28 protein-coding genes, 4 tRNA genes and 1 pseudogene are annotated in these 42,452 nt (G+C 69.9%); 18 read left to right on the forward strand and 15 right to left on the reverse strand.

Annotation, left to right across the window (positions count from 1 at the left end; genetic code table 11):
* Positions 1 to 6 precede the first annotated feature (6 nt).
* Both ON38_RS16235 and ON38_RS16240 read left to right on the forward strand, forming a co-directional pair.
* A complete protein-coding gene (locus ON38_RS16235; RefSeq protein ID WP_039825671.1) occupies positions 7 to 2,373 on the forward strand; it encodes a molybdopterin-dependent oxidoreductase in 2,367 nt (788 codons plus the stop codon).
* Positions 2,374 to 2,801: 428 nt separating this feature from the next.
* Positions 2,802 to 3,848: a methyltransferase domain-containing protein gene (locus ON38_RS16240; protein ID WP_157181791.1), complete on the forward strand. Its 1,047-nt coding sequence runs from the start codon at positions 2,802 to 2,804 to the stop codon at positions 3,846 to 3,848.
* A 303-nt stretch (positions 3,849 to 4,151) separates the two neighbouring features.
* Here ON38_RS16240 and ON38_RS16245 read toward each other — a convergent pair whose 3' ends face one another.
* Positions 4,152 to 5,252, reverse strand: a complete 1,101-nt coding sequence (locus ON38_RS16245; protein ID WP_039825654.1) for a CapA family protein — start codon at positions 5,250 to 5,252, stop codon at positions 4,152 to 4,154.
* Positions 5,253 to 5,353: 101 nt separating this feature from the next.
* Entirely contained in the window at positions 5,354 to 7,663 is a 2,310-nt protein-coding gene (locus tag ON38_RS16250) for an MMPL family transporter (protein WP_085995426.1), read from the reverse strand.
* Between the two features lie 262 nt (positions 7,664 to 7,925).
* On the opposite strand from ON38_RS16250, the gene ON38_RS16255 reads away from it, so the two are divergent.
* From ON38_RS16255 to ON38_RS16265, 3 genes are read left to right on the forward strand one after another with little or no spacing between them, the layout of a single operon-like run.
* Complete coding sequence (locus ON38_RS16255; RefSeq protein WP_039825655.1) at positions 7,926 to 14,321, forward strand: type I polyketide synthase; 6,396 nt, start codon at positions 7,926 to 7,928, stop codon at positions 14,319 to 14,321.
* Positions 14,322 to 14,346: 25 nt separating this feature from the next.
* On the forward strand, positions 14,347 to 15,747 hold the full coding sequence (locus tag ON38_RS16260) for a condensation domain-containing protein (protein ID WP_039825656.1): 1,401 nt from the start codon (positions 14,347 to 14,349) through the stop codon (positions 15,745 to 15,747).
* On the forward strand, positions 15,744 to 16,427 hold the full coding sequence (locus ON38_RS16265) for a hypothetical protein (RefSeq protein ID WP_039825657.1): 684 nt from the start codon (positions 15,744 to 15,746) through the stop codon (positions 16,425 to 16,427). Before ON38_RS16260 ends, ON38_RS16265 begins: the two co-directional genes overlap by 4 nt.
* 128 nt (positions 16,428 to 16,555) lie before the next feature.
* Here the strand turns inward: ON38_RS16265 and ON38_RS16270 are convergent.
* Positions 16,556 to 16,627, reverse strand: a tRNA-Val gene (locus ON38_RS16270).
* Positions 16,628 to 16,943: 316 nt separating this feature from the next.
* Here ON38_RS16270 and ON38_RS16275 point away from each other — a divergent pair.
* The 3 genes from ON38_RS16275 (at position 16,944) to ON38_RS16285 (ending at position 17,207) form a co-directional block, all read left to right on the forward strand.
* Positions 16,944 to 17,016, forward strand: a tRNA-Gly gene (locus ON38_RS16275).
* A 44-nt stretch (positions 17,017 to 17,060) separates the two neighbouring features.
* Positions 17,061 to 17,131 (forward strand) — tRNA-Cys (locus ON38_RS16280).
* Between the two features lies 1 nt (position 17,132).
* Positions 17,133 to 17,207, forward strand: a tRNA-Val gene (locus ON38_RS16285).
* Positions 17,208 to 17,272: 65 nt separating this feature from the next.
* Here the strand turns inward: ON38_RS16285 and ON38_RS16290 are convergent.
* Positions 17,273 to 18,379: a baeRF11 domain-containing protein gene (locus ON38_RS16290; protein ID WP_039825673.1), complete on the reverse strand. Its 1,107-nt coding sequence runs from the start codon at positions 18,377 to 18,379 to the stop codon at positions 17,273 to 17,275.
* 298 nt (positions 18,380 to 18,677) lie between these two features.
* Between ON38_RS16290 and ON38_RS16295 the strand changes: the two genes are divergently transcribed.
* Complete coding sequence (locus ON38_RS16295; protein WP_245564067.1) at positions 18,678 to 19,898, forward strand: sigma-70 family RNA polymerase sigma factor; 1,221 nt, start codon at positions 18,678 to 18,680, stop codon at positions 19,896 to 19,898.
* 38 nt (positions 19,899 to 19,936) lie between these two features.
* Here ON38_RS16295 and ON38_RS16300 read toward each other — a convergent pair whose 3' ends face one another.
* On the reverse strand, positions 19,937 to 21,196 hold the full coding sequence (locus ON38_RS16300; RefSeq protein WP_039825658.1) for an FAD-dependent monooxygenase: 1,260 nt from the start codon (positions 21,194 to 21,196) through the stop codon (positions 19,937 to 19,939).
* Positions 21,197 to 21,273: 77 nt separating this feature from the next.
* Between ON38_RS16300 and ON38_RS16305 the strand changes: the two genes are divergently transcribed.
* Positions 21,274 to 21,858, forward strand: a complete 585-nt coding sequence (locus tag ON38_RS16305; RefSeq protein WP_039825659.1) for a TetR/AcrR family transcriptional regulator — start codon at positions 21,274 to 21,276, stop codon at positions 21,856 to 21,858.
* Between the two features lie 41 nt (positions 21,859 to 21,899).
* Here ON38_RS16305 and ON38_RS16310 read toward each other — a convergent pair whose 3' ends face one another.
* The 3 genes from ON38_RS16310 to ON38_RS37530 all read right to left on the reverse strand — a co-directional run bounded on the left by ON38_RS16310 (position 21,900) and on the right by ON38_RS37530 (position 26,624).
* Positions 21,900 to 22,781, reverse strand: a complete 882-nt coding sequence (locus tag ON38_RS16310; protein ID WP_245564068.1) for a hypothetical protein — start codon at positions 22,779 to 22,781, stop codon at positions 21,900 to 21,902.
* A gap of 182 nt (positions 22,782 to 22,963) precedes the next feature.
* Entirely contained in the window at positions 22,964 to 23,917 is a 954-nt protein-coding gene (locus ON38_RS16315) for a LysR family transcriptional regulator (RefSeq protein ID WP_174372424.1), read from the reverse strand.
* Between the two features lie 7 nt (positions 23,918 to 23,924).
* Positions 23,925 to 26,624 carry a flavin-containing monooxygenase gene (locus ON38_RS37530; RefSeq protein WP_245564069.1) on the reverse strand — a complete coding sequence of 900 codons (2,700 nt, stop codon included), beginning with the start codon at positions 26,622 to 26,624 and terminating at the stop codon, positions 23,925 to 23,927.
* Between the two features lie 175 nt (positions 26,625 to 26,799).
* Between ON38_RS37530 and ON38_RS16325 the strand changes: the two genes are divergently transcribed.
* Positions 26,800 to 27,333, forward strand: coding sequence for a GNAT family N-acetyltransferase (locus ON38_RS16325; protein WP_039825660.1), 534 nt, complete (start codon positions 26,800 to 26,802; stop codon positions 27,331 to 27,333).
* Positions 27,334 to 27,354: 21 nt separating this feature from the next.
* On the opposite strand, the gene ON38_RS16330 is transcribed toward ON38_RS16325, so the two are convergent.
* Together ON38_RS16330 and zapE are read right to left on the reverse strand one after the other, a co-directional pair.
* A complete protein-coding gene (locus ON38_RS16330; protein ID WP_039825661.1) occupies positions 27,355 to 28,164 on the reverse strand; it encodes a tyrosine-protein phosphatase in 810 nt (269 codons plus the stop codon).
* Positions 28,165 to 28,324: 160 nt separating this feature from the next.
* On the reverse strand, positions 28,325 to 29,341 hold the full coding sequence (gene zapE / locus ON38_RS16335; protein WP_039825662.1) for a cell division protein ZapE: 1,017 nt from the start codon (positions 29,339 to 29,341) through the stop codon (positions 28,325 to 28,327).
* Positions 29,342 to 29,376: 35 nt separating this feature from the next.
* On the opposite strand from zapE, the gene ON38_RS16340 reads away from it, so the two are divergent.
* The 4 genes from ON38_RS16340 (at position 29,377) to msrB (ending at position 33,716) form a co-directional block, all read left to right on the forward strand.
* Positions 29,377 to 30,141 carry a pyrimidine reductase family protein gene (locus ON38_RS16340; protein ID WP_039825663.1) on the forward strand — a complete coding sequence of 255 codons (765 nt, stop codon included), beginning with the start codon at positions 29,377 to 29,379 and terminating at the stop codon, positions 30,139 to 30,141.
* An 82-nt stretch (positions 30,142 to 30,223) separates the two neighbouring features.
* A complete protein-coding gene (locus tag ON38_RS16345) occupies positions 30,224 to 31,774 on the forward strand; it encodes an alpha/beta hydrolase (RefSeq protein ID WP_039825664.1) in 1,551 nt (516 codons plus the stop codon).
* Positions 31,775 to 31,881: 107 nt separating this feature from the next.
* Complete coding sequence (locus tag ON38_RS16350; protein WP_245564070.1) at positions 31,882 to 33,225, forward strand: glycosyltransferase family 87 protein; 1,344 nt, start codon at positions 31,882 to 31,884, stop codon at positions 33,223 to 33,225.
* A 38-nt stretch (positions 33,226 to 33,263) separates the two neighbouring features.
* Positions 33,264 to 33,716 (forward strand): peptide-methionine (R)-S-oxide reductase MsrB, encoded by a 453-nt coding sequence (gene msrB / locus ON38_RS16355; protein WP_085995425.1) that lies wholly within the window; start codon positions 33,264 to 33,266, stop codon positions 33,714 to 33,716.
* 95 nt (positions 33,717 to 33,811) lie between these two features.
* Here the strand turns inward: msrB and hemQ are convergent, their stop codons facing one another.
* From hemQ to hemE, 3 genes are all read right to left on the reverse strand, one after another.
* Positions 33,812 to 34,507: a hydrogen peroxide-dependent heme synthase gene (gene hemQ / locus ON38_RS16360; protein ID WP_039825665.1), complete on the reverse strand. Its 696-nt coding sequence runs from the start codon at positions 34,505 to 34,507 to the stop codon at positions 33,812 to 33,814.
* A 95-nt stretch (positions 34,508 to 34,602) separates the two neighbouring features.
* On the reverse strand, positions 34,603 to 35,955 hold the full coding sequence (locus ON38_RS16365) for a protoporphyrinogen oxidase (protein WP_039825666.1): 1,353 nt from the start codon (positions 35,953 to 35,955) through the stop codon (positions 34,603 to 34,605).
* A 105-nt stretch (positions 35,956 to 36,060) separates the two neighbouring features.
* Positions 36,061 to 37,116, reverse strand: coding sequence for a uroporphyrinogen decarboxylase (hemE, locus tag ON38_RS16370; protein ID WP_039825667.1), 1,056 nt, complete (start codon positions 37,114 to 37,116; stop codon positions 36,061 to 36,063).
* A 296-nt stretch (positions 37,117 to 37,412) separates the two neighbouring features.
* Here hemE and ON38_RS16375 point away from each other — a divergent pair, with 296 nt between their 5' ends.
* Both ON38_RS16375 and ON38_RS16380 read left to right on the forward strand, forming a co-directional pair.
* Positions 37,413 to 37,964: a DUF3000 domain-containing protein gene (locus ON38_RS16375; protein WP_051164867.1), complete on the forward strand. Its 552-nt coding sequence runs from the start codon at positions 37,413 to 37,415 to the stop codon at positions 37,962 to 37,964.
* 38 nt (positions 37,965 to 38,002) lie between these two features.
* Positions 38,003 to 39,358, forward strand: coding sequence for a ribonuclease D (locus tag ON38_RS16380; protein WP_083872725.1), 1,356 nt, complete (start codon positions 38,003 to 38,005; stop codon positions 39,356 to 39,358).
* A gap of 48 nt (positions 39,359 to 39,406) precedes the next feature.
* Here ON38_RS16380 and dxs read toward each other — a convergent pair whose 3' ends face one another.
* Positions 39,407 to 41,305, reverse strand: a complete 1,899-nt coding sequence (dxs, locus tag ON38_RS16385; protein WP_039825681.1) for a 1-deoxy-D-xylulose-5-phosphate synthase — start codon at positions 41,303 to 41,305, stop codon at positions 39,407 to 39,409.
* Positions 41,306 to 41,536: 231 nt separating this feature from the next.
* On the opposite strand from dxs, the gene ON38_RS16390 reads away from it, so the two are divergent.
* Complete coding sequence (locus tag ON38_RS16390; RefSeq protein WP_039825669.1) at positions 41,537 to 42,199, forward strand: SIMPL domain-containing protein; 663 nt, start codon at positions 41,537 to 41,539, stop codon at positions 42,197 to 42,199.
* 26 nt (positions 42,200 to 42,225) lie between these two features.
* Here the strand turns inward: ON38_RS16390 and ON38_RS16395 are convergent.
* Positions 42,226 to 42,452 (reverse strand): annotated as a pseudogene (locus ON38_RS16395) (class I SAM-dependent RNA methyltransferase); the annotation flags it as partial.

Consider the following 42,452-nt stretch of genomic DNA (forward strand, 5'->3'; position numbering starts at 1 on the left):
ACCATGATGACCCAGCCGCTCCCGACCGCGACCCACTGGGGCAACTTCCTGATCGGCCGTGACGGCGACAGCGAACTCCGCGTCACCCCCGCCGGACCGGACCCCGACCCCTCGCCGATCGGCCGCTCGCTCACCGCCACGCACGACCCCGATCACCGGGTCGCCCGGCCCGCCGTCCGGCTCGGCTACTACCGGGACCGCGAGCACAGCGACACCACGCTCCGGGGCCGCGAACCGTTCGTGGAGGTCGACTGGGACGAGGCGTTGGATATCGCCGCCGCCGCCCTGCGGTCCACCCGGGAGCGCGCGGGCAACCGCGCGATCTACGGCGGGTCCTACGGCTGGGCCAGCGCCGGCCGCTTCCACCACGCCCAGGGACAGATCCATCGCTTCCTGCGGATGTTCGGTGGCTACACCGCCTCGGTGGACACCTACTCGTTCGCCGCCGCGGAGGTCACCATCCCGCACGTGCTCGGAATGAACGCCTACTACGCGGCCCGGCAGTCCCCCACCACGGAGGAGATCGCCCGGCACTGCGCCCGCATCGTCTTCTTCGGCGGGGCGGCGGCACGAAACGCGCAGGTCAATCCGGGCAGCTTCGGCGCCCACGGTTATCGCGATCACCTCGCGGCCCTGCGGGCCGCCGACGTCGAGACGATCAATATCGGACCCGTCCGCGACGATCTCGAGCCGGTGCTCGCCGCCCGCTGGATCCCGTGCCGGCCGGGCAGCGATGTGGCGATCATGCTGGCCCTCGTGCACACCCTGCTGACCGAGGGTCTGCACGACCGGGCCTTCCTGCACCGCTACACCGTCGGTTTCGACCGCTTCGCCGACTATGTGACCGGGCGCTCGGACGGAGAACCGAAATCCCCGGAATGGGCGGCGTCGCTGTCGGAAGTACCGGCCACCGAGATCCGGGAGCTGGCCCGGCTGCTGGCCCGGGAACGCTGCCTGATCGGGCTGCCCTACTCCCTGCAGCGCGCCGAACACGGGGAACAGACCTATTGGGCCGCGTGGGCGCTGGCCGCCGCCCTCGGCTATATCGGTCTACCGGGTGGCGGCGTCCTCATGGGCACCGGCAGCGGAATGACCAACGGGATGCAGCGGCGCCGGCTGCCGTTCGAGGTCGCCGCCCTGCCACAACCGCCGAATCCGGTCGCCGAGGTGGTCCCGGTGGCGCGGCTCACCGAGATGCTGGAGCGCCCCGGCGCGACCGTCGACTACAACGGCCGCGTCCTCACCTATCCCGATATCGACCTCATCTATTGGGCCGGCGGCAACCCGTTCCACCACCATCAGGACCTCAATCGGCTGCGCCGCGCCTGGTCCCGGCCGCGAACGGTGGTCGTTCACGAGATCAGCTGGACCTCCACCGCCCGCCTGGCCGATATCGTGCTGCCCGGCACCGCCGCCCAGGAACGGGAGGATTTCGCCGCCGGGGTCGATCACTGGCTCTCGCCCATGCGCGCGGCCCTGCCGCCCTACCGCGAGGCGCGCGACGATTACGCGATCTTCGCCGCGCTCGCCGACCGGCTGGGTTTCGGCCCGCGCTTCACCGAAGGGCGCACCGCGCGGCAGTGGGTGGAGCACCTGTGGCAGATCACCGCCGACAACGCGGCGGCCGCCGGTATCACCCTGCCCGGCTACCGTGAGTTCCGCTCCGGTGCGCCGATCGATCTGCGCCCCCGGCTCGCCGAGAGCCGGCACGTGCTCGAACGGTTCCGCGACGACCCGGACCGCCATCCGCTGGGCACACCGTCGGGCCGGATCGAGATCTTCTCCCGCACCGTCGCCGACTTCGGCTACCCCGACTGCCCCGGTCACCCCGCCTGGCTCCCCGCCCGGGAATGGCTCGGCAGCCCTCGCGCGCGACGTTTCCCGCTGCACCTGCTCTCCCACCAGCCCGCGACGCGCCTGCACAGCCAGCTCGACTACGGCGCCACCAGCCGGGAAGCCAAGATCCGCGACCGCGAACCCCTGCGCATGCACCCGGCCGACGCCGCCGCCCGCGCCCTACGTGACGGCGATATCGTCCGCGTCTTCAACGACCGCGGTGCCCTCCTCGCGGGCCTGCGGCTCACCGACGCGGTCCGGCCCGGGGTCGTGCACATGGCCACCGGCGCCTGGTACGACCCACTGGACCCCGCCGACCCCGATTCACTCGATATCCACGGCAACCCGAACGTCGTGACAAACGACATAGGCACCAGTTCTCTGGCCCAGGGGCCTTCTGCCAACAGCTGCCTGGTCGAGATCGAACGTTACGACCGTGAACTGCCGTCTTTACGAGTCCGCCGGCCTCCGGAGCTGGTCACAGCCGACCGGCTCGCGCCGGCAGAATCGACCGATATCCCGCAGAAACCCGTTTGATCCTCCGGCCGTGCAGCTGCATGTCTTGCTCGATGTCTGCCGGAAGATCTCTGTCTCAGAGCTTTTCATAGACTGTCCCGCATTGTATGGATCGACGACAAATCGGATGCACAGCGATCTAGTCGATCCCGGATTCGGCGGGCGAACCAGACGGCAAGGCGGTACAGCTGTGCTCAGTCGAGCGGGACGGGTTCGGCCGCAGCAACTCGAACGAATCGGCCGAGGACCCGTACTCGTCCAGGGCATCCAACCCCACACCCGAACGGCAAGGAGATAGATGTGCGGGTCGCTGTTTTCTCAGGTATCGACGCCGGGCACAACCACCGGCCGCCGACAGACCCGGCCGGTTCGACCGCGCCCGACCGGTCGACTTCCGCCGCCCGGGCAGCGCACTGGTGAGCAACGGAGTAACAAGAGTCTTGGCCCAGGTGATCAACGACCTGAAAAGCACGACAAGAAAGCTGACGGGAGCATGGCGGGACAACGGTAGAGGCTTCGCCGACTCGCTTGTACACGGAAGCGACACGGAGACAGGAACCGACCGGCGAGCCGCACATGTGGTGAATACCGGAGTCGACCGGCCCGAAGCACTGGGGCCCCGGCGGCCGGATGTCCCGGCCCACCCGCACCGGGGCCGAGCCGACCCGGACCCGGGCACCGATCACCGGACGCCCCGCCATGATCCGGACCGCGCCAGGCGGGAATCCATGTTTTTCGAGGCGGATCCGGAACGGCGGGCAGCCGCCCGGGCGGAATGGCTGGCCGATCTGCGGCGACTGGTCGCCCGAGGCGACTACCGGCAGGCAGACCGCGAGTTCGAACGCGTCCTCGGACTGCCCGAGTACACGTTGTACGGGGCCCCGAAGAACGGCCGGCCGCCGGAGCAATTCACCGATGGCAGCTTGATCTCGAAGGTTTCCGGAAGTTTCGGTGGGCGCGACGATGTCTACCCCCCGCAGCCGTCCAGCCTCAGGCACCTGACCTGGTCCGAAAGGGTCCTGCGCCTGAGCCCCGACGACGTCCTGCTGGACATCGGATCCGGCACCGGCACGGCTATCGATTTCTTCGGGATGTTCACGGAAGCCAAGAAGGTGTACGGCATGGAGATAGAGCCGGACTACGCCGCGTTCGCCGATCGGCGCGCAGCGGACCTGGGCTTGAATCATGTACACAGCCTGCACAAGGACATACTCGAGGAACCGCTGCCCGACGACGTCACAGCCGTCTATCTGTTCAACCCTCTCGGTTCGACCGGAGATAACGATGCGGTGGGCACTGTAGCCGACAAACTGGTGGACATGGGCGCGTCCAGACCACTGAAGGTCGTCGTCATGGGCCCCGATATGGCCAGTCGCCTGGAGGCGAGCGGCGCCTTCACTCTGGAGAGTGAGAAAGACTTCTCCTACCTTATTCAAGGTAGGCCCGCATCGTCTTCCTGGAAGTTCTTCACGAGCGGCCGGGCGGCAGGGGCTTGATCCCGGGATCCCGCGACCGACCCGACAAGGGTCCGGATACATCGCCTCATTGAGAGCCGGGCAGTTCGCCCGCACGAAAGACGCTGTGACGGGCGGCTTCCTGGGGTCCGCCGCGGATGCCCCCGGAATCGGCCTGCTCCTCGAACCGAATCGCATGCGCCGAGGTCCACTGCGCCGACTTCCCCACCACGTCGAGAGTGTCTTCTGTTCCCGATGGGTCGCCGCAGGTGTCCGGAGCGGAACGCTCGCACCACCGGCACCGGTCGCTTTCCGAAGTATCTGCCGCAGAACATGAATCGAGCGTCAAACGGCAGGTTCGACGGTCAGTAGATCGTCGGGCCCGATCTCCACCCGGGTGCCGAAACGGTGGCTGATATCGGCGAGCCGGGTTCTCAGCCATTGCGTATCCGATCGCCCCGTGCGCTCGAGCCGGAGGCGACGGATACGTAGCGGCAGCATACGCAACACCGCCGGGCCGGCGGTGCCGAGGCTGACGAGATACAACAGCCGTAGGTCGGGCCGGTAGGACTCGTGACCGCCGATCCCTTCATAGTCGTCGATCACGTCCCCACATCCGTACAGGATCGGTTTGCCTCGGTATATCTCGATCGGCCGAGGATGGTGCGCGGAGTGGCCGTGCACGATATCGATACCGGTGTCGATGAGGCGGTGGGCGAACTGCCGCTCGCTCAGGCCGGTGCCATAACCCCAGTTCGGCCCCCAATGGATCGAGACGATCGTCGGTTCACCGGCCCCTTGGTGGGCCGCCAGGTGCGCCGCGATCTCATCGGCGTGACGCACCGAGGGATGGTCGATGCGCCGAACTCCGGGACGGCCGGTGGCGGCGGCCCAGTCCGCAGGGACGCCACTGGACCGGGTCGATATGGACACGATCAGGATCCGGCGCCCGTCCGGTAGCGGCACTACGGCGGGCTGTTGCGCCGCCGCGAGGTCGGCTCCCGCCCCCACGGCTCGAATATTCACGCCCGCCAGCGCGTCGAGTGTGTCCATCAATCCGCCGATACCGAAATCGAGAGCATGGTTGTTGCTCAACGCACAGACATCGGGGGCGAACGCGCTGAGTGTCGGCAGATTGCCCGGCTGCATCCGGTAGTGGATGGCTTTACCGGCAGCGAAGTCACCGTCCGCGGTGATCGCGGTTTCCAGGTTGATCAGGCGTACGTCGGGCGCGAGCTCGTCCAGCAGGCCCGGCACCTCACCCCATACCCAGTCGTATCCGCAGGGTCGCGGCACCGGTCCGTGGGCCCATTCGGCCAGTTCGACATAGCGCCGGGCGTCCCGGACCCACGGCTCCCGCAGTTCCGGAGCTCCCGGATGCGGCAGGACCTGGTCCACGCCACGGCCCAGCATCACATCGCCACCGAGGAGCACCGTGACCGTCATACCCGCACCACCTCGGCCCGGCACGGCTGCGAGCCGACGCGCCACACCGGGGCGATCACGCGAGCATTCCGGCGCGCCCCGAATTTCATACATAGAAGCTATCACCAGGGGTGCCGCGGCGACGCCGGCTCGACGGTGTGGGCGGTAGACCCGGGCGCCGCCGAACCCGGCGCATCGGAGGGCGGCCGCTTCCCGGTCTCGGTCGGCGGCTCCGAGTCCCTACTGGGAGCCCGTGGCTCGTCGGCCCCGGGGACGCCGGTGTCCGGCGGGTCGTCACGACGAAGCCGCTCACGCCACGGCCCGGGCGCCCACCAGGAGACGGCACCGCACATTTTCATGAGCGCGGGGACCAGCAGGACGCGCAAGATCATGGCGTCGATGAAGAGCGCGGCCACCATACCGACCGCGATGTACTGCATCATGACCAGGTCCGACAGTGCGAACGCGCCACATACGACGAGCAGCACGAGCGCGGCGGCGGTGATGATCCACCCGGTGCGCGCGATGCCGGTGCGCACCGCCTCGGTGGTCGACGCGCCCGCAGCCCGGGCCTCCACGATGCGGGCCAACAGGAACACCTGGTAGTCGGTGGACAGCCCGTAGATGACCGAGACGATCAGCACCAGCACCAGCGCCATGATCGGCTGTGGCGTGAAATCCAGCAGACCGGCGCCGCCGCCCCGGACGAAGATCCAGGTGAGGATGCCGAGCGTGGCGCCCAGTCCGAGCAGGTTCAGGAAGCCGGCCTGCACCGGCAGCACCAGCGACCGGAAGGCGAGCACCATGAGCACGGTGGTGATCGCGAAGACCAGCGTGATCATCAGCGGTAGCCGGGCAAGCAGCGCGTCCACGCTGTCCCGTTCCACCGCGGACTGCCCGCCGACGAGCACACTCGTGCCGTTCGGCACGGGCATGGAGCGCAGATAGTCCAGTGTCCGGTCGGCATCGTGGGTGTCCTCGACCGCGGTCGAGGTGGTGAAGACGCCGAGGCGTGATCGTGCCTGCAGGGCCGGTGGGAAAGGCGCTTTCAGATCGGGTGCCTCGTTGGCCCGGTCCACCACCGTCTCGATGGCCGTGGGGTCGTGCGTGATCACCACCAGGTCGACCGGATTGATCTGGCGCAGCGGGAAGGTTTCGTCGAAGTGCTGCTGCGCTTGGCGGGTCGGATGCTGTGGCGGCAGCAGACGTTCGGAGATCCCGCCGAACGCCACATCGCGTACCGGAGCGATGAGCACGAGCAGGATCGCCACCACCGGCACCGCCACGAGCAACGGTCTGCGCATGACCCATCCGGCGACCCGGCCCCACGGATTGTCCCGCTGGTCGGTATCCGCCCGCCGCGCGTGGAACCGGTTGCAGCCCAGCCGGTCCACTCCGCGGCCGAGCACCGCCAGTACCGCGGGCAGCACGGTGACCGACAGAGCGGCGGCCAGCGTCACCGTCACCATGGCCCCGAGTGCGAACGAACGCAGGAAACCGTGCGGAAACAGCAGAATCGCACTCGAGGCGGCCACCACGATGGTCGCCGAGAAGAGCACGGTGCGTCCCGCGGTGGCCACCGAATGGCGCACCGCGTCCGGCACCTCGCGTCCCGCCGCCAGTTCTTCACGGAAACGGCTCACCACGAACAGCCCGTAGTCGATGGCCAGGCCGAGGCCGATCATCGACACCACCGGGGAGACGAACGAGTTCACCTCGGTGAAATGAGTGAGCAGCCGGATGATCCCCCAGGCCCCGAGCACGGTCAGCCCGCCCACTATGAGCGGCAACGCGGCGGCCACCACACCACCGAAAAGGAAGAACAGCAGCACGGCCACCGCCGGAATCGCGATCAACTCCATTCGCCGCTGGTCGTGCGCCATGGTGTCGTTGAGCGCGAGCGCGACCGGTTGCCCGCCCGCCACCTCCATATCGATACCGGGAACAGTGAGGTGATCGGCGACCTTCCGGTAGTTGCGCAGCACCGTCGTGTCGTCGTCGCCACGGACGGCCACCGAGGCGAAGGCGTGGTCTCGCTGCTCGGTGCCGAAAACATCCGGCACCGCCAGGCCGGTCTCGGTGGGCCAGTAGGACCCGTTGATCCCCCCGATTTCTGCCGGAAAGCGCTGCGGCAGATCATTCAGATGGCCCACCACGGTCGCGGCGAAATCCGGATCGTCGATGGTCGAGCCGGCGGGAGCGTGGAACAGCAGGATCACATCCGCGACGTGATTGCGGCCGAATGCCTCGTCCTTCGCCCGCAGGGCACGCGCGGACTCCGAACCCGGATCGTCCCAGCCGCTGACGCCGAGATGATCGTCCAGTCCGAGACCGTAGCCACCGAGCGCGAGCAGTGCCGCGACGACCAGTCCGATGACGACGAACCGTCGCCGGACGATCAGATCCATCCAGCCGGTGAACTCGCCGGACAACACCGCCTCCCAACCGCAAATAGTGCTCCGCACACAGGGCCGAACGTCGAAACATAGTCCGCCTCAGCGGAATCCACAGGCGGTGCGCCGAGACATTCGATATCCCACAAACGGAGCTCCGGTCATTTGTGAAGTGCCCCGGAAGCATGTCGGCCCGCGTGTGACAGCCATTACGCTGACGCCGTCGCCAACTGCGCAGGCATGTTCACCGGTTGCCCGAATTCCGTTGGTGCTCAGTTCGTTCCGTCTCGGAGGGATGTGAATGTCGGATATCGCAATAGTCGGCATAGGGTGCCGATTCGCGGGCGGGATCGACTCACCCGACACCTTTTGGGAATTCGTTATGGATAAACGCGACGGCGTGGTCGAGATGCCCGCCGATCGCTGGGACTACCGCCGCTATTACGATCCCGAGCCGCGAACGCCGGGTCGTAGCTACACCAAGCGTGGCGCCTTCATGACAATCGATCCGTGGGAATTCGATCCGGACTTCTTCGGCATCTCCCCCCGCGAGGCGACCGTGCTGGATCCCCAGCAGCGCCTGATGCTGGAAGTGACCTGGGAGGCACTCGACGATGCCGGGATCGCGCGCCGCGCGGCCGGCGGATCGGTCGGTGTCTACGTGGGCGGTTTCGTGGTGGACCAGTCGGTGATCGGGGTGGTGGGCCCCGCGCTCTTCCACACCGATATGCACACCCCGGCCAGCGCGTCCTACACCATGCTGTCCAACCGGATCGCCTACGCGCTCGACCTGCTCGGGCCGGCGGTCACGGTCGACACCGCCTGCTCGTCGTCCCTGGTCGCCTTCCACCTGGCCTGCCAGGCGCTGCAGAACGGCGACTGCGAGGTCGCGCTGGCCGGTGGCGTGAATGTCATGCTGCAGCCGGAGACCTTCGTGCTCATGTGCAAGGGTGGTTTCCTGGCGGCCGACGGGCGCTGCAAATCCTTCGACGCCGCCGCCGACGGCTACGGCCGCGGCGAGGGCGCGGGCATGGTGGCGCTGAAGAAACTCGACGACGCGGTCCGCGACGGTGATCGGATATACGCCGTGGTCAAGGCGACCGGGTCCAACCAGGACGGCCGCACCACCGCGATCACCGTACCCAATGTGGACTCCCAGGAGTCGCTGGCGCGCGCCGTGTGCGCCCGGTCCGGGCTGGCGCCGGAGTCGATCACCTATGTGGAGGCACACGGCACCGGCACGCTGGTCGGCGACCCGGTGGAACTACGCGCGCTGGGCCGTGTCTTCGGCGCCCCGTCGGGGCGCACCGAGTCGCTGGGGGTCGGCTCGGTGAAGTCGACCCTCGGGCACACCGAAGCCGCGGCGGGTATCGCCGGCGTGATCAAGGCGGCGCTGGCCCTCCGGCATCGCACCGTGCCGCCCCAGGGCTGGATCGACCGGCCCAACCCCGACATCCCGTTCGACGAACTGGGACTGCACGTCCAGCTCGACGCCGAACCGCTGCCCGCGCACGCCGGGCCGATGTCCGTCGCGGTCAACGGCTTCGGCTACGGCGGCACCAACGCACACGCCATCCTGCAGGAGTACCGCGCCACCGTGGTCGGACCCGCGCCGAAACCGCGGAACTACGGTGTGCTCCCGCTCTCGGCCCGCAGCACCGGTGCGGCCCGGGCACTGGCCGGCCGGTTCGCCGATCTCCTCACCGAGGGCGCCGATCCCGACCGGCTGGCCGAGGCCGCCTGGACCAGGATGGCGCACCACCAGTACCGCACGGGCATGCTGCTCGGCGACACCGGCGACCTGGTCCGCGAATTGCGCGCTTTCGCCGGCGGGGAGGGCCGCGACGCCGTACGCACCCTCGTCGCGCGGACCACCGAGCCGGTGTTCGTGTTCTCCGGCATGGGCCCGCAGTGGTGGGGTATGGCGCGCGGATTGCTCGCGGCCGACGGGGTTTTCGCCGCGGCCGCCGCGGAGGTCGACGCGGAGTTCCGCGCGATCGCGGGCTGGTCGATCATCGAGGAACTGCTGAAATCCGAGGAAGACTCGCGGGTCACCGCCACCGAGGTCGCGCAGCCCGCCAATTTCCTGGTCCAGGTGGCGCTGGTGCGCGAACTCGCGCAATACGGTGTCTTGCCCGCCGCCATCGTCGGCCACAGCGTGGGTGAGGTGTCGGCGGCCTACATCAGTGGCATGTTGTCACTGCCCGACGCCGTGCTGGTCGCCTACCACCGCGCCCGGTTGCAGGCCACCACCGCGGGTTCCGGCGGGATGCTCGCCGCCGGCCTGTCCGCCGACCGGGCCCGCGAACTCGTCGCCGACGACCCGCGAGTGGATATCGCCGCGATCAACAGTGCGAGCTCGCTCACCCTCTCCGGCGATATGGACCGGCTCGACGACCTCGCCGAAAAGCTCACCGAGGAGGGTGTCTTCGCACGTCGCCTGCGGGTCGAGGTGCCGTATCACAGCCGCCTCATGGATCCGATCCTGGATGAACTGCGCACGGTACTGGCGACGCTGCGCCCGCAGGCACCGGCGATTCCCCTGTTCTCCTCGGTCACCGGCGAGCAGGTGACCGGTCCGGACTGGGACGCCGGCTACTGGTGCGCCAATGTGCGCGAGCCGGTGCGGTTCGCCGACGCGATCACCGGGCTCATCGCCGATCGCCGGGTCTTCCTGGAGGTCGGACCCCACCCGGTACTGTCCGGCAATATCCGCGAGACCCTGCTGGGCGCGGATGTGAACGGCACCACGGTACCCACGCTGGACCGCAGGAATCCCGATTCGGAGAGCGTCCGGCGCACCCTGATCGGCCTGTACGGGGCGGGAGTCCTGGACCTGGACACCCTGTTCCCGGCGAGCGCGACCGCCACCCCCCACGTACCGCTGCCGCGGTACCCGTGGCAGCGGACCCGGCTGCACTCGGCACTGCCACTGTTCGAGCAGGCCCGGCTCGGCACCCCTGACGGCTACGCCATGCTCGGTGATCCCGATATCGAGGGCAGGCCGGACTATCTGCTGCAGGTCGGCACCGAACTGCTGCCGTGGCTGGTCGATCACGTGGTCGACAATGTCAAGATCATGCCCGGTGCGGCCTACCTGGACGCGGCCCTCAGCGCGACCGCCCGGCGGCTCGGTGTCCAACGCGTCGCGCTGGAACAGGTCCGCTTCATCGCCCCGCTGATCATGGGCGCTCCGGACGTCCCCCTGGTCTCGCTGACCGTCGAGGAGGCGAGCGGGCGGTTCGTGATCCGCTCCCGTTCGGCCACCGGCACCGCGTGGACAGTGCACGCGACCGGACGCACCCTGACGGGTAGCCACAAACAGACCAGGGTGGAGGTCCCGCACATCGAACAGGGCGTGGATGTCGACCCGGCGATGTTCTACCGCGGCCTGGCCGCGGCGGGGCTGCAGTACGGCCCGTCGTTCCAGCGTGTGCTCACCGCACGGGTCGGCCGGGACGCGGTGGTGGCGACCGTCGACGGCAGTATCGCCGCGGACTCCGGCCACCTCGCCCATCCCGCCGTCGTGGACGCCGCGATGCAGACCGCCGCGCTGCTGTTCGCCGAATCCCGGGTCGACGAGGGCACCCTGGTGCCGGTCGGCGTCGCCGCGGCACGATTGGTCGCGCCACTACCCGAGCGGGTCACCGTGGTCGCCCGGCGCGACCCCCGCGCCCGGCTCCGGGCCGACGTGGACCTGCTCGACGACGAGCACAATCTCGTGCTGCGGTTGTCCGGCCTGCAGATCGGGCCGCTCACCCCGGGCCAGGATCCGCTGCGGCGCATGGCCGATTTCTTCTATGTCGAAACCATGGAGCAGCGGGATCCGCTCGACACCACCACGCTGCCCCGGGATCCGGTGAGCACGGTGGTGATCGCGCTCGGTGGTGCGAACAGTCGCGCCGAGGCGCTGGCCGAAGCGATCCCCGGTGCCCGGCTCCACCTCGCGGGGCTACCCGGCGAGGAGCCTGCGGCCGGTCTCACCGCGACACTGACAGCCGCCCGGGCCGATACCGCCGGCCGGCTGCACGTGATCGTCGTAGCCGGCGCCGCGCACGACGACGTCGCCGACCTGTGGGCCCTGGAGCAGGTCGCGGTGGCGATCGACGCGTTCGCGCACCCGGAGAACACCGCGCAGGGGGCGGAGAGCGTATTCGGCGACGGGGAATGCCACGTCACACTGGTGACCGAGCAGGCGTTCGCGGTGCCGGGCCACACGGGGCCGAACCCGGAGCAGGCCGCGCTGGTCGGCGCGCACCGGGTGCTGCTGAACGAACAGACCGCGCTGCGCTGGCGGCTGGTCGATGTGGAACCGGACACCGGGACCACCGCTCTGCTCACCGAACTCGCGGTCCCCGGGGCGTTCTGGAGCGACAACACCGACGAGGTCGCGCTGCGCGGCGGCACCCGGTGGACCCCGGTGGTGACCAAACCGCTGCCGGATCGCCTGGAAGCCCTCGATACCGCCGCGCCGCTCACCGACCCGGCGGCCAACTTCGGGCTGGAAATGCCGCGCACCCGGGTGCTCTCGGCGCTGGCCTGGCGCGAATGCCCGCGGCCGGAACCGGCGCCCGGGCAACTCGAGGTCCGGATGAAGATCATCGGCCTGAACTACAAGGATCCGCTCAAGGTCATCGGGCTGCTCGGTGAACGCGAACTGTCCCCCACCTACTTCGGCACCGTCCCCGGAATGGAGGGCGTCGGCGAGGTGGTGCGAGTCGGACCGGATATCACCGATATCGCAGTGGGCGATCAGGTCGCGATCGCCGCCAAGGGCATGATGCAGCGCTTCGTGATCGTGGATCGGGAACGAGCCATCCCACTGCCGCCGGACGTCGACCCGGCCTATTGCACCAGCACCATCGCCTTCGGCACCGCCGAGTACGCACTGCACGATCTGGCCCGGCTGGAACCGGGCGAGACGGTGCTGATCCACGGCGCGGCGGGCGGTGTCGGCACGGCCGCCATACAGGTCGCCAAAGAACGTGGGGCACGCATCATCGGCACCGCGAGCACCGACGAACGCCGGGCCCACGTCCTGTCGCTGGGCGCCGACCACGCGATCGACTCCCGGTCGCTGAATTTCGTCGACGACGTACTGGAGATCACCGGCGGCAAGGGCGTCGAGGTGGTGCTGAGCAGTGCGCCGGGCGAGATCCTCCGCCAGAACTTCAACGCCGTAGCCGAGTTCGGCCGCATCGTCGAGGTGGGCAAGGCCGATATCTACACCGGCGGCCTGCTGGAACTCGCCAACTTCGACAAGAACGTGGCGTACTACTCGATGGACCTGGACCGGTTGGTGGCCGTGGACGCACAGCGGTTGATCACACTGCTCCAACGGGTCTACGAGAAGGTGCTGGCCGGCACCTACCGACCGCTGCCGTACCGGTTGTTCGAAACCGGCGAGGTGGCCGGCGCCTTCGAGGAAACCATCCGGTCGACCGGTCTGCGGCGGATCGCGCTGCGCATGGATTCCCCCGAGCCTCCCGTGCGCCCGCACTTGCCGGAGGTCGAAATAGACCCGGCGGGAACCTATCTCGTCACCGGCGGGTTCGGCGGGTTCGGCATGGCCATCGGGCGCTGGCTGACCCTGCGCGGGGCCCGGCGCCTGGTGCTGGTCGGTCGCGGCGGCGCCGGTACCGAGGAGGCCCGCAGGCAGCTGGCCGCCTGGCATACGGCCGGGGTCGAGGTCGTCGAGGAACGAGCCGACGTCACCGACGCGGCGGCCGTCGCGGCGATCGTCGCGCGGGTACACTCCCCGCACGCCCCCCTGCGGGGAGTGTTCCACGCGGCCGGCTCGGTGGCCGACAACCGGTTGGCCGCCATGACATTCCAGGAACTGGACGTGGTGTACCGGCCCAAGGTGCACGGCGCCCGGATACTGCACCGGGCCGTCGCCGACGCCGGCATAGATCTGGACATGTTCGTGCTGTGCTCCTCCGGCGGCTCCATGTACGGGATCTACGGTCAGTACAACTACTGCGCCGCCAATGTCGCGGTGGAGACCATGGCCCAGCAATGGGCCGCGGCGGGCGAGCGTGCGCTGTGCGTCGGCTGGGGTCACCTCTCGGGCGCGACCGGCGGCATGGCGGCCGACGACACCGCGGTGAAATATCTCGATCTGGTCGGCTTCGACCCGATCGATATGGCCGACGCCACCGCCTACCTGGAGCAGGCGCTACGCCTGGGAGTTCCGCGCGCGGGCATCATCCCGACCGACTGGGCCAAGCTGACCGGGACCTTCCCGCAACTCGCCCGCACCGGCCGCACCCTCGCGCTCGCCCAGGTCTCCGCCAGAGACACCTCGGAACTGGCCCAGTTGCGGGCCGAGGTGGCCGCGATCGAGGAAGGCAGACGCGGCGCCTTCGTGGCCCGCAAGATGGCCGAAGAACTCGCCGTCGTCATGGGCGTTCCGGTGGAGTCCATCGATATGACGGTTCCGGTGCCGGAACTGGGCCTGGATTCGCTCATGGCGGTGGAGCTCGGCGCCCGGGTCACCAAATCGCTCGGCATCGACCTGATGTCGTTGCAGATGGGGCGGTCGTTCAGCCTGGAGCAGGCGGGACCGAAGGTGGCCGAGCTGATCCTGGCCGCGGAATCCGCCAACGGCCGGGCGGTGCCCGATCCCGCCGCGCTGATCGCGGAATCCGCGCCCGCCGGCCCGGCCCGGCCGGTCCCGGTGGGAGCCACATCGTGAGGGGCAGTCGAAGCGAGGATGCGCCATGGTCGAATTCGGCCTGATCGACGAATGGGAACCGGCGGCGGGACAGTTGACCAGCTGGGTCGCGTCACCGGAATCGGTGGCCCGCGCCCGGCGGGCCCCGGTCCACCCGGCCCCGCCGTCGCATCAGCAGGAGCAGTATCTGCGGCGGGCCGATCAGCACGCCGCCGCGGAGTTCCGCTACTCCGGCCTCTGCGTGGTGACCGCCGAGATCCCGGCCGGTGAGCTGGACCGCGACGCGATGACCCGCGCGGTCAACGCGTTCCTCTTGCGCCACGACACATTCCGGACCTGGTTCCGGATCGGCGCGGACGACACGATCGAGCGGCACCTGGTACCGCCGGAGGACGTCGAGTTCGTGCCGGTGGACTGTGGCCGGGTCGACAACCCGCGCACCGTCCGCGAGCACGTGCAGAAGACGACACCGGGACCGTTCGACTGGGACTGCTTCACCTTCGGCGTGATCGAACGCGCGGAGTCGACCACCGTCTACCTCGCCGTCGACCACCTGCACACCGACGGGTTCGGACAGTACCTGTCCGGCTTCGACCTGGCGCTGCTCTATGCCCGCGAAGTGTGGCCGGAGGCCCCGGACATGTTGTCGCCGGCGGCGAGCTATCTGGACTACTGCACAGCCGAGCGGGCCTACACCGGACAGATGTCGCTCACGTCACCCGGTGTGCGCAAATGGCTGGAACTGATCAGCGGCAACGAGGGCAGTCTGCCGTCGTTCCCGCTGGACCTGGGCAGACGCACCGACACGTACAACCGCAGCGCGCACCGCACAGTGACCCTGTTCGACGAGTCCACCGCGCTCCGGTTCGAGCAGCGCTGCCGCGGGAACGGCGCCGAGTTCGTCGGCGGCATCTTCGCCGCGGCGGCGCTGACCGAACGAGAACTGATCGACAGCGACTACTACTTCGGCATGACCCCGGTCAGCACCCGCAGCAGTCCCGCCGAACGCGCGTCGGTCGGCTGGTATGTGACTTTGCTACCGGTGGCGTTCCCGCTGGCCACCGCATCCTTCGACCGGGTGGTCCGGCTCGCCCAGCACGCCTACGAGAACGGGCTGCGGCTGGCGCCCACCTCGTTCCAGCGGGTGGTCGACCTACTGCCCGCCGATTCCGAGCTGGACCTGGAACCGGGCTGGTCCTGCCCGATGATCTCCTACGTCGATGCGCGGGAACTGCTGGGCAACGAGTTCTTCGATACGGCGAAATGCGGGCTCTACGCCAATCGCGCCGCCTCCGAACAGGTGTTGATCTGGATCAACCGGCTGGCCACCGAAACCACGCTCAGCGCCATCTACCCGGACACGCCGATAGCGCACGACTCCGTCGAACGCTATGTGCGGACGCTTAAAGCCGTCTTCGACGCGGCGGCCCAGGAGGGAAACCCGTGAACGACTCCATCTTTCGTGATCCAGGGATCCCCGACGGAGAGAAATCCGTCTATACCGTGAGCGTCGCGCACCAGCCGTCGACCCTGGAGTTGATCAGCGCCGTCGGCCACGACCGCGACGGCTACCGGGCGATCGTGCAACTCGGCTCCGGCAACGGGCACTTCACCGTCACCGTGGAGCAGCGCTTCCAGCGTGCCGCCGACCGGCTGCTGGCGGCCGAGTACCGGGCCGAGACCCGTTCCGGCGCCACGGTGGTCAGCCGCGAAGAAGCCGATTTCCTCGGCACCACCCACCTGCAGTTCGGCGGCGGGATAGCACCTTTCCCGGCCGATCTCATGCCCCTGGCCGGCGGCCTCACCCTGCTCCGCGGCCTCGACTTCGCCGAAGGCGCCGAGGAGCACATCGCCCTGTGGCTGAGCTTCTCGGTATCCATTCCGATCAGCGCGAGAACAGAGCAGCGCACCGCGGTCGACGTACCGGCCGGGCGGATCGACTGCTGGCAGGTGCGGCTGAAACCGCGACTGTCCGGGCTGAACGCCATGGTGGAAAAGATGCTGAGCGGCTTCCTGCCACCCGCGGTGGCCCACGTGGAGGTGGCCCCACCACACCGCATGGTCCGGTTCAGCTTCCCCACCGGCCCGATGCCGTGGGACGCCCGCGGCCTGATAGAGCTGACCTGAGTCCGTACTCCATGCGGTCCACATACGATGCCGCCGCTACAGCTCCGTGGCCCGTTCGGCGCCCGGAACCACCCACGGCCCGGAACAAAGAACGCCCCCTGACCCGATGGGTCAGGGGGCGTTCTCGGTGGTCCCAGCTGGGATCGAACCAGCGACCTTCCGCGTGTGAGGCGGACGCTCTCCCGCTGAGCTATGAGACCGGGAGGTACCGCTCGGCGGGATTTCCGATGCCCTCCGAACGAGTACGAACCTTAACACGCACCACCCGTTCGCCACCAAATCACCCGGTTGTCATTCACCCGGCATACCGGCCGGGGGTCTCAGAGCACATTCGGGACAGCCGGTGCGGACCCCGACCGCCCGGCTCGCCGGCATGGGCCGCACCCCGTACCGCCGGAAAATGACAAGTTTGTGATTTACCGGCATCTACCAGGCGATTTGTAGGTTTCGCCGAACGTCGGCTAATGTTCTGTCTCGCAGCACGGAGGACCGAACGGGCCACCGGGGTTGCAAAATGCGGATGTAGCGCAGCTGGTAGCGCATCACCTTGCCAAGGTGAGGGTCGCGGGTTCGAATCCCGTCATCCGCTCGAGAGGTAGGGCCAGGCGCATAGAATGCCTTCCCCCTTTGCGCGGTGGAGTGGCCGAGTGGTGAGGCAACGGCCTGCAAAGCCGTGCACACGGGTTCGATTCCCGTCTCCACCTCGCGCGATTAGCTCAGCGGGAGAGCGCTTCCCTGACACGGAAGAGGTCACTGGTTCAATCCCAGTATCGCGCACCAGTTCATATCACTCGAGAGGCACTTTCCGAACATTCGGAAAGTGCCTCTGCTGCGTTTCGGAGCGGCTACGCCGCGTAGCGGAGTATGCCTGCGATCTGCGTCCCGTCGGGCAGGTCCGCCGCGCGCACGGCGAGGACCCGGCCACCGGTGAGCAGGACGCGGCGGCTGATCTCGTCCAGGATGCCGGGCGCGTCGGCCGGCTCCTGTTCGGCGAATGTGACCGCGCCGTCGGTGGATACGGCGCCGGGCACCGACGCGTCGATATCGACGAGCAGGGTGTCGACAGCGCCCGCGGTGGCCGCGCGGGCCAGATCGGAGATATCGGTGGCGGCCCGACCCTCGCTGCGCCGGCGGTCCAGCAGTTCGATCAGTTCGGACAGTTGCGCGGCGTAGTGACGGTCCAGCACCGGCCGGGCGCGTTCGGCGAGTTCCTGGTCGGAGGCGTGCTCCGGGTTGCCGGGAATGCTTTCGGCGAGCAGACCGTCGTAGCTGTTCACCGAGCGGAAAAGGGAGTCGATCGGTTCGGTGGCCGCGAGGATCAGCGGTACATGGCGGCCGGACAGGAAATCGCGGAGTTCGGTATCGATGGCGCGAGCGTACTGGCGGACCCGCATCTTGCGGCCCTCTTCTCCCTGGACGCGGCGCTTCGGGGCCCGGTCGCCCAGGCTCGACTTGCCGGCGTGTGCGGCCGCGCTGTCCGGCAGACCGGGTATCCGCACCGTATACGCCGGCTTGTCGGCGGTGACCTCCACCAGCCGGACACTGCCTTCGGCGAGCGCCAGAACGAACGCCGACTGCGGGAAGGTGACCGCGCGGAGCAGGCGTTTGAGGTAGAAGCGATCGCCGACCGTGATGGAGGCGTTCAGCTCGTTGGGCAGCCGGAAGGTGCGGATGCGGGTCGGTGTGGCGAGGGCGACCAGGGTGCGCGACTGGTAGCGCCAGAACTCGGCGTCGTCGATGTGGACGTCGAACTCCTCTTCCAGAGCGGTCCGCGCCGCCGGGTCGGAGACCTGGTCGAGCGCCTGCCGCACCTGGTCCCAGAACGCGATGCGGCTGCGGTCCGAATCGGCCGTATCCGATTCGGTGGGGGTGTAGATCGACACGCACCAGTCGTCGGTGAGAGCGGCGAGCGCTTCGATCTCGCCGCGAGTCGGGATATCGGTGTGCAGCACGAAATCCTCCACATCGTGGGGTCGGCGCGCCGAATCCCGTGGAACCGGGGATCGCGGCGGCGGGTCGTGGCGGGCTCATCCGACGGGGTGCGCTTCGCGAACCCCGGCCGATGGGTCCGGTACTGCTCAGGGCGATTACTCGGCAAACCTCATTAGAGCACAGGGCGACCACGGGCAGCCGGTACGCGACCACCGGCCGGGCGGTCGCCGCGGCCACGGGGATTGTCGGCGGGCAAGGTTAAGCTGACCCGCACGAACTCGAGCCGACCGGTCCGCCGGGTCCCGACAGGGGGTGTGTGTGCAGACGGAACCAGCCCGTGACGTGATGCCGGACGGTCCGGCCGCCACGGACACCGGGGAATCGTTCCCGGACGATCTCCGTGAGCATCTGTCCTTCGAGCTCGAGGAGTGCGGCCACGCCCTGGCCGAACTGGTGGACGATTACGCGGCAGACCGAGAGCGGGCCGCGACGATCCTGCGACTGCGGCTCGGTATCACCGGGGACCGCCCCGAAACGCTCACCCGTATCGGCGCCCGACTGGATTTCGCCCGGGACCGGGCCCGTCAGCTGCACACCAAGGCGGTGGGCGAACTGCTCCGGCACACCGCGCGTTCCGGGCGGCTGCCGGTGCCCGAGTACGCCCGGCGCTACCCCGTGGGCACCCGGGATTCGGCCCTCACTCGGGCGCTGCTTGCCGAAACCTACGCCACGGATACCGATATCGCGGTGAACGATCTGTCGTACCTCAAACTGCGGCTGGCGGGGCATACCGCGGCGGACGCGAAGCGGGTCGCGGGTTTCGTCACACAGCGCATCGTGGGCTGGCGTAAGAAGACCAACCATCTGCTGTCCCGGCTGCGTACCGACGGGGAGCCCGCCGGGCCACCGGCGCCCTGGCTCGACCGGATCGACTGGCCCACCGGAAAGGGTTCGCCCGCACCGCTGCCCACCACCCCGGCACGGACATTCGATGTGGACGACGACGGTCGCGGCCGGTTCTACCTATCCAAACCCGGACGCGATATCGGTTTCGACTCCGGGCTCGAGGCCCGGCTCCTGCGTCTGCTCGATGCCGACGACCGCATCCGGAACTTCCAGGAGTATCCCGATGCCGTCGGGTACCGGGTCGACGGCACGGAACAGTTGCATTTCCCGACCGTGGTCGCCGAACTCACCGACGGCCGCCGGGTACTGATCGACGAACAACCGCTGGGGCATATCGGTTTCCATGTGAACCGGGCGAAATCCGCGGCGGCCCGCGCCCGGGCGCACGAGAACGGCTGGGGCTGGCTGCTCTGGACGGGCAGCCATCTCGGCGAACCGGATCTGGCGGCCCACCGGGTGCCCACCGGGCTGGAGAACCGGCTCACCGAAATGCTCGCCGAGGGACCGGTCCGATTGCCCGCACTGCGACAGGTGCGGGCGGATACCGGATTCGACCTCCTGGACCTGATCGCACTGGTCGTCCGCAACGAATGGCGGTGGGAACGGGGCCCGTTCCGATTGACGGCCGGATAGCAAGCGCACCCTCGGGGCCTGGACCCGGCGGTATCCGTTCAGGCCGACGGCGCAGGTCCGGCGCGGAAACCATCGGGCCGCCTTGAACGGGCACGCGGAAGCGGATCGGGGACGGCGAACGACGAGAGTGTGCTGCTCGCGCTGCGGGACATCAGGCGGGCACGGATCCCCCGCGGAACGTGCGGGAGCACGCGCATCGCCGTTTCGCTGAACACCACCTGGGCCCGGGAGCGTGGAATGCCCCGGCGCAGCACCGCGGGCGCGACCTCGCGACAGCGCCGGGCGTACGCGTCGACCTGCGCCTGGTAGGCGGGAAAGGCTACCGAATGGTCGCCGTCCGCTTCGGCCAGCGCACGGGCGAGGAGGTAGGCACCCACCACGGCGAGCGAGGTGCCGCCCCCGACCGCCGGTCCGGGTGCGTACCCGGCATCGCCCACCAGCGCTACCCGCCCTCGCGACCAGGTGTCCAGCCGGATCCGGCTGATGGAGTCGAGATAGAAATCCTCGGCGCGGTCCATCTCGTCGAGCAGCAGCGGTATATCCCAGCCCTCGTCGCGGTACTCCCCGCGCAACAGCCGGCGCTGGGCGTCGATATCACGAGGGTCGTGCTCCGGTCCCTCGCCGCGCCGGAACAGGAACACCGCACGGGCCAGGCCGGTCTGCCGGACCGGATACATCGCGGCGATCCGGTCCACGGCGTTGTACAGCAGCGTCCGCCCGGCGAGTTCCCGATAGTTCGGGAGCGTGCCCACGGCGAAGTAGCCGCCCAGGTGCTGCCGCCAGCGCCGCTCCGGTCCGAAAATCAGTTCGCGGACCCGGGAATGCATACCGTCGGCCCCGATGACCAGGCCGAAACGGGCATGATCACCACTGTCGAACCGCACCTCCACCTCCTCGCCGTGGTCGGTGAGCTCGGCGATCGAATCACCGAAGCGGTACTCGACGCGGCTGCCGGTGGCCCGGTGCAGGATCGCCGCCAGCTCGCCGCGCATGATCTCGAGATGCCGCCCGTCGGCGAAAGCGTCCGAGATATCGCGCAGATCCACAGTGATCGACCGTTTGCCGGGCCGTTCGAGCTGGAGCGCGGTCGCCTCGGTACTCGCTTCCCGTAGTGGCTCGAGCAGGTCCATATGACCCATCACTGCCGTCGCCGGGGCGAACAGATCCACTGCGTGACCACCCAGGCCCAGCCGCGGGGAAGCGGTTCGCTCGACGACCACCGGCGTGAAGCCGAATCGATCGAGCCAATAGGCGAGGACCGGCCCGGCCACGCTCGCACCGGAAATCAGGACGTCCATACGGCCCCCTAGTTTGTTTACTTATCGGTAGGTAAGTTAGTTTACTTACCGGGCGGTCAACACGCTAGGGTGAAAAGGTGGCGAGACCCCGATCCAGCGAAACCCGTGAGCGCATACACGCCGCGGCGCTCGAACTCTTCACCGCGCGCGGTATCCGGGAGACGAGCCTGCGCCAGATCGCCGAACAACTCGGGCTCACCAAACCCGCGCTGTACTACCACTTCTCCTCACGCGAGGAGCTGTTGCGCAGCCTGGTACAACCACTGTTCGACGACGCCGAGGCCGCGATCGCCGCGGACGAGGCCCGCGCCGACGACGGACCGGTGGACGCCCGGGAACTGCTCGGACGCTATTTCGACGTCTCCTACCGGCATCGCGCGGTCACCGCGCTGCTACTGCGCGATATCGCGCCGCTGGCCGAACTCGGTTTCCTCGATCGTGTCGTGGACTGGCGCCGGCGGCTCACGACCCTCTTGGTAGGTCCCGACGCCGGGCTCGGCGATCGGGCCCGCGCCATCGTCGCGCTGGGCGGACTCGGCGACTGCCTGGTCCTGCTCGCCGATACGCCGGTGGAAGAGCTGCGCGTCGCAGCGCTCGACGCGGCCTGCGCCGCGCTGGACAGGGGGAAGCCCGCGGCGGACCCGGCGACCCCCGCACACTGAGATCCGCCCGGCCGGTACCGAACCGGGCCGGGCGGTCGGCGTCAGGGTTTGACCAGCATGGTCGCGGCAATGAAGGTCGCGAGTAACAACATGACGAAAACCGTGATCAGCTGCCAGTTGTCGATGGTTTTGTGCAGGCGCCGGATAGTGTCCTCCAGTGCGCGGTGTACCCGCCGCTCGTCGGCGATCCGGCGATCCACCGCCGCCACCTCTTCGGCCTGCGCCCGGGCCCGCTCCGCGGTTCGCTCCATCCGGGCCACGGTCCGGGCGATCTGGCGCTGCTTCTCCCGCACCGCCTGCCGGGCCACGGCCAGCGCGGTGCGCTGCGACATCAGTTCCAGCCGCTGCTGTTCGAGCAGCAGTGCCTGGGTCCTGGTGTGCTTCTCCCAGTCGGTCACGGCCGCCCATCCCTTTCTCAGGTGATCGCGGTAGCCCCAGGCGACCTCACCTGCCACCCACTCCCGCAGAAACTCTCGTAATTCGTAGGGCCGCGCGGCCGGTACGACCAGACCGGTGGGGCCGGTTTCCAGCATGCCGCTCACGGCGCGGTACTCACACGAGGGTGGCGCGAGATCGGCGATACCGAGAGCGGGCAACTGGGACACCCAGAAACCGGGCGCGCACAACCACAGCACGTTCGGACACCCCAGTGCCCGCAGCCGTTCGGAATGTTGTTGCGCCAGTTCCTGGGTCAGTGGGCCGGTGCGCACCTCGATGGCGAACTGCTCGGTGCCGCGCCGCCACCACACATCGACAGTGACCGGTCCACAGCGGCGGTCCACCACCGCCTCGTCGGCGCCGAACGCGAGCAGCCGGCTCGCCAGCCAGTACTTGAGTCGCTGCGCATCCCACTGCGCCTCCACACAGTGCGCGCAGCCGCACCCGTACCCGGAAGTGGTCTTCTCATCGGTGTCCGTACCCACCGAACCGTCGGATATACCCAGGTCGGACAACATCGTCCGGCGCCCGCACCGAATATCAGTCCGCCGCTTCGTCTGCATGCGACCACCCATCTAACCCGTCCCACCATGTCGGCCCGACACCACACCGACGTATTCCAGGGTGCTCCACAGAGGCCGGTCGACGCCAGGTTTCTGCACAGCAGTTACCCAGATGGGACCCACTCGACTCTCACCCCCGGCGGTGTCCCGGTCACCGGATCGGCGGCGGCCAGGGCCGAACGCACCAGGGTGCGCAACCACGCGTGCGCGGGGTCGGGGGTGTTGCGCGGATGCCAGGCCAGCGAAATCGTCACTTCCGGAAGCGGCAACGGGATCTCGAACGCGCACAGACCGAATGCGGGCAGGGCGGTCGCCGCCACGACCGCGGGGGCCGGGCACACCGCGACACCGGAACGCACCGCCAGCAACGCCGTTGTCAGATCGGGGACAGTGGCCACGACGCGGCGGGTGCGGCCGTGCAGGGCGAGCCGGTCGTCGATGGGGCCGCGGGCGATCCCGCGTGCCGACACACTGATATGGGCCGCGGCGGCGTAGGCGGCCACGGTCACCCGCTCGGTGACCAGCGGATGCCCGGGCGCGGCGACACCGATCAACCGATCCCCGCGTACTCGTTCCACGCGGGTCTGCGGATCGGTCTGCGCGATCACCCCGACCTGGGCGTCGATCCGGCCGTCGCGCAGCGCACTCGCCGAACCGGCCGTCTCGCCGGGCACGAACCGCAGGGTCACACCGGGTGCGCGGGCCCGGACCTCGGTGAGCAGCCGGGCGGCGAGTTCGGGCAGCACCGCGTCGTCGACGTAGAGCGCGAACTCGCGGACCAGGGCGGTCGGGTCGACGGTATCGGGTTTCGCCAGCAGCGCCCGTCCCTGTTCGACCAGCGCGCCGACCTCGAAGCGCAACTCGAGCGCGCGCGGGGTCGGGACGAGTCGGCGCCCGGCCCGGACCAGCAATGGGTCGTCGTAGACCCGGCGCAACCGCGCCAGAGTACGGCTCACCGCCGGTGGGGAGGTGTTGAGCCGTTCGGCGGCCTGCGTCACGCTGTTGGTCTCCAACAGGGCGTGCAGGGCCACCAGCAGGTTCAGATCCAGATCCGGCACGGCCGGATCAGGTTCGCGAGGATGCGCCGCTGGCCTGTGCCTCGGGTTCGGGGGACGCCGATACCGAGCCGGCGGTCGCCGATACCGGCGTCTCCGATCCGGCCGCGGATGCCGAACCGGTGGCTCCGGTAGCCGGCATCCCGCCGGCGTGCTCAGCGGCCGCCGGGTCGGCGGGCGCAGGCACCGGAGCCCGATCGGTCCCTCCAGCGGACGCCGGGTCCGGGAGACCGGAAGCCGGAGCCTGATCGGTCCTCCCCGCGGACGCCGGGTCCGGGAGACCGGAAGCCGGAGCCTGATCGGCCTTCCCGGTGGACACCGGATCGGCGGGCCCGGGAGCCGGATCGGTGGCGGGCACCGACTCCGTGGCACCGGCCGGCGCCGGGTCGGTGGCAACCGACCTCGCTTCCGCGGTTCCGGTTGGCGGGGCCGGTTCGGCGCTTTCCGATGGCGGGGTGGCCGTCTCGGGCACCGCGCCCTGCCCCGTGGCGGAATCGGCGGTGGCCGCGGATTGCGCGTCCGCCGGAGCACCGGCGGGCGTTTCCGGCTCGCCTACCGGTGGCGCGGAGGTGTCGGCGGCCGCCGCAGCCGCAGCCGCAGCCGCAGCCGCAGCCGCAGCCTGGGCCTGGGCCTGGGCCTGGGCCTGGGCCTGGGCCTGGGCCTGGGCCGCACGCATATCGAGGCGGACCGTGGGGCTGTTCGATCGTGCGGCGATACCGGCAGCGCGTTTCTCGGCAGCGGCCCGTCGCGCCGCGTCCCGTGCGATATCCCCGGCCGACTGCTGCGGCGCCGCGGGAGGCGTGTTCGCGGGTTGCCCGTCGGGTGGCGTCGCCGCGTTCTCCAGCGGCGGTGTATTCGGCGGCTGCGGTGTATTCGGCGGCTGCGGGGCGTCCACCGGCCGCCGGGTGTTCACCGGCGCGGGCGGGGATGCGGGCACAGGCTGCGGAGATTTTCCGGGCGCCGACTGCGAGTCCGGACCGGCCGGGCGGGCGGCGGGCATCGCGAGAATCCTGGTCCGCTCGTCGGCGCCGGGCAGCGCCGACTCGGGCAGCTGCACAGTCGGGGACTCGGAGGCCACCGGGCGGGCGGCGGACGGATCGGGGCGGGCGGGAGCGGTGTGGATCGGTTCGGTCGCACCGGTCGGTGGCGACGCCGGCCGGGGCTGCGCCGACTGGAGCTGCGGCTGTGGCTGCGGCGTGGGCGCGTCGTAGGGGGCCGAACCGAGCGGCCGGCCCGCGGACCCCCGTTTCCGGCGGGACAACACCTTGTAGTCGCCGGGCCGGGCGGGGCGCACCCATTGCGCGGCGCGGGCCGCGAGGGGCAATGTCACCCCGAGGTCGGCGAGCAGTTCATCGATATCGCGCAGGGCGTAGGGCGTCACCGAGGCGCCGTGCGCGTGATGACCGTCGGTGTACTCGTGCATCCAGCGCAGGCGGGCCTCGATCCGCTCGCTCATGGTCTCTGCGGGCGGCAAGGACAGGCTCCGGGTGAGCAGGGCCGAGGTCCAGTGCGCGCCGACCTCCGCACCCACCGCGCTCAGCAGCGACGAGTTGTAACCGGCGAAGGTCAGATGCGGGACCTCCAACGGCAGGATCTGCCGATACAGCCGGAAGTTACCGTGATCGTCGGTGAGCTGGCGCTGCACGTACGGGGTCAGGAACGGGACCCGCTGCTGGAAACCGGTGGCGCAGACGACGATATCCGCGCGGACCAGCCGACCGTCGGACAGTTCGGCATAGGGCCCGGCCTGGCCGCCGCCCAGCGCGGCGACCTCGGTCCCGCCGCAGACGGTGATCCGGCCGGCCGCGACCTGGTCGGCGAAATCATCTGCGACCAGGCCGAACGCGGCCTCGTGCGCCTGTTCGAACCGTACCGGCGGCACCAACCCCAGCTCCGCGGCCCGGGACCGCTGGGCCACCAGCGCTTCGACGAGATCGAGGTTGCTCTCACGGAAGGAACGACCCGGGCCGCGCAGCAGACGCTCGAACCGGCCGGGCTCGGGATGCCGGAAATGGGCGGCGCCGGTGCGGGTGAGCAGCACCCGCTCGGCGTCCAGCCCGGGGGCCAGCCGGCGCGGCATCTTCCACAGCAGCCTGCGCGCCACCACGGTGGTCTCGGCGGCCACCCGGCTGATCTCGGTGGCCAGATCGCAGGCCGCGGCACCGTAGCCGACCACCACGACCGAACGGTCGCGGACCGCGTCCACGTCCAGAAACTGGGTGCTGTGGCCCAGTTGGCCTCCGGCACGCCCGAATTCGGTCATTCCCGCGAAATCCGGGAGCTGCGGTTCGCTGAACACACCGTTGGCGATGACGAGATGATCGCAGGAGGTGCGGTGCACACCGTCGAGATCGCGGATCTCGAGCAGCCAGCCGCCGTCGACCGGATCGGCCGCGACCACTTCGGTGCGCAGCCGGAGGCGATCGGTCAGCCCGAAGGCGCGCACGTAGCTCGCCAGGTACTCCTGCATCCGGGCTCCGTCGAGCACCCGCGGATAGTCGGCGGGCATCGGATGGTCGGAGAAGTGGTAGGTGTTCTTGCTGCTCTGCGCGCGTAAGCCCGGGTAACGGCGAGTCTCGCTCCACACGCCGCCGATATCGGGGGCTCGGTCGAAAACCTCGACCGCGAACCCATCCTCACTCAGGACCTTCGCGCAGACCAGACCCGCGATACCCGCACCGACGATCGCGATGCGGTTCCCGCTCCTCATGGGCGAGAGATTACGTCGGATGTGTCCGGCAGCAAAGCTGAAGGCTCCATTACGCCCATCGCCGCAGGTCGCCGGAGTTCCGCCGGAGACCCGGTCCGACTCCCCGCGCGGTCGGCCCGCGCCCGCCGGACCAGCGGAGACGCCGGGAACCGGATCGCTGTGGTCTCATTGGAATATGACCACTGTCACCGTGGACCGGGCCGGACTGTGGGACGCGGAGGCGCTCAGCGATGTCGCCGCCGCGACCTTCCCGCTGGCCTGCCCGCCGGGCTCGGCCATGGAAGATATCGAGGTGTTCCTGGCGGAGGTGCTCTCCGGTGAAAGGTTCGGCGAATACCTGTCCGATCCGGCGCGCACGGTCCTCAAAGCGGTCGCCGACGACGAGATCGTCGGCTACGCCATCCTGCACAGCGGGCCACCGTCCGATCCCGCGGTGGCGGCGGCGGTAGCGCTGGATCCGGTGCTGGAGATCAGCAAGATGTACGTGCTGCCGGGCCATCACGGCACCGGAGTGTCGAGCGCGCTCATGCACGCGGCCCTCGAACAGGCCCGCGGCGCCGATTACGCCGGTGTCTGGCTCGGTGTGAACCAGGAGAACCTGCGGGCGCAACGCTTCTACGCCAAGTACGGCTTCGAGCAGGTGGGTACCCGGACTTTCACCGTCGGGCGCCAGGTACACCACGACCACGTGCTGCGACTCGAGCTCTGACCGTTGCCCCCGCTCGCGGTCTCAGTCCAGCATGCGCAGTTTCAGGGCCTCGATCTCCGCGGAGCTCAGACCCAGGCCCTCGCTCACATAGCGCTCGAAGCCGCCGTAGCTCACCGCGACCTGATCGAAGGCGGCGTCGAGCCACTCGCGCTGGACCCCGCCCACCGGATCACCGGCCGCGGCGCCGCGGTAGTGGTTGGACAGCAGATAGTCCTCGGTGACCGTGGCCCGGTCCACCCCGAGCAGCGTGAGCAGTACCGCGGCGGTCCAGCCGGTCCGGTCCTTACCGGCGGTGCAGTGGAAGAGCACCGCGCCGGCCTCGGGGCCCTGCCCGGATGTCGCGATATCGCGCAGCACCCCGGCCACCGCGTGGTTCGCGCCCGGGGCGGTGATGAATGCCCGGTACAGGTCGCTGCCACCGGCGAGGGTCGACACGAGTTCCGGCAGCGGGGCGGCGCCGATCATGTCGTACCAGTTGGCGCGCGCCCCGGCGGGGATCCGGTCCGGACCGAGGGCGCGCTCGTAGACCGTGCGCAGATCGTCGACCTCCCGGACCCCGAGCCGGGTCAGTTCCGCCAGATCCGCGGGGGTGAGATTGTTGAGCTGATCGGTGCGCAACGCGATACCGGTGCGCACCGTACGTCCATCCACGGTGCGATAACCGCCGAGGTCGCGGGCATTGGGAGCGCCGGTCAGATGTAGCGAACGGTCGACGGTGAGCACCTCGGCGGCCGCCGGCGCCGCGGTGATGTTCGCCGCCGCGACCGGGCCGAACGCGATCAGGGCACCGGTGAGAACAGCGGCCGGTACGCGCGCCGAACGATGAACCATGAGCGGACTCCCATCGTGCTCGCCGGCACCCCCGCGCGGCGTGCCGGACTCAGCAAACCAACCCCGCAGTCCCGGGTCAACCCGAAAACGGCGCGTCGCGGTACGCCGCGCGGATCGTGGCCCGGCGGCCGGGAACGGCCCGGCTACCGCCGGGCCGCGCTCAGGCCGGGACCTCGAACCGCGACAGCGCCAGCAGCCGGGAGATCGCCCGGAGGTACTTCTTGCGATAGCCGCCTTCGAGCATCTCCCGGGAGAAGATCTCGTCGAGTTTCGCGCCCGAGACGGTCACCGGAGTACCCGCGTCGTAGAGCCGGTCGGCCAGCACCACCAGGCGCAGGGCCACCGCCTGGTCGTTGACCGGGTGCACGCCGGAGACGAACACCGCGGACACACCGGCGATCAGAGCGCCGAACTTCGAGGGGTGCAGGGTGCTCAGATGGCGCAGCAGGGCGTCGAAATCGTCGAGCGTCGCGCCGGGGACGGCCGCCGCCCGTTCGATCAACTGCGCCTCGCTGCCGGGTTCGGGCGCCGGCGGCAGATCACGGTGCCGGTAGTCGGGGCCGTCCACCCGCACCGTGTCGAAGATCGAGCCGAGCTTCTTGATCTCGCGCAGGAAGTCCTGCGCCGCGAACCGGCCCTCGCCGAGCTGGCCGGGCAGCGTATTGGAGGTGGCCGCGACCGAGACACCGCTCGCCGAGAGTTCGGTGAGCAGCCGCGAGACCAGCATGGTGTCACCCGGATCGTCCAGCTCGAATTCATCGATGCACAGCACGCTGTTCGCCGACAGCCGCTCGACCGCGTTGCCGAATCCCAGGGCGCCCACCAGGTTGGTGAGCTCGCCGAAGGTGCCGAAGGATTTCGGCGCCGGCGCGCTGTGGAAGATCGAGGCCAGCAGGTGGGTCTTGCCGACACCGAAACCGCCGTCCAGGTACAGGCCCGCACCCTGGGCCGGCTTCTTCTTCCCGAAGAAGGATTTCTTCTGCCCGGCCTTGTGGATACCGGTGACCTTCTCCGCGAAGGCACGGGCCGAGGCGACCGCCGCGGCCTGGCTGGGCTCGTTCGGATCGGGAATGTAGGTATCGAAACCGACCTCGTCGAACATGGGCGGCGGTACCATCTGGGCGACCAGCTGGTCGGCGGGGACCTCCGGGCGGCGGTCGACGAGGCGATCTGGCATGGACGTAGCCTAGTGACGTGGTATGAGCTGTTGGTATGCAGCGTATCCCCGATGCGATCCAGCTCACAGACCTCGACAACGACGCGCTCGCCGATCTGTACGCCTATCCGGGCGGCCCGGAAGACGATTGGCTGCGGGTCAATTTCGTCTCCAGTATCGACGGCGCGGTCACCGGACCCGGCGGCGTATCGGGTGCGCTGGGCACACCGGCGGACAAACGGGTGTTCCATCTGTTGCGCGAACTGTGCGACGTCGTGCTGGTCGGGGCGGGCACCGTACGCGCCGAGAACTACGGGGGCGCGCAAACCGACCCGGGCCTGCGCCGTGACCTGTTCGCCCGGGGCATCGGCGGCCACGCCGCGGGCGACCCGCCGCCGATCGCGATCGTGACCGCTTCCGCCGCGCTGGATCCGGACCATCGGGTGATCACCACCGCCCGGACTCCCACGCTGATCCTCACCACCGCGGCGGCGCCCGCGCAGCGGATCCGGGCGCTCGTCGACGCGGGTGCCGAGGTGATCGAGGTCGGCGACGAGGTGATCGCACCGCAGGCGGTTCCGGAGGCGCTCGCCGCGCGTGGGTTGCGGCGGGTGCTGTGCGAGGGCGGACCGCAGCTGTTCGGCTCGCTGACCGGCGCGGGGGCGGTGGACGAACTCTGCCTCACCACCGCGCCCCTGCTGGTCGGCGGTGCGGCGCGCCGGATCTCGGTATCGCACGAGGAATTCGGGATGCGGATGACACCGGCGCATCTGCTGCTGGACCCCGACGGGACCGTGCTCACCCGCTGGGTGCGCGCCTGAAAGCCGGGTGCCGAGCGGGTACGGCCGGGCCCGGGGCGTCCCGCTCGGGCGGATCCGAGCCGGACCTGGCAGGGTATAGCGCATGCGCTGGACTCGGGCAGTGGTGCCGGCCTCGGCACTCTTGATCATGATCGCCGGATGCGGGGCCGGACCGTCGGACCGCCCGCACGTCGCCGTCGAACGTCCGCCTGTGCCAGGCGATTCCACCACCTCCGCCCAGGTCCCGCCGCCGCCCGCCGCCGAGGTCCCGAAGAAGGACCTCCCGTGGCGGGAGTGCACCCGGGAGACGTTCGACCAGACCGGGATGGGCCCGGGACCTGCCGGACTCGTACTGGAGTGCGCCGATTTCTCCACCCCGATCGACAGCGCGGGCTCGGTGCTGGGCAATTTCCGCGCCGGCGCGGTGCGCGCCCGGCTGCCGCAGACCCCGCCCGACGCCGCACCCCTGGTGCTGACCTCCGGAGTGGACCGCTCCTCCGGCGCCACCCTCGCGGGGTTGGCCAGCGGCCCGGCGAGCGCCCTGCTCGCCGCGCACCCCCTGGTCGCGGTGGACCGCCGCGGTATCGGCACCTCCCAGGCGATCGACTGCCTGCCCGCCGATATCCGGAGCGGCCTGCAGGACAACGCCCAGTTCACCCCCGGTGGTGACGCGGTGACCGGGATGTCGGACCTGTCCCGCAACGGGACCATTTCCTGCCGGGACTTCCTCCAGCCCTACGACGGCACCTTCGACGCCGCGCACGCCGCCGACGATATCGAGCAGCTGCGCCGCGAGTGGAACGTCGACCACATCGCCGTGCTTGGAACCGGCAGCGGCGCGCTGGTGGGGCTGGAGTACGCCCGCAAGTACGGTGACCGGCTGGCCCGGCTCGTCCTCGACTCCCCCACACCGGTGGGCGTGGACACCGTCACCCGGACCGAGACCGCGGTCCAGGGCGCGGAGGCGGCGCTGTCGGCGTTCGCCCAGCAGTGCGCCGGTATCGCGTGTTCGCTCGGACCCGATCCGCGCGCCGCGGTCACCGCGCTGGTGCAGAAAGCGGCCGACGGGCAGCTCGGCGACATCTCGGCAAACGCGGTGCGCACGGCTGTCACCGGCTTCCTCGGCAGCCCCCGCGCGGACCAGACCGGCCGGGTCGGCGCCCTCGCCGACGCCCTGTCCGCGGCCGGGCGCGGCGATCTGGGCGGGCTGAAGGCGCTGATCGATCAGCAGGAGGCCGCCACCGCGACCGACGGCCAGTTCGTCAACGGCTGCACCGATATGCCGCAGACCCCGCCCGCGCCCCAGGTCACCGACCTCGGCGGTATCTGGGCGCAGAAGTATCCGGCGTTCGGCAGGGCGACCGCGTTGTCCATGCTGGCCTGCTCGGCGTGGCCGGTGACCGAGGCGCCGGCGGCGCTGGAGAAACTCGAGCTTCCGGTGCTGGTGTTCACCGGTGTGGCCGATCCGGTGACCGGCACCGCCCAGGCCTCGGTGACCGGCGCCCTCGGCGCCGCGGGCGCCCGCACCTCGACCATGACCTGGCAGGGGTGGGGTCATCCGGTGAGCGCGCACTCCGGCTGCGCGCAGACCGCGCTCGTGGAGTATCTGAAGGACGGCCGGCTGCCCGGCGACGGCACCGCCTGCCCCGCCTGACCGGTACCGCGCGAAGGCGCCCCGGGCAGGGCCCGAGGGGCTCCTGACCGGCGCGTCGAAGGTGGGCCCCGGCAACACCCCGGCACCGCCCGGTGTACCGTGCCGTGGTGTTCCTTCGACAGCTCGAGCCCCGCACTGCTCGAACAACCGCCGACGTGATCCGGTTCGCGCTCTGGCCGCTGGCGGTCATGACCGTGCTGAACCGGGTGTTCATCAAGGCTGTCAACGGTTTCGTGACCGATGACTACAAGCCGGTCTATCAGGCCTCGCTGGATTTCCTCAACGGGCGTGAGGTCTATACGGCGAATTTCGATTCGGTCGACCCGCACTACCTGTATCCGCCCAGCGGCACCCTGTTGATCGCGCCCATCGCGGTGATCGACTACGAGAAGTCGCGCTGGCTGTTCATCCTGCTCAACGCTGTCGCCATCCTGATCGCCTGGTATCTGCTGCTGCGGCTGTTCAACTACACGCTGCGCTCCATCGCCGCCCCGGTCCTGCTGCTGGCGATGTTCTTGTCCGAGACGGTGATCAACACGCTGGTGTTCACCAACGTCAACGGATGCCTGCTGCTGGCGGAGATGCTGTTCCTGATCCTGCTGTTGCGAAGACGAGACGTCTGGGCAGGTGTGGTGCTGGGCCTGAGTATGGCCGTCAAACCGACCCTGGCGCCGCTGCTGCTGATCGCCGTGGTCCGGAAACAGTGGGCACTCGTCGCCACCGCGGTGACCGTGCCGATCGCGCTGACCGCCGTCGCCTGGCCGCTGTCGCGGGACCCGGAGCGTTTCTTCACCCGGACCGCGCCGTATCTGTTCGAAACCCGTGACTACTTCAACAGCGCTATTCCGGGCAATGCGGAGTACTACGGTCTGCCGCCCTGGCTGACCTGGACCATCCGGCTCACGATGGCCGTTCTCGTCCTCGTGTCGCTGTGGATCCTGTACCGGTACTACCGCGAGGACGAACTGTTCTTCGTCACCACCGCCTCGGGTGTGCTGCTCACCGCCTCGTGGCTGCTGGCCTCGCTGGGCCAGATGTACTACTCGATGATGCTGTTCCCCTTCCTCATGTCGGTGGTGCTGCGCAATTCCGTCCTGCGCAACTGGCCGGCCTGGCTGGCGGTCTTCGGTTTCCTGTCCTACGACAAATGGCTGTCGGACCGCTGGCCCGATATCGGGCGCAACCTGGAATACCTGCGGATCACCTTCGGCTGGGGGCTGCTGCTGGTCGTGGTGTTCTGTGTCCTCGGCGACCGGTATCTGGCCGCCCGGCGCGCCGGCCGATTGCCGCGGCTGGATCCGCCGTGGATGGCCGACGCCCCGGATTCCCGGGACGCCGGGGCCGACGACTTCGTGGCACCGGCCCGGCCCGGCCGCACGCCGGTGCCCACCCCGGTGGAGCGGGAGCCGGCCGATGCGCGCGTCGCCGAGACGCAGGCCGTCCGCGGCTGATGGAGGACGCACCGCGGCACACGTATTAGCGTGGAGGCATGAGTTCCGAAACGGACGCGACCGATACCTCCCTGCCCGCCCCGAAGATCCAGCTCAGCCCGCAGGAGTGGCGGGCCCGGCTGGACCCCGCGGAGTACGCGGTACTCCGTGAAGCCGGGACCGAGCGACCGTTCACCGGCGAATACACCGACACCACCACCGAAGGGGTGTACAGCTGCCGTGCCTGCGGCGCCGAACTCTTCCGGAGCACGGAGAAGTTCGAGTCGCATTGCGGGTGGCCGTCCTTCTTCGATCCAGCCGACTCCGATGCGGTCCTGCTGCGCGAAGACAATTCGCTGGGTATGCGCCGCGTCGAAGTGCTGTGCGCGAACTGCCACAGCCACCTCGGGCACGTTTTCGAGGGTGAGGGCTATCCGACGCCGACCGACAAGCGCTACTGCATCAACTCGATCTCGCTGCGCCTGCAACCCGCGACCGGCACGGCGGAGTGAGCCGTTCTCCTTCCCGGCGGTACGTCATATGACGACCGCCCGGCGGTCGTGCCCCCGTTTCCGGGGCCTGCGCCGGGCGGTCGCGCCACCTCCGGTCAGGGCAGTGCGGCGATAAGCTGATCGAGTTCGATCCGCGGTCCGGTGTAGAAGGGGGTCTCCTCCCGGACGTGCATCCGGGCCTCGGTGGCCCGCAGGTCGCGCATCAGATCGACGATCCGGTGCAGTTCCGGCGCCTCGAACGCCAGGATCCACTCGTAGTCGCCGAGCGCGAACGACGCGACCGTGTTGGCGCGCACATCGGGATAACCCCGTGCCTCTTTACCATGGTCGGCGAGCATCTTGCGGCGTTCGTCGTCGGGCAGCAGATACCACTCGTAGGACCGGACGAACGGGTAGACGCAGATATAGTTCCCGGGCTCCTCGCCGGCCAGGAACGCGGGGATATGACTCTTGTTGAACTCCGCGGGCCGATGCAGCGCCACATTGCTCCAGACCGGCGTGCTTGCCCGGCCGAGTTCGGTGGTGCGCCGGAAGTCGGCGTAGGCGGCCTGCAGGTCCTCGACCCGCTCGGCGTGGCTCCACACCATGAAATCCGCGTCGGCGCGCATACCGGCCACATCGTAGATGCCACGCACCACGACACCGCGCTCGGCGAGCCCGTCGAAGAATTCGCGGGCCTCCTTCAGCGCTGTCGCGCGGTCGTCTCCCAGCGCTCCGGGCCGCACCTGGTACACGGAGAACATGAGATAGCGGATGGTGGAGTTCAGAGACTGGTAATCGAGTCGCGCCATGGCCCCATCGTGCCACTCGCCGGATCGTCGCGGGGGCGCGGCCGGTCGAACCAGACCCGGGCCGACCGGCGCCCCGTACCCCGGATGAGCAGCGGTCAGGCCGGAGCCGCCCCGCCGGCGATCCGCGCCGCGGCCCGCGTCGCCGCCGCCACACAGGCGGGCACACCCACACCGTGCAGATAGGCGCCGGTCACCGCGAGATCGGCGAAACCGGACATCACGGACTCGATCTCGGCGACGCGTTCGGTGTGCCCGGGGGCGTACTGGGCGAGACCACCGGGCCAGCGCTGCACGATCGCGGACCGCGGGGCGATCGGCACACCCGTCACGGTGGCGAGGTCGGCGGTGGCGGCGTCGATGAGTTCGGCATCGGACAGGCCGAGCACCGCGTCGTCACCGAACCTGCCGAACGAGACCCGCACCAGAGCCGTCTCCCGCGCCGCCAGATGCGCCCATTTCCGGCTGGACAGGGTGAACGCCTTGGCCCGCAGCGGCTCCCCGGTCGCGACCAACACGCCCGAATTCGACGGCAGCGCGGTCTCCTTCGGCAGTTCCAGCGCGACCAGCGCAGAGGAGGACAGTTCGATTCCCGCGGCCGCGCGCGCCGCCGCGGGCGCGATATCGGCCAGCAACCGGGCCGTCACCGGCGCCGGGGTCGCGAGAACGACCGCCTCGAACTCCCCGAGCGGTTCCACCGCCCAGCCCCCCGGTATCCGCCACAGACCGGTGACGGCGGTATCCCGGACCGTGGTGGCCGCCGTCCGACCGGCCAGCGCGTCCAGCAGCGCGCCGTAACCGTCCCGCAGCGCGCCGAACACCGGCGCCCCGGAGGGCGGCGGCAGGGCGACCGATACCGCCTCGGTGAGCGAGCCGGCGCCCCGGTCCAGCGCGGCGGCCAGAGTGGGCAACGCCGCACGCAGCCCGATGGAGCGGGCGGAACCGGCGTACACGCCCCCGAGCAGCGGATCGACACTCCGCGCGACGGTCTGCTCCCCGAATCGGTCGGCCACCAGCGAGCAGACATCGATATCGGCGCCGGGCCGCCAGCGGAAGGGGCGCTCGGGCTCGGCGGCGATATACGCCACGGTCGCGGCATCGACCAGTCCGTCGACGGCCGCGGCATCGGCCGGGATACCCATCAGCGTGCGCTCCGGTAGCGGGTGGGCCCGCCCCTGCGACCAGATCAGCGGCCTCAGCCCGGCCGGATGTACCAGTTGGTCGGCGATACCCAGTTCGTTCAGCAGCTCGGGTACCTCGGGCCGCCGGCCGACGAACGCCTCCGCGCCCAGATCGACCGGTTCACCGGCGATCTCGCTGGTCCGCAGCACCCCGCCGAACCGGTCCCGGGTGTCGGCCACCGTGATCGCGGCCGATTCCCCCAGCAACCGGCGCAACCGGTAGGCCGCGACGAGCCCGCTGATCCCCCCACCGACCACCGCGATTCTCATGCCCCGACCGTATCCGCCGCCCGCACATCGCGAGAGCGCGGCCTCCGCACCCGGCTGTGCCGGAACCTCCGGCGCCGGCCGGGATCTACGACGGCCGGCCCGGCCTCACAGCTCGTGGACCAGCTCCACCAGCGCGGTGAGCACACCCGGGTCGGTCTCGGGCAGCACCCCGTGCCCCAGGTTGAAGATATGGCCCGCGGCGCCCATGGCCAGCGCCGAATCCGCTTCGCCGGCGATCCGGCGTGCCTCGGCCTCCACCACCGGCCAGCCCGCGAAGAGCACCGCGGGATCGAGATTGCCCTGCAACGCTTTTCCGGGACCGATCCGCCGCACCGCCTCGGTCAGCGGCAGCCGCCAGTCGACGCCGACCACATCGGCACCGGCCTCCCCCATGGCGCCGAGCAGTTCCCCGGTGCCCACCCCGAAATGGATGCGGGGCACCCCGGCCTCGGCGAGTTCGGCGAAGACCCGCTCCGAATGCGGCAGCACATAGCGGCGGTAGTCGGCCAGCGAGAGCGCCCCGGCCCACGAGTCGAACAGTTGTACCGCGTCGACCCCGGCCTCGAGCTGGGCCCGCAGGAACACGATGGTGATATCGGTGAGCACCCCGAGCAGCGCGTGCCAGGCCGTCGGATCGCCGTGCATCATGGCCTTGGTGCGCTCGTGGTTCTTGCTGGGGCCGCCCTCCACCAGATAGGACGCCAGGGTGAACGGCGCCCCCGCGAAACCGATGAGCGGAGTCTGCCCGAGTTCTTCCACCAGCAACCGCACCCCGTCGGTGACCGCGCCCACTTCCTCGGGCCGCAACCGGGGCAGCGCCTGGACATCGGCGGCCGTACGCACCGGGGCGGTCACCACCGGACCGACGCCGGCCACGATATCGAGATCGATTCCGGCGGCCTTGAGCGGAACGACGATATCGGAGAACAGGATCGCCGCGTCGACGCCGTGCCGGCGGATCGGCTGCATGGTGATCTCACAGACGAGTTCCGGGTCGAAACACGACTCCAGCATGCCTATACCGGCCCGGACCTCACGATATTCCGGTAGCGACCGGCCCGCCTGGCGCATGAACCACACCGGCCGCCGAGCCGGTGCGGCGCCGGTGGCGGCGGCCAGGAACGGGGCATCGGACAACCGGCGGCGCGTATATGTGCTCATCACCAGCCATCGTATGCGGCCCCGGCGGGCCCGGTGCGCAAGGCCGCACCCCACCGCCGGGACCGCCGATCCGCGGTCCTGGGCGGCGGCTACGGACGCCGTCCGGCCGGGTTGCGCGGTGTTTACCACGATCGGGCCCGCGCACGCAGCAACAACGGTCGCCCGGCGCGCCTCCGCGCGCCCCGGGTGCTACGGGTCTACCGTCATTCCCCGTGACACCGCTCGATATCCGCGACGGCGCACCCGACGACGGGCCCGGCGACGAACCCGCAGCGTTTCGTGCCGCCGTCTCGGCGATGGGCGCCGCATCCGTACACCCGCGGATCGAGCTGTCCCCGATCCGTCCGCCACAGCGTCTCGCCCCGTATTCCTATGCGCTCGGCGCCGAGGTGATCCACGAGGACTCCCCCGTGGTGCCGATCGATTCCGACGGCGACGCCTTCGGGCGGCTCATCCTCTTGCACGACCCCAGCGGGGACGAGGCCTGGCACGGCGTCTTCCGTCTGGTCGCCTATATCCAGGCCGATATCGACGGCGCGCTGGCCGCCGATCCGCTGCTACCGGAAGTGGCCTGGAGCTGGCTGGTGGACGCCCTGGAGTCCCGGGACGGACCGTTCACCGCGCTCGGCGGCACGGTGACCTCCACCAGTTCGGTGCGCTACGGCGATATCGCGGGTCCGCCGCGCGCACACCAGCTGGAACTGCGGGCCTCGTGGACGGCCCGGACCACCGAGATGCGCCCCCATGTGGAAGCGTTCGGGGAAGTCCTGGCCTACGCGGCGGGTCTGCCGCCGGCGGGCATCACCGATCTGCGGCCCTCGCCGGCCGGCGAGACCGACCGTGGTTGAATATCGGACCTGGCCCGGGCCACGTAGAGTGGCCCCTTATGCCGGTAGTAGAGGAGCCCGAACACCTGTCCGGTGACCACCCGGATGGTGGCACCGGCCTGTCTCCGGCGTCCGATCCGGGCCCATACGACGAGGTCACCGATTCCGGTGCGGCCGAGCCCACCGCGGAACCGCTGCTGATCCCGGCCGAGGGCATCCCCCCGGTCTGCCGCACCGCCGAGGCCGTCGCGGCGGCCGCCGCGCGTCTCGCCGCCGGTACCGGACCGCTGGCGGTGGACGCCGAACGTGCCTCGGGTTTCCGGTATTCGTCGCGGGCGTACCTGATCCAGTTGCGCCGGGCGGGGGCGGGCACCGTACTCATCGACCCGATACCGGTCGCCGACGCGCTCACCCCACTGGCCGAGGCGATCAACGGATTGGAATGGATCCTGCATTCGGCCGACCAGGACCTGCCCGGTCTGGCCGAGCTGGGACTGCGTCCGGCGCAGCTGTTCGATACCGAACTGGGCGGGCGGCTGGCCGGATTTCCCAGAGTGGGTCTGGCGGCCATGGTCGAGCAGTTGCTCGGCCGGGCGCTGCGCAAGGGGCACGGGGCCGCGGACTGGTCGACCCGGCCCCTCCCGGAAGCCTGGCTCAACTATGCCGCCCTCGATGTGGAACTGCTGATCGAGCTCCGTGCGGCCGTGGCCGCCTCGCTGGCCGAGCAGGGCAAAACCGAATGGGCCGCGCAGGAATTCGAACATATTCGATTGCTCGAACCGGCCGCGCCGAAACCGGACCGCTGGCGACGCACCTCCGGTATCCACACGCTGCGCCGGGCCCGCCAGCTGGCGATCGTGCGGGAACTGTGGACCACCCGCGACACCCTGGCGCGCGGCCGCGATATCGCCCCCTCCCGGATCCTCCCGGATTCCGCCATCATCGCGGCCGCCAAGGCCGAACCGGCCTCGATCGGGCAGCTGCGGGAGTTGCCGGTGTTCGGCGGCCCGCGCCAGCGCCGCTATTCCCGGGAATGGCTGGGCGCGGTGGAACGCGCGCGCGCCCTGCCGGACGAGGAACTACCCCGGATGAGTCAGCCCTATGACGGGCCGCCGCCGGTGAACCGCTGGGAACGCCGCGATCCCGCCGCCGCGGCCCGGCTGGCCCGGGCACGCGCGGTGATGACCCGGATCTCCGAGCGGGTGGCGGTACCGGTGGAGAATCTGCTGTCCCCCGATCTGGTGCGCCGGCTGTGCTGGGACGGTCTGCCCGACTACCGCAGCGCTCCGGAAACCGCCGATGAGGTCACCGCGGCGGTCGACGATTTCCTCGAGAGCCACGGCGCCCGGCCCTGGCAGCGCGAACTCGCCGCGCAGCCTCTGGCCACCGCCCTCATCGACCGGCCGCCGAGCTGACGACGCCCGCGCGGTAGCCCCGGAGGAACCGCCCCGGCTCGCGCGCGGCTAGGGCGCGTCCAGCCAGCCGGTGACGCGGCGGGTGATATCGGGCGCGGTCAGACCCAGCTCCTGACGCACCTGGGCGATACTGCCGTGCTCCAGGAATTCCTGCGGAATGCCGATATCACGAGCGGGGACGTCCAGCCCGGCGGCCCGTAGCCGCGCCGAGACGGTCGCCCCGATTCCCCCGTGCAGGCCGCTGTCCTCGAGCGTCACCACCAGGCGATAGTTCTCGGCCAGTTTGACGACGGTATCGGAGACCGGCAGTACCCACCGCGGGTCGATGACGGTGGCGGTGATGCCGTCCGCCTCCAGCAACTCGGCGGCCTGTAGCGCGGCCGGTATCAGGGCGCCGACGGCCACGAACAGCACATCGCCGCGCTGGGCCTGCGCCGACGGGCCCTCCCGATCCGGCAGCCACAGCACATCCACGCCGTCGAGCCGCTCGATCGCCCGGATCTCGGCACCCACATTGTCCTTGGGGAACCGCAGGGCGGTCGGCCCGTCACCGACTGCCAGCGCCTCGGTCAGTTCCTCGGCCAGGGTCGCGGCGTCGCGCGGGGCGGCCACCCGCATACCGGGCACGATGCCGAGCAGCGACAGGTCCCACATACCGTTGTGGGACGCGCCGTCGGCACCGGTGATCCCGGCGCGGTCCAGCACCAGGGTGACCGGCTGTTTCAGCAAGGCCACATCCATCAGCAGCTGATCGAAGGCCCGGTTCAGGAAGGTCGAGTAGATTGCCACCACCGGGTGCAGCCCGCCCAGCGCGAGACCCGACGCCGAGGCCAGCGCGTGCTGTTCGGCGATACCGACATCGAAGAGCCGCTCCGGGAAACGTTCCCCGAACGCGGCCAGCCCGGTGGGCCCCGGCATGGCGGCGGTGATCGCGACGATATCGTCGCGGCGTTCGGCGTGGGCGATGAGTTCCTTCGAGAACACCGAAGTCCAGCTGACCGCCGTGCCGCTGCTCACGGATTCGCCGGTGAGCGGGTCGATGGGACCACAGGCGTGCATCTGATCGGCCACGTGATTCTCGGCCGGTTCGTAGCCGTGCCCCTTCTGGGTGACCGCGTGCACCACCACCGGGCCGCCGAAATCCTTGGCGTGGCGCAGCGCCGACTCGAGCGCGACGAGATCGTGGCCGTCCACCGGACCGACGTATTTGAGACCGAGATCGCTGAACAGCTCCTGCGGGCTCACCGCGTCCTTTATCCCGGCCTTCACCGCGTGCACCATCGAGTACGCGGAATCGCCCACGCCGGGAATGCTTTTCAGGAACCGGCGGCCCGTGTCGAGCATATGCTCGTACACCGGCTGGGTGCGCAGTGCCGTGAGCCGGTCGGCCAGCCCGCCGATGGTGGGGGCGTAGGAACGGCCGTTGTCGTTGACCACGATCACGACCGGACGGTCTTTGGCGGCGGCGATATTGTTCAGCGCCTCCCAGCACATACCGCCGGTCAGGGCCCCGTCACCGACGACCGCCACGACATGGCGGTCCTGGCCGGTGAGCGCGAACGCCTTGGCCAGGCCGTCGGCATAGGACAGCGACGCCGAGGCGTGCGAGGACTCCACCCAGTCGTGTTCGCTCTCGGCACGACTGGGATACCCGGACAACCCGTCCTTGCGCCGCAGGCTGTCGAAGCGATCCTTGCGGCCGGTCACGATCTTGTGCACGTAGGCCTGGTGCCCGGTGTCGAAGATCAGCGGATCGGCGGGCGAATCGAATACCCGGTGCAGGGCGAGGGTGAGTTCCACCACCCCGAGGTTGGGCCCCAGATGCCCGCCGGTGACGGCGACCTTGTGCACCAGGAATTCGCGGATCTCGGCCGCCAGCTCCCGCAATTGCGGTGCCGAGAGCCGACGCACGTCTTCGGGCGTATCGACCCGGGAAAGCACTCCCACCTGATTCGCTCCCTCCGGATAGCGCAGTTGATCCGACCAGTCTAGGAGCCGCGGCCGACTGCACCACCCGGGCGGCGAGCCGAACACACCTCCGTACCGGGCCGGAACCGCGGTTCGGCGTATCGGTCCAGCCTAAGGTGAGTGACGGGTGCCGCGCGAACCGCGTCCGGCCGCGGGCGCCCCCACAGCGGCGCACCGCCGGGCGCCGGACACCGACCGCGAGGAGACCGGATGACCCAGCCGCAGGCGGGAACGGTGACCGTATTCGGCTACGGCAGCGTCCGCGCCGCCCCCGATCAGATCGTGCTCACGATCGGCGTCGAATGTCGCGCGAGCACCGTCGGCCTGGCCTACGACCGGGCGGGCCGGAGTGTGACGGCACTGACGACCGCGCTGCGCGAAGACGGTGTCCCCGGCACCGATATCGGCACCGGCATGCTGTCGGTGCGCTCGGATACCGCCTGGCAGGACGGTACTTCGCGGGTCATCGGCTATATCGCGACCAGCACGCTCACGGTCACGCTCCCCGCCGGGCCCGATCCCGCGCGACCGGCGCCGGCGGAGGTGGTGGCCCATGCCGTGGCGGCGGGCGGCGACGACGCGCGCCTGGGTGGACTGCGGCACACCTTCGCCGACCGGGAACGGCTGCTGACGCGCGCCCGCGACGCCGCCTGGGACAACGCACTGGACAAGGCGCGGCAGTACGCCCGCCGCGCCGCCCGCGAACTGGGTCCCGTGCTCGAGATCACCGAACACACCACCGCGCCGCCGGCGCAGCCCGCCGAACCCGGCGGAATCCGGATGGTCGCCGCGTCCGCGCCGGCGCCGGTGCCCATCGAATCCGGGGAGACCGAGATCACCGCGACACTGCGGGCCACCTGGCAGCTGAAGTAGGGCGGCCCGACGCCGCCCGGGAGTGCTCAGCGCTCCAGGAGCGCAAGGCATTCCACGTGGTGGGTGGCCGGGAAGGCGTCGAAGGCGCGCAACGCCGTCAGTCCGTAGCCGGCATCGAGGTACAGGCGCAGATCCCGGGCGAACGCCGCCGGATCACAGCCGATGTGCACGATCCGGTCCGGCGCCGCGGCGGCCACGGCGTGCACCACGGGTTTGCCGGCCCGGCCCGCGGCGGATCGAGTACCACCACCCG

Source organism: Nocardia testacea NBRC 100365, from assembly GCF_000308775.1.
GTDB lineage: Bacteria > Actinomycetota > Actinomycetes > Mycobacteriales > Mycobacteriaceae > Nocardia > Nocardia testacea.

Coding starts and splice junctions, on each gene's coding strand:
- ON38_RS16235 (WP_039825671.1), top strand. CDS start 7: ATGACCCAGCCGCTCCCGACCGCGACCCACTGGGGCAACTTCCTGATC.
- ON38_RS16245 (WP_039825654.1), bottom strand. CDS start 5,252: ATGACGGTCACGGTGCTCCTCGGTGGCGATGTGATGCTGGGCCGTGGC.
- ON38_RS16255 (WP_039825655.1), top strand. CDS start 7,926: ATGTCGGATATCGCAATAGTCGGCATAGGGTGCCGATTCGCGGGCGGG.
- ON38_RS16260 (WP_039825656.1), top strand. CDS start 14,347: ATGGTCGAATTCGGCCTGATCGACGAATGGGAACCGGCGGCGGGACAG.
- ON38_RS16300 (WP_039825658.1), bottom strand. CDS start 21,196: ATGGACGTCCTGATTTCCGGTGCGAGCGTGGCCGGGCCGGTCCTCGCC.
- ON38_RS37530 (WP_245564069.1), bottom strand. CDS start 26,624: ATGAGGAGCGGGAACCGCATCGCGATCGTCGGTGCGGGTATCGCGGGT.
- ON38_RS16325 (WP_039825660.1), top strand. CDS start 26,800: ATGACCACTGTCACCGTGGACCGGGCCGGACTGTGGGACGCGGAGGCG.
- ON38_RS16330 (WP_039825661.1), bottom strand. CDS start 28,164: ATGGTTCATCGTTCGGCGCGCGTACCGGCCGCTGTTCTCACCGGTGCC.
- zapE (WP_039825662.1), bottom strand. CDS start 29,341: ATGCCAGATCGCCTCGTCGACCGCCGCCCGGAGGTCCCCGCCGACCAG.
- ON38_RS16340 (WP_039825663.1), top strand. CDS start 29,377: ATGCAGCGTATCCCCGATGCGATCCAGCTCACAGACCTCGACAACGAC.
- ON38_RS16345 (WP_039825664.1), top strand. CDS start 30,224: ATGCGCTGGACTCGGGCAGTGGTGCCGGCCTCGGCACTCTTGATCATG.
- msrB (WP_085995425.1), top strand. CDS start 33,264: ATGAGTTCCGAAACGGACGCGACCGATACCTCCCTGCCCGCCCCGAAG.
- hemQ (WP_039825665.1), bottom strand. CDS start 34,507: ATGGCGCGACTCGATTACCAGTCTCTGAACTCCACCATCCGCTATCTC.
- ON38_RS16365 (WP_039825666.1), bottom strand. CDS start 35,955: ATGAGAATCGCGGTGGTCGGTGGGGGGATCAGCGGGCTCGTCGCGGCC.
- hemE (WP_039825667.1), bottom strand. CDS start 37,116: ATGAGCACATATACGCGCCGCCGGTTGTCCGATGCCCCGTTCCTGGCC.
- ON38_RS16375 (WP_051164867.1), top strand. CDS start 37,413: ATGGGCGCCGCATCCGTACACCCGCGGATCGAGCTGTCCCCGATCCGT.
- ON38_RS16380 (WP_083872725.1), top strand. CDS start 38,003: ATGCCGGTAGTAGAGGAGCCCGAACACCTGTCCGGTGACCACCCGGAT.
- ON38_RS16390 (WP_039825669.1), top strand. CDS start 41,537: ATGACCCAGCCGCAGGCGGGAACGGTGACCGTATTCGGCTACGGCAGC.